The organism is Paractinoplanes rhizophilus (assembly GCF_042664765.1).
In the GTDB taxonomy this organism is placed as follows: Bacteria; Actinomycetota; Actinomycetes; order Mycobacteriales; family Micromonosporaceae; genus Actinoplanes; species Actinoplanes rhizophilus.
Map to the genome: position 1 here is coordinate 1 of NZ_JBHTBJ010000005.1, position 57,671 is coordinate 57,671.

The 57,671-nt window shown below is 70.4% G+C and carries 50 protein-coding genes, 1 pseudogene and 1 riboswitch (1 of these 52 running past the window's edge); of the genes and pseudogenes, 24 read left to right on the top strand and 27 right to left on the bottom strand.

Annotated features, from left to right (window positions below):
* Positions 1-126: 126 nt before the first annotated feature.
* Both ACFQS1_RS09110 and ACFQS1_RS09115 read right to left on the bottom strand, forming a co-directional pair.
* A pseudogene (locus tag ACFQS1_RS09110) lies at positions 127-438 on the bottom strand (nucleotidyl transferase AbiEii/AbiGii toxin family protein); the annotation flags it as partial.
* 3 nt (positions 439-441) lie between these two features.
* Positions 442-831, bottom strand: a complete 390-nt coding sequence (locus tag ACFQS1_RS09115; RefSeq protein WP_378965785.1) for a hypothetical protein — start codon at positions 829-831, stop codon at positions 442-444.
* Positions 832-1,288: 457 nt separating this feature from the next.
* Here ACFQS1_RS09115 and ACFQS1_RS09120 point away from each other — a divergent pair, with 457 nt between their 5' ends.
* From ACFQS1_RS09120 to ACFQS1_RS09140, 5 genes are all read left to right on the top strand, one after another.
* Positions 1,289-1,777 (top strand): DUF6933 domain-containing protein, encoded by a 489-nt coding sequence (locus ACFQS1_RS09120; protein ID WP_378965786.1) that lies wholly within the window; start codon positions 1,289-1,291, stop codon positions 1,775-1,777.
* A 682-nt stretch (positions 1,778-2,459) separates the two neighbouring features.
* Positions 2,460-2,936 carry a Panacea domain-containing protein gene (locus ACFQS1_RS09125; protein WP_378965787.1) on the top strand — a complete coding sequence of 159 codons (477 nt, stop codon included), beginning with the start codon at positions 2,460-2,462 and terminating at the stop codon, positions 2,934-2,936.
* 16 nt (positions 2,937-2,952) lie between these two features.
* A complete protein-coding gene (locus ACFQS1_RS09130) occupies positions 2,953-3,276 on the top strand; it encodes a hypothetical protein (RefSeq protein WP_378965789.1) in 324 nt (107 codons plus the stop codon).
* A complete protein-coding gene (locus ACFQS1_RS09135; protein ID WP_378966393.1) occupies positions 3,273-3,623 on the top strand; it encodes a hypothetical protein in 351 nt (116 codons plus the stop codon). Before ACFQS1_RS09130 ends, ACFQS1_RS09135 begins: the two co-directional genes overlap by 4 nt.
* Before the next feature lie 341 nt (positions 3,624-3,964).
* On the top strand, positions 3,965-5,626 hold the full coding sequence (locus ACFQS1_RS09140; RefSeq protein ID WP_378965790.1) for an SWIM zinc finger family protein: 1,662 nt from the start codon (positions 3,965-3,967) through the stop codon (positions 5,624-5,626).
* 168 nt (positions 5,627-5,794) lie between these two features.
* Here the strand turns inward: ACFQS1_RS09140 and ACFQS1_RS09145 are convergent, their stop codons facing one another.
* Complete coding sequence (locus ACFQS1_RS09145; protein ID WP_378965791.1) at positions 5,795-6,025, bottom strand: DUF7711 family protein; 231 nt, start codon at positions 6,023-6,025, stop codon at positions 5,795-5,797.
* A 95-nt stretch (positions 6,026-6,120) separates the two neighbouring features.
* On the opposite strand from ACFQS1_RS09145, the gene ACFQS1_RS09150 reads away from it, so the two are divergent.
* From ACFQS1_RS09150 to ACFQS1_RS09160, 3 genes are all read left to right on the top strand, one after another.
* A complete protein-coding gene (locus ACFQS1_RS09150; protein ID WP_378965792.1) occupies positions 6,121-6,654 on the top strand; it encodes a DUF6398 domain-containing protein in 534 nt (177 codons plus the stop codon).
* A 498-nt stretch (positions 6,655-7,152) separates the two neighbouring features.
* Complete coding sequence (locus tag ACFQS1_RS09155; protein WP_378965794.1) at positions 7,153-10,410, top strand: DEAD/DEAH box helicase; 3,258 nt, start codon at positions 7,153-7,155, stop codon at positions 10,408-10,410.
* A 109-nt stretch (positions 10,411-10,519) separates the two neighbouring features.
* Positions 10,520-10,852, top strand: coding sequence for a hypothetical protein (locus tag ACFQS1_RS09160; protein ID WP_378965795.1), 333 nt, complete (start codon positions 10,520-10,522; stop codon positions 10,850-10,852).
* Between the two features lie 112 nt (positions 10,853-10,964).
* Here the strand turns inward: ACFQS1_RS09160 and ACFQS1_RS09165 are convergent, their stop codons facing one another.
* Both ACFQS1_RS09165 and ACFQS1_RS09170 read right to left on the bottom strand, forming a co-directional pair.
* A complete protein-coding gene (locus ACFQS1_RS09165; protein ID WP_378965796.1) occupies positions 10,965-12,191 on the bottom strand; it encodes a HAMP domain-containing protein in 1,227 nt (408 codons plus the stop codon).
* Positions 12,188-12,868, bottom strand: a complete 681-nt coding sequence (locus ACFQS1_RS09170) for a response regulator transcription factor (protein WP_378965797.1) — start codon at positions 12,866-12,868, stop codon at positions 12,188-12,190. The genes ACFQS1_RS09165 and ACFQS1_RS09170 overlap by 4 nt, the downstream gene beginning before the upstream one ends.
* 102 nt (positions 12,869-12,970) lie before the next feature.
* Here ACFQS1_RS09170 and ACFQS1_RS09175 point away from each other — a divergent pair, with 102 nt between their 5' ends.
* Positions 12,971-13,408, top strand: a complete 438-nt coding sequence (locus ACFQS1_RS09175; protein ID WP_378965799.1) for a hypothetical protein — start codon at positions 12,971-12,973, stop codon at positions 13,406-13,408.
* Here the strand turns inward: ACFQS1_RS09175 and ACFQS1_RS09180 are convergent.
* The 5 genes from ACFQS1_RS09180 to ACFQS1_RS09200 form a co-directional block, all read right to left on the bottom strand.
* Positions 13,405-13,716, bottom strand: coding sequence for an alpha/beta fold hydrolase (locus ACFQS1_RS09180; RefSeq protein WP_378965800.1), 312 nt, complete (start codon positions 13,714-13,716; stop codon positions 13,405-13,407). The genes ACFQS1_RS09175 and ACFQS1_RS09180 overlap by 4 nt on opposite strands.
* 17 nt (positions 13,717-13,733) lie before the next feature.
* Positions 13,734-14,876 (bottom strand): Gfo/Idh/MocA family protein, encoded by a 1,143-nt coding sequence (locus ACFQS1_RS09185; protein WP_378965801.1) that lies wholly within the window; start codon positions 14,874-14,876, stop codon positions 13,734-13,736.
* A 16-nt stretch (positions 14,877-14,892) separates the two neighbouring features.
* Positions 14,893-16,866: an ABC1 kinase family protein gene (locus ACFQS1_RS09190; RefSeq protein ID WP_378965802.1), complete on the bottom strand. Its 1,974-nt coding sequence runs from the start codon at positions 16,864-16,866 to the stop codon at positions 14,893-14,895.
* A gap of 49 nt (positions 16,867-16,915) precedes the next feature.
* Entirely contained in the window at positions 16,916-17,818 is a 903-nt protein-coding gene (locus ACFQS1_RS09195) for an NAD-dependent epimerase/dehydratase family protein (RefSeq protein WP_378965803.1), read from the bottom strand.
* A gap of 94 nt (positions 17,819-17,912) precedes the next feature.
* The gene (locus ACFQS1_RS09200) at positions 17,913-19,883 is read right to left on the bottom strand and encodes a glycosyl hydrolase family 28-related protein (protein ID WP_378965805.1); all 1,971 of its coding nucleotides are present in this window, start codon (positions 19,881-19,883) and stop codon (positions 17,913-17,915) included.
* A gap of 173 nt (positions 19,884-20,056) precedes the next feature.
* On the opposite strand from ACFQS1_RS09200, the gene ACFQS1_RS09205 reads away from it, so the two are divergent.
* The 3 genes from ACFQS1_RS09205 to ACFQS1_RS09215 all read left to right on the top strand — a co-directional run bounded on the left by ACFQS1_RS09205 (position 20,057) and on the right by ACFQS1_RS09215 (position 24,338).
* Positions 20,057-21,022, top strand: a complete 966-nt coding sequence (locus ACFQS1_RS09205) for a hypothetical protein (protein WP_378965806.1) — start codon at positions 20,057-20,059, stop codon at positions 21,020-21,022.
* Positions 21,023-21,071: 49 nt separating this feature from the next.
* Positions 21,072-22,295, top strand: coding sequence for an EAL and HDOD domain-containing protein (locus ACFQS1_RS09210; RefSeq protein ID WP_378965808.1), 1,224 nt, complete (start codon positions 21,072-21,074; stop codon positions 22,293-22,295).
* A 123-nt stretch (positions 22,296-22,418) separates the two neighbouring features.
* The gene (locus ACFQS1_RS09215; RefSeq protein ID WP_378965809.1) at positions 22,419-24,338 is read left to right on the top strand and encodes a LamG-like jellyroll fold domain-containing protein; all 1,920 of its coding nucleotides are present in this window, start codon (positions 22,419-22,421) and stop codon (positions 24,336-24,338) included.
* 42 nt (positions 24,339-24,380) lie between these two features.
* On the opposite strand, the gene ACFQS1_RS09220 is transcribed toward ACFQS1_RS09215, so the two are convergent.
* Together ACFQS1_RS09220 and ahcY are read right to left on the bottom strand one after the other, a co-directional pair.
* Entirely contained in the window at positions 24,381-26,009 is a 1,629-nt protein-coding gene (locus ACFQS1_RS09220) for a Na+/H+ antiporter (RefSeq protein ID WP_378965810.1), read from the bottom strand.
* 51 nt (positions 26,010-26,060) lie between these two features.
* Entirely contained in the window at positions 26,061-27,563 is a 1,503-nt protein-coding gene (ahcY, locus tag ACFQS1_RS09225; RefSeq protein ID WP_465263203.1) for an adenosylhomocysteinase, read from the bottom strand.
* 191 nt (positions 27,564-27,754) lie between these two features.
* Here ahcY and ACFQS1_RS09230 point away from each other — a divergent pair, with 191 nt between their 5' ends.
* The 5 genes from ACFQS1_RS09230 (at position 27,755) to ACFQS1_RS09250 (ending at position 32,645) form a co-directional block, all read left to right on the top strand.
* Positions 27,755-28,672 (top strand): HAMP domain-containing protein, encoded by a 918-nt coding sequence (locus ACFQS1_RS09230; RefSeq protein ID WP_378965814.1) that lies wholly within the window; start codon positions 27,755-27,757, stop codon positions 28,670-28,672.
* A 59-nt stretch (positions 28,673-28,731) separates the two neighbouring features.
* Positions 28,732-29,664, top strand: coding sequence for a LacI family DNA-binding transcriptional regulator (locus ACFQS1_RS09235; protein ID WP_378965815.1), 933 nt, complete (start codon positions 28,732-28,734; stop codon positions 29,662-29,664).
* A gap of 66 nt (positions 29,665-29,730) precedes the next feature.
* Positions 29,731-30,060 (top strand): YciI family protein, encoded by a 330-nt coding sequence (locus ACFQS1_RS09240; protein ID WP_378965816.1) that lies wholly within the window; start codon positions 29,731-29,733, stop codon positions 30,058-30,060.
* Entirely contained in the window at positions 30,061-31,254 is a 1,194-nt protein-coding gene (locus ACFQS1_RS09245) for an RNA polymerase sigma factor (protein WP_378965817.1), read from the top strand.
* Between the two features lie 128 nt (positions 31,255-31,382).
* Complete coding sequence (locus tag ACFQS1_RS09250) at positions 31,383-32,645, top strand: ATP-binding protein (RefSeq protein WP_378965818.1); 1,263 nt, start codon at positions 31,383-31,385, stop codon at positions 32,643-32,645.
* 215 nt (positions 32,646-32,860) lie between these two features.
* Here ACFQS1_RS09250 and ACFQS1_RS09255 read toward each other — a convergent pair whose 3' ends face one another.
* The 5 genes from ACFQS1_RS09255 to ACFQS1_RS09275 are packed head-to-tail and all read right to left on the bottom strand — an operon-like array spanning position 32,861 to position 38,714.
* A complete protein-coding gene (locus ACFQS1_RS09255; protein ID WP_378965819.1) occupies positions 32,861-34,438 on the bottom strand; it encodes an ABC transporter permease in 1,578 nt (525 codons plus the stop codon).
* Positions 34,435-35,328, bottom strand: coding sequence for an ABC transporter ATP-binding protein (locus ACFQS1_RS09260; RefSeq protein ID WP_378965820.1), 894 nt, complete (start codon positions 35,326-35,328; stop codon positions 34,435-34,437). Before ACFQS1_RS09260 ends, ACFQS1_RS09255 begins: the two co-directional genes overlap by 4 nt.
* A gap of 2 nt (positions 35,329-35,330) precedes the next feature.
* Positions 35,331-35,936: a TetR/AcrR family transcriptional regulator gene (locus ACFQS1_RS09265; protein ID WP_378965822.1), complete on the bottom strand. Its 606-nt coding sequence runs from the start codon at positions 35,934-35,936 to the stop codon at positions 35,331-35,333.
* 28 nt (positions 35,937-35,964) lie between these two features.
* A complete protein-coding gene (locus tag ACFQS1_RS09270; RefSeq protein ID WP_378965823.1) occupies positions 35,965-36,843 on the bottom strand; it encodes an ABC transporter substrate-binding protein in 879 nt (292 codons plus the stop codon).
* The gene (locus tag ACFQS1_RS09275) at positions 36,840-38,714 is read right to left on the bottom strand and encodes a putative bifunctional diguanylate cyclase/phosphodiesterase (RefSeq protein WP_378965825.1); all 1,875 of its coding nucleotides are present in this window, start codon (positions 38,712-38,714) and stop codon (positions 36,840-36,842) included. The genes ACFQS1_RS09270 and ACFQS1_RS09275 overlap by 4 nt, the downstream gene beginning before the upstream one ends.
* Positions 38,715-38,935: 221 nt before the next feature.
* Between ACFQS1_RS09275 and ACFQS1_RS09280 the strand changes: the two genes are divergently transcribed.
* Positions 38,936-39,646, top strand: coding sequence for a LamG-like jellyroll fold domain-containing protein (locus tag ACFQS1_RS09280; RefSeq protein ID WP_378965826.1), 711 nt, complete (start codon positions 38,936-38,938; stop codon positions 39,644-39,646).
* Here ACFQS1_RS09280 and ACFQS1_RS09285 read toward each other — a convergent pair.
* The 7 genes from ACFQS1_RS09285 to ACFQS1_RS09315 form a co-directional block, all read right to left on the bottom strand.
* Entirely contained in the window at positions 39,632-40,192 is a 561-nt protein-coding gene (locus tag ACFQS1_RS09285; RefSeq protein WP_378965828.1) for a DUF1707 SHOCT-like domain-containing protein, read from the bottom strand. The two genes, ACFQS1_RS09280 and ACFQS1_RS09285, sit on opposite strands and share 15 nt — an antisense overlap.
* The gene (locus ACFQS1_RS09290) at positions 40,189-40,821 is read right to left on the bottom strand and encodes a LutC/YkgG family protein (RefSeq protein ID WP_378965829.1); all 633 of its coding nucleotides are present in this window, start codon (positions 40,819-40,821) and stop codon (positions 40,189-40,191) included. The genes ACFQS1_RS09285 and ACFQS1_RS09290 overlap by 4 nt, the downstream gene beginning before the upstream one ends.
* Positions 40,818-42,242, bottom strand: coding sequence for a lactate utilization protein B (locus ACFQS1_RS09295; RefSeq protein ID WP_378965831.1), 1,425 nt, complete (start codon positions 42,240-42,242; stop codon positions 40,818-40,820). The genes ACFQS1_RS09290 and ACFQS1_RS09295 overlap by 4 nt, the downstream gene beginning before the upstream one ends.
* Positions 42,239-42,970, bottom strand: coding sequence for a (Fe-S)-binding protein (locus ACFQS1_RS09300; RefSeq protein WP_378965833.1), 732 nt, complete (start codon positions 42,968-42,970; stop codon positions 42,239-42,241). The genes ACFQS1_RS09295 and ACFQS1_RS09300 overlap by 4 nt, the downstream gene beginning before the upstream one ends.
* Positions 42,971-43,008: 38 nt before the next feature.
* A complete protein-coding gene (locus ACFQS1_RS09305) occupies positions 43,009-44,415 on the bottom strand; it encodes a rhamnulokinase (RefSeq protein ID WP_378965834.1) in 1,407 nt (468 codons plus the stop codon).
* Positions 44,412-46,442 carry a bifunctional aldolase/short-chain dehydrogenase gene (locus ACFQS1_RS09310; RefSeq protein ID WP_378965835.1) on the bottom strand — a complete coding sequence of 677 codons (2,031 nt, stop codon included), beginning with the start codon at positions 46,440-46,442 and terminating at the stop codon, positions 44,412-44,414. Before ACFQS1_RS09310 ends, ACFQS1_RS09305 begins: the two co-directional genes overlap by 4 nt.
* 68 nt (positions 46,443-46,510) lie before the next feature.
* Complete coding sequence (locus ACFQS1_RS09315; protein WP_378965836.1) at positions 46,511-47,533, bottom strand: LacI family DNA-binding transcriptional regulator; 1,023 nt, start codon at positions 47,531-47,533, stop codon at positions 46,511-46,513.
* A 197-nt stretch (positions 47,534-47,730) separates the two neighbouring features.
* Between ACFQS1_RS09315 and rhaI the strand changes: the two genes are divergently transcribed.
* On the top strand, positions 47,731-48,897 hold the full coding sequence (gene rhaI, locus ACFQS1_RS09320; RefSeq protein WP_378966333.1) for an L-rhamnose isomerase: 1,167 nt from the start codon (positions 47,731-47,733) through the stop codon (positions 48,895-48,897).
* Between the two features lie 65 nt (positions 48,898-48,962).
* On the opposite strand, the gene ACFQS1_RS09325 is transcribed toward rhaI, so the two are convergent.
* Positions 48,963-49,463, bottom strand: coding sequence for a metallophosphoesterase family protein (locus ACFQS1_RS09325; RefSeq protein WP_378965838.1), 501 nt, complete (start codon positions 49,461-49,463; stop codon positions 48,963-48,965).
* Between the two features lie 395 nt (positions 49,464-49,858).
* On the opposite strand from ACFQS1_RS09325, the gene ACFQS1_RS09330 reads away from it, so the two are divergent.
* The 4 genes from ACFQS1_RS09330 to ACFQS1_RS09345 all read left to right on the top strand — a co-directional run bounded on the left by ACFQS1_RS09330 (position 49,859) and on the right by ACFQS1_RS09345 (position 55,073).
* Positions 49,859-52,075, top strand: a complete 2,217-nt coding sequence (locus ACFQS1_RS09330) for a galactose-binding domain-containing protein (RefSeq protein WP_378965840.1) — start codon at positions 49,859-49,861, stop codon at positions 52,073-52,075.
* A gap of 161 nt (positions 52,076-52,236) precedes the next feature.
* Positions 52,237-53,286 carry a sugar ABC transporter substrate-binding protein gene (locus ACFQS1_RS09335; protein ID WP_378965842.1) on the top strand — a complete coding sequence of 350 codons (1,050 nt, stop codon included), beginning with the start codon at positions 52,237-52,239 and terminating at the stop codon, positions 53,284-53,286.
* 3 nt (positions 53,287-53,289) lie between these two features.
* Positions 53,290-54,306 carry an ABC transporter permease gene (locus tag ACFQS1_RS09340; RefSeq protein ID WP_378965843.1) on the top strand — a complete coding sequence of 339 codons (1,017 nt, stop codon included), beginning with the start codon at positions 53,290-53,292 and terminating at the stop codon, positions 54,304-54,306.
* Positions 54,303-55,073, top strand: a complete 771-nt coding sequence (locus tag ACFQS1_RS09345) for an ATP-binding cassette domain-containing protein (RefSeq protein WP_378965844.1) — start codon at positions 54,303-54,305, stop codon at positions 55,071-55,073. The genes ACFQS1_RS09340 and ACFQS1_RS09345 overlap by 4 nt, the downstream gene beginning before the upstream one ends.
* Positions 55,074-55,109: 36 nt before the next feature.
* Here the strand turns inward: ACFQS1_RS09345 and ACFQS1_RS09350 are convergent, their stop codons facing one another.
* The gene (locus ACFQS1_RS09350; protein WP_378965846.1) at positions 55,110-55,349 is read right to left on the bottom strand and encodes a hypothetical protein; all 240 of its coding nucleotides are present in this window, start codon (positions 55,347-55,349) and stop codon (positions 55,110-55,112) included.
* Between the two features lie 79 nt (positions 55,350-55,428).
* Complete coding sequence (locus ACFQS1_RS09355; protein WP_378965847.1) at positions 55,429-56,853, bottom strand: glycine hydroxymethyltransferase; 1,425 nt, start codon at positions 56,851-56,853, stop codon at positions 55,429-55,431.
* Between the two features lie 19 nt (positions 56,854-56,872).
* Positions 56,873-56,964: riboswitch (ZMP/ZTP riboswitch) on the bottom strand.
* A gap of 53 nt (positions 56,965-57,017) precedes the next feature.
* Between ACFQS1_RS09355 and ACFQS1_RS09360 the strand changes: the two genes are divergently transcribed.
* Positions 57,018-57,671, top strand: the 5' portion of a protein-coding gene (locus ACFQS1_RS09360; RefSeq protein WP_378965849.1) for a cation:proton antiporter. It continues 927 nt past the right edge of the window; only the first 654 of its 1,581 coding nucleotides appear in the window; its start codon is at positions 57,018-57,020; its stop codon lies off the right edge, out of view.

Below are 57,671 nucleotides of genomic sequence, written 5' to 3' on the forward strand. Positions count from 1 at the left end.
CCCAACCCCCGGCCCGGAGAGCCGGCGCGTCCGCAGCGACACGCGGCACACCGACACCCAACCCGAGCGGACAAAACGGTCAGCCGAAACGGACTACGAGGGAGCGAAACCCTCTGATGGATCGAGGTTGGCGCGCCAGTCCACGCCGAGTTCGACCTTTGAGGTGTGGCCGTCGCCGGCAACGGTCAGTCGGGCGAATGTGTCGTAGCGCCGTTCGATCTCAACGGCGAGTCCGTCGTCCTCGTACGCCTGGATCACGGCGGTAACCGCGTCGGCGAACTCATCGCGACGGTCCCAGGCGGTGAAAAGATCGACGTCCTCGCTGGGCCGTTCCAGAAGGCCCGCCGCCTGAACCGCGTAGCCGCCCGCGAGCGCGAAGCCGTACTGCTTGGCGGCTGCGAGCCCGGTCTGGGCGAGCCGTTCGTGAAAGGGGTCCACGGGCTATGCGGCGTCCGCTCGGGTGGCGGCGAGGTCGGGGAAGCGTTCTTCCCAGCGCCGCCGGAGCGGCGGCGGCAGCCAGAGGGTGGGCCAGAGCCGAAGGAGTACGTCCCCGGAGAGCCAGGCGCGCAGATCATCGGCGGTCGCTGCTTCGGTCAGCACCACCTTGTACATGCTGGCCAAACGTGCGGGCCGGGACAGGTCATACTCAGGATGGCCGGACCAGTCGAGGCGGTGGGGCAACGTGACCACTCCACGCGTGGGCCCGCTCAGCTCGTCGAGCGAGTCGGCGACGACATACGGTTTCCGCTCACCGTACGAGACGTAGCCCCGCGGCGGCCGGGTTACCGGCTCGTGCTGCCGGGCGTCAATGCCGCCAGGGAACTCACCCATGCCTCCTAGCGTACCGGATTCCGGTAACGCTCCGTGCGCATGATCTGAGCGTGAGGTGCCAGGCTGCTCGGCGCGTGGCTCTCGCCCCTACGGCGAGCGGACCTCGGCGAAGACTGAAGCGTTCGTCGCAGTACTGGTACGAGTGCTCCCTGTCGAGATCTACCGCGCCGCTGACTGCAGCGGGCGAGTGGATAGATACCTTGTCGTTCCGTATGGGTAAGTCTCGGATTCTATCCATGGGAGGGCTGTCAGGGCTCCCGTCAACCTTCACAACGGGACAGACGCTGGCCACGGGTGTGCACCCACGCGATCTGTACGCGGCTCGCGACGGTGGCGAACTCGTCGAGTTGTCGCCGGGGGGTCGTCGCGCGGATGCGCCAGCGGCGGCGTGCCCGGATCTGCTGGCAATCTCGCTGCGGGCTCCGTGGGCGGTGTGTGTCTGCTGTCTGCGGCAGCGGTGCACGACCTGTCCGACGAGATCCCGGTGGCGGTGCATATCGCCGTACCGCGCCGGACGTGGCCGCCGAAGCTCGATCACCCGCCGGTTGAAGCGACCATGCTGCCCTGGCGGCCGCGCCAGCTGATTCTGCTGGTCAATGAGCAGATGCTGCTGCCAGTGCTGATGCCGCTGGCGCCGGCCGCCAGCGCGTCATCCCGAATCGGCCCAGAAATCGCCGCAGCCTTGGCTGCTCATCAAACCCCTGTCTCCCTCGTCGACGGTGAATTGAGCCAGATGCGTGACTGCCGGTTTGCTCCGACCGCCAATCGCAGCGTTGTCGGCATCATGACGGATTTCTCCCTCCTTGCAGACGTCTACCGGCAAACCGATCGTGACCTCAACCTGCTGGAGCTGGCCAAGAAACTGGCCACGACGCCATGCGGTCCGCTCTATCGTCGCCACACCAGCCCGGACAGAGAGCTTCAGGCGTTCCTGCGGGCGGTATGACCAAGCTGGTTGGTGTCGAGCCGGCGGACCGTTGGGAGTGGCGGAGTCGCGCCTGTATTGAGGCGTGGCAAATGTGTGAACGGTAGCCTTCAAGGTGCTTCTGCGGTAGCCGTGGGCGGAGGCACTGCGTTGAGCCTGGTCGACCAGACTGAGGGATCGTGCGCTCCGGATTCTCCGCCATCCGTCTACTGCCCGCCGCGCGCTCGCAGAGCACAGTTCGACGGCTACCTTAACCGCACCGTCGAACGAGACTTCCCCGAGCAAGGACACCTGGTACGCCGCCCCGACGCCCTGCGCGGATGGCTGGCCGTGTACACCGCCGCGACGGCAACCTCCAGTTCCTACGACGCCATCCTGGACACAGCCACCCCGGCGAGACCAACAAGCCCGCCAAGAGGCCCACGACCGTGTACCGCGACGTGCTGTCGCAACCGTGGCTGCTCGATCCGTGCCCGGCTGGCTGCCCAGCCGCAGCGCCTTCACCCGGACGGCGGATGGATTGAATCGATGGACATCAACGGCCAGTCGGATCGAGGACAGAGTCGGACGGACGACACTATTACCGTGAGTACGCATTGCATTGACGGAGCGAGAGGGAGGCGGTGTGCCAATCGCGGCGAGTCTCCAGGTTCCGTCCGTCCAAAGGAATGCGATCAAGGACGGTGCGAAATACGGTGCGCCGATGACTACGAGCGCCAACTCCGTCATCGCTGCCATCGATGCCCGTCGTCCGGGCCTGAAACTCGCCAAAAAGTACTCGCTGCTGTTCTTCGTCCAGGGCCACCACATCGCCCACTTCGGCAGTCCGCTGTTCGACGAACCCATCACCGCCACCGACCGCGGTGTCTCGGTTCCTGACGCCGACGGCAGCCCGGCCGAGCAGCCGGACAGCGAGGGCCCGCTCAACACCATCGGCTACGTCATTGAGCGCTACGGTGCCCTGTCGCCGGCCGACCTTCGCACCCTCATTCAGTCATCGCAGCCGTGGCAGGCCGCGACCAAGCCGGGAGGCGGCGGGCGCATCGACCCGGACATCCTGCGTGACTGGTTCCGCCGCGACGACGAAACCAACGACCCCGACGACGAACGGCCCAACCAGGCCGAACGCGCCCAGGCCGAAGGACTTTGGAAGGCCCACAAGGCGCAGCAAGCCTCCTGACCTGCGAGGGAGCGGTATGGCCGAACCATATGGCCCGTGGCGGCTCGACGACTTCGAATCGAAGCTTCACGAGTGGGGTCCGACCGTTCCGCTTCCCGGCGAGGTTTACGCCGAGGTCGAAAGGTGGATCACCACCCGCGCTGACCGTCCACGGGGCGGCGCCGTCTTGGTCGACGGTGAGGAAAACGTATGGCAGGCTCCGGTGACCTACCTGCCCGATCTGGATAGCGCTCTGCAGCGGGTGGTGTGCGCCTACCGCATCATCGAGGCCGAGCACCGGATCGTGTGTGAGCTGTTCTCGATCCTGCCGACCTCGATCGACCCGGAGGCGGACACGTGAGCAGCCACTGGGAGTTGAAGGAGTTCAGGGTGCTGTTTCCTCGCTGGCGCGACCTCAGCGAGCCGAAACCTCCCCCCGACGTGGCGAAACGCATCGACATCTGGTGGCGCGGCCTCGAGTTCTCCCCGGATCGCCCGCGCGCTGACCGGGTCAGCCCGGACAGGGACCCCGTCGGCAACCTGTGGTGGACATGGGTTCCGAACGGCGACTGGACAGACGAGCAGAAACGCCGCTTCCGGGTCGTCTGCTACATGCGGGTCTTCGAGCACGATGATCCGCGGCGGATTGTCTGCGAGAAGTTCGAGACGTGCGAAGCCATACCGCCGGCCGCCGGAACCGTCGCCTGAACTTCGGCACACTGCGGCTGATCACCTACGGGGCAGCTGCCAACCTCGGTCAGTACTGCCTTGTACATGCTGGCCAGGCGCGCGGGCCGGCTCAAGTCATACTCGGGGTGGCCGGACCAGTCGAGGTGGCGCGGCAACGTGATCACGCCGGTCAAGCCCCGCCGGAGTCCGGCTCCCGGTCGAGCGGCACCGCGCCTGGCCTTTCCCGCCGCAGACCGAACACGCAGGTGCCGCATATCGAAAGCCCGCGGCGCCACGAATCGAGCCCGGTGTCCGAAGCGTCTCGCCGGCCCGACGGCCCGATCGGGGTCTGATGTCCGACCCGGGTAGGTTGGGCGACTGTGGCGTGGTTCACCGAGGTTGATCTCGAAGAGTTGGCCGGCAGCCGGTCGTTCAGTCGAGGGCTGGGGTATGTCGAGGCCGTCGTCAATGTCCGCGATCTACCCAACGGCGTTGTCGCGACGGTGCACGGATCCGACGCGTACCAGGTGCGGCTGTACGACACGGACGGTGAGTTCGACGGTGAGTGTGACTGCCCGTATGGCGAGGAGGGCAACTTCTGCAAGCACTGCGTCGCCGTCGGACTGCGGCTGTTGCGCCGCTCCAGCGTCACCGGCGCGGCCGTCACCGGAGGAACATCCTCCGATGCGGGAGCTGTAGATGTTCGCGCGTTTCTGGGCACCCTCGACCACAGCGAGCTGGTGGAGTTGGTGTGGTCGCAGGTCAGCGAGGATCCAGCGCTCTACCAGCGGATGCTGCTGCGTGCTATCGCCGGGGCGCAGACGGTTGATCTGCCGCTGCTGGCTCGCCAGGTGGAGAACCTGGCGGTGGACTGGCTGCAGTACGGCGAGGAGGAGGCTTACGCCGCGGGGGCGGACGCTGTCGTCGCGGCCCTGGCCGAGTTGCTGCCCGAGCACGCGGAGCAGGTCCGACCGCTGCTCCAGCGGACGCTGGAACTGCTGGGCCAGGCGGCCGGGCGCAGCGAGGACCACTGTGGCGCAGCCCTGGCCTCGGCCGCCGAGGCCTGGGACGTGTTCCTGGCCGCCTGTGACGACGCCCCACCGGATCCGGTGGAGCTAGGAAGCTGGTTCGCCCAGTTCCGGCTGACCGGGGTGGACATCCTGGACATGAGTATCACCGACGTGGCCGACCTGCTGGGGACGGACGGCCTGGACGCTTACTGGAACGCCCTGGATACCGCACGCGACACGGACCCGAGCGGCTGGACCGTGCGTTCGCTACGCGAGGAGATGATCAGGGCGGCCGGGGACGTCGACCTGCTGGTGGCCTGCTATGCCGAGGACCTGTCCACCCCGGACCGGTACGTGCTCATCGCCCGGCTGCTGCGCGAGAACGAGCGTACGGCGGAGGCCGTCGGGTGGCTGGAGCGCGGCCGTGCCGCGTCCGGGCGTTCCGATCACCGGATCGGGCGGCTCGTCGATCTCCTGATCGAGCTGTACACCGAGGCCGGGCGTACCGCGGACGTGATGGACCTGCATTGGGAGCGGTTCCACGTGGAGGGCACCGTCGGCTCCTACCAGCGGCTGCGAGAGTTCGTCCTGGCCACCGATCCGCAGCGGTGGCCGCAGCGGCGCGAGGAGGCCCTGGGTCTGCTGCGTACCCGGGCAACCGGCGGCGATGCCGGGAACGCATGGAATGCCGGTGAGGTCTACCTGCGGGTGCTGCTGTCCGAGGACCGGGACGAGGCAGCCTGGGAGATGCTGGGCCAGGTTCGCTGCGAGGAGTCGACCAGGCTGGCGGTCGCCGGCCGCCGGGCGGTCACCCACCCGGCCGAAGCACTGAAGATCTACCTTCCGGCGGTCGAGACGGCCGTCGCCAGGGCCAACACCGCAGACTACGAGCAGGCCGCCGACCTGCTGGTCACCCTGAGGGACATCTGCCAGCGAGCCGGTACGGACCACGCTGCTGAGGTCACCCGCCTGAAAGCGGCTCACTCCCGCAAACGCAACTTCATGGCTGCCCTGCGCCAGCGGGGCCTCTGACCGGCGGGACATCGATGCGTGACGACGACCCGGTATTGCTGGACTGGCTGGAAAACCTCCCGGAGGAAGCGCTCGCCTGGCTGCTGTCCCTCCGCCCGGAATCGCTGGAACCACCCTGGCCCCGGCACCTACGGGCACTGGCGGAGCGGATCGGCGAGTCGACGGCCGTCACCACGGCCAGCCGACCAGGGACTGCGGCTCCGCGAACCAGGTCAGCTCCTCGGCGGGCAGGTTGAGCACGAACGCCAGATCGACCACGTCCACGTCGGCGACGGATTCCAACACCGAGCCGAACGCGTACGCGGCGAGCAGGAACGGCTCGTCGTCCCGCAGGCCGCTGGCCCACTGACAGCGTTCGGCGACCGTTCGAAGGCGGCGAACCGCAGTCTGGCGACGCACCAGCCGATTTTGCCCTATCTGGGCGAGACCCGGCCAGGGGATGAGGACTGTAGGCTCTCCCGCCAGCGCGTTGCGACGATGAAAGGAACACCATCATGTCGGCACCAGCGCCGCCGAAAGTACCGGCCGCGGTGAAGCCGGTCTTCGACGACATCGTCTCGATCACCGACCTGTTCTGCCAGCAGCATCTGGACGAGGAATACGCCGGACTCTGCGTCAAGCTGGCCGCCAAGCTCGCCCGCAAGCGACCCTCGCCCTTGCTCCGCGGTGATCGCCGGATCTGGGCCGCCGGCATCGTGTACGCGATCGGCCGGGTCAACTTCCTCGCCGACCCGAGCCAGAAGCCGCATCTACGCACCGATGAACTGGCGGACCTGCTCGGCGTCAAGCAGACCACGATGGCCAGCAAGGGCCGGCTCATCATGGACACCTTGCGGATCGGCTTGATGGATCCCGAGTTCAGCCGGCGCGACATGCTGGACAAGAACCCGATGACCTGGCTGCTGGAGGTCAACGGGTTCCTCGTCGACGCGCGCCAGCTACTGCCGGAATTACAGGTGCAGGCATGGCGGCAAGGCCTGATCCCGTACGTACCAGCCCACGCTCAGACGGACCCCCCAACCGGGTGAACACTCACCGTGCTTGCGTAATCGTCACGCCGAGGTGAGGGCCTTGCTTGCGGAAGGCTGCCGGCGCCGACACCAACGCCTCCATCCGCTTAGACCCGTAGCGACGACGGAAACCATGGAGTCGCGAGCACGCGGGCACGCGACCACTCCGGCGGGGCGAGATCCAGCTGAGCGGCGAGATGCTCTGCCATGGCAGCCAGCAACACGTCCCACTGTTCATCGCCAGTAGACGAGGGTTCCTCGCACAGCAGCTCGAGTCGCTTCGGGATCGGTCAATGTGTCGCGGACGCCCTCAGCGGCACGCTCGAACGCGCCGAGATCAACACGGAAACCGTCGGACATCACTCACCTCTCGGTCACGGCACGACCACTCACCGTTGCACCATCGGTCAAGCCGGCACCCGCGGCGGGCGAGCCGTACCTCTTCCTGAGTACGTGATGTGCAGCTCATCTCTCCGCACGTCTAGAGTGGGCGCCCGGTTCCGGCGAGAGGCGACGATGGCGAAGCTGCTCCTTTCCCAGGAAGAGGCGTTCCTCTGTGAATTGGTCGGCGTGCGCGCTTTCACGCGGGCCCGGACGGCGCTGGCCGCCGGGGAGATCGTTGACCTGAGCGTCGAACCGTCGGGGCGGGCAGCCGGCAAGGTGCGGCACGGCGGGGAGGTGACCGGCGAGGTCGTCCGGGGCGCGGCGCCCACTGTGACCGGCGTCTGCACCTGCTCCGACGCGGACTGCGTCCACATCGCGGCGCTGCTGATCGCAGCGCAACAGGAGGACGAACCGAGGCGGCAGCGCGGGCCGAGGCGGCAGGGCGAAGCGAAGCAGCCGGGCGGAACGAGAAAGCCGTCCGCGCCGGTCCAGCGACGAGCCAAGGCCGGCGCGTGGGAGTCCAAGCTGTCCGCCTGGGTGCGTGACGTGGCCGCCCCGCCGTCGGCGCCACAGACCGCGGAGCCCGGTATGGGTCTGCAGTTCGAGCTGGTGAACGCGACTCTTCCCCGCAGCCGCAAGGCCCGGCAACGGATCTCGATGCGCCCGGTGCTGCCGGGCCGCCGGGGGTGGGTGCGCACGGGGATCGGCTGGCATTCGCTCGGCTACGTCGGCGGCCGCTCGGTTGCGCATCACCGCCGACTGCTGACCGAGATCGTCAGGCTGTCCGACGCGCATTCTCCGTTCTACTACGGCAACAGCCGTACGACGTTGTATCTCGACGAATTCGACAGCCGGCGAATCTGGGATCTGCTGGCGGAGGCGCAGGAGTCCGGCCTGCCGCTGGTGCAATATGGCAAGGATTTCCGGCCGGTGGTGGTGGCACGCCGGCCGGCACGGGTGTCGATGCGGGTGGACCGGGTCGACGGCGACCTGCGGCTGGAAGCGGCCGTCCAGGACGAGGGGCTGCCGGTCGATCTGGAGGGCGCCCATTTCGTCGGCGATCCGGCGCACGGCATCGCCTGGGCGGACGGGCAGGTCCTGCGGCTCGCTCCGCTGGCCCAGCCACTGCCGAGCGCGGCTCGCAAGGCGCTGACCGCGCCGAGCATCGTGATCCCGGGCGAACAGGAGGACCGGTTCTTCGCCGAGTTCTATCCCAGCCTGGTCCGGCAGGTGGCCGTGGTGCCGGCCGGCCCGGCCGTCAGCCTCCCGGAGGTGGGCGCTCCGGCTCTGACCGTGACGTTGACCGCCGAGCGCCACCAACGGCTGGGCGTGCGCTGGGAGTGGGTGACCGAGGCGGGCGGCGGGCGGCATGCCGAACCGCTCTGGTCGCCGGCGCTGAGCGACGAGCGCGCCGATCTCGTACGGCGGGTGGCCGCTCTCGTCGGGCCCGGCCTGCTGGAACCCGGTCCGTTCGGTCCCCGGCTCGCCGCCGAGGCGATGCTCGACGGCGACGCGATGATCCATTTCTTGAGTACGGTGATGCCCGAACTGGCCGCGTGCGGCGTCGCCGTCGTCGAGCCGGACGGCGGCTGGGATCTGCAGGAAGCCGCCGCCGCGCCGACCATCACGTTCACCGGCGCGACCGACCCCGCCGAGCAGGACTGGTTCGACCTGTCCGTTCGCGTCGAGGTGGGCGGCGAGCAGGTCGATTTCGAGGCGCTCTTCGTCGCGCTGGCCCGGGACCAGCGGTTCCTGATTCTGCCGAGCGGCGTCTACTTCGGCCTGGACCGGCCGGAGTTCCAGCAGCTGCGCGACCTGATCGCCGAGTCCCGCGCGCTCACCGACAGCCCGCCCGGCGTGTTGCGGGTCGGCCGGTTCCAGGCGGGCGTCTGGGACGAGCTCGGCGAATTGGGCGAGTTGACCGGTCAGGCGGCGGATTGGCAGCGCACCGTGGCGGCGCTGAGCGAGACGGGCGCGCTGCTCGACCAGCCGGTGCCCACCGAGGTGGACGCCGAGCTGCGCCCCTACCAGCAGGAGGGCTTCCGCTGGCTGGCCGCTTTGCACGACTACGGACTCGGCGGCATCCTCGCCGACGACATGGGGCTCGGCAAGACGCTGCAGATGCTCGCGCTGCTCTGCCATGCCCGCAAGCACGGCCGCTTCCTGGTCGTGGCGCCGGCCAGCGTCGTACACGGCTGGGAGGCCGAGGCCGCCCGCTTCACGCCCGATCTCGAAGTTCGGGCGATCACCCAGACCGCGTCCCGCCGCGGCGCCGGCCTGGCCGACGCGATCGGACAGGCCGATGTCGTGGTCACGTCCTACACCCTATTCCGCCTGGAGTACGACGATTATGCGGCGTTGGACTGGGCCGGCCTGGTGCTCGACGAAGCGCAGTTCGTCAAGAATCCGCAGTCGCTGGCGTACCGCTGTGCGCGCCGCCTGCCGGCGCCCTTCAAGATCGCAATTACCGGTACGCCGATGGAGAACCACCTCGGCGAGCTGTGGGCGCTCTGCTCGATCACGGCACCCGGCCTGTTCCCCCGGCTCGATCGGTTCACCGAGTACTACCGCAAGCCGATCGAGCGCGAGCGGGACCAGGACCGGCTGGCCCAGTTGCGCCGCCGGATCCGCCCGCTGGTGCTGCGCCGCCGTAAGGACGAAGTCGCCGCCGAGCTCCCGGCCAAGCAGGAGCAGGTGGTCCAGGTCGACCTGTCGGCCGGGCATCGCAAGGTCTACCAGCGGTACCTGCAGCGGGAGCGGCAGAAGGTGCTGGGCCTGCTGGGCGAGCTGGAGAAGAACCGCTTCGAGATCTTCCGTTCGCTGACGCTGTTGCGTCAGGCCAGTCTGGACGTGGCACTGATCGACGAAGAGCACCGCGCGGTTCCCTCGACCAAGCTGGATCTGCTGGTGGAACAGCTCACCGCCATCGCCGCGGAAGGGCACCGCACCCTTGTGTTCAGCCAGTTCACCCGCTTTCTCGGCAGCGCTCGCGAGCGGCTGGAACAAGCGGGCATCGCCTGCGCGTACCTGGACGGCGCCACCCGCGACCGCAAGCGCGTGGTCGCGGAGTTCAAGGCCGGCACCGCGCCGGTCTTCCTGATCAGCCTGAAGGCCGGCGGGTTCGGCCTCAACCTGACCGAGGCCGACTACTGCGTCCTGCTCGACCCGTGGTGGAACCCGGCGACGGAGGCGCAGGCCGTGGACCGCGCCCACCGCCTCGGGCAGACCCGCAACGTGATGGTGTATCGCCTGGTGGCACGGGACACGATCGAAGAGAAGGTGATGGCTCTGCAAGCTCGCAAGGCGGAGTTGTTCGCGGGGGTGATGGACGGCGGCGAATTCGCATCGGCGGCACTTACCGCCGCCGACATCCGCGAACTGCTCGATTAGGCGCTCAGTCGCCGCTGCGTCTTAGCCGCGTCTTAACGCTGGGACAGCGTGCGTATAGCCGGCCTTCAGCGACCGTTCTGGCAACGGATTCGACTGGGAGGTCAATCGCATGAACAGGAAGCGTCTGGTTGCCGTGGCGGTCGCGGGGAGTCTGGCGGCGCTGGGGCTGGCGGGAACTGCCATCGCCGCCGGGCAGGACGACCCGGGCAGGGCGCCGGCGGCAACGGTGACCGCGGAGGCCGGGCCGGCGCCGAGCCCCAGCGCCACCACGCACGCCGCCCGCCACGGCGGCGACCACCACGGCCGCCACACCGAGCCCGGCGACGACCACGGCCGCCACGCGGAACCGGGTGACGATCACGGCGGCGACCGGAAGGACCACAGCAACCGGGGCCGGGAATCCGGCGACCACCGCGGCCGTGGTCACGGCAGCGACGACTGAAAGAGCAACAACGACCGAAAGAGCAACAACGACCGAAAGAGCAACAAGGACTGAAAGAAGGGCGCGCCCAACGCGAAACGGCGATGGGCGCGCTCCGGCCCGTACGCGAAAATCAGGGAATCTCGAGCCGGACCAACGCCCCGCCGGAGGCGGAGGTCTTGACCTCGAAAACGGCGGCGACCTGCCGCGCGATGTCGAGCCCGAGCCCGGTCGACCCGCCGGCGGAAGCACCGCGGGAGGCCGACGACGCCGCGAATCCCGGCCCGTCGTCGGCGACCTCGAGAACCGCGCCGCCGCCCGCGACCGCGGTCAGCGACACCGCGAAAGCGGTCCCGTCCTGCGTATGCGCGAAAACGTTCTCGAGAAGCGCATCGAGCGCGGCCGCCAATTCGTCCGCGCCGACGGCGACCGGCAGCGGGCCCGGCGGCAGCGACTGCGTCATCGAGCGCCCGGTGTCCTCGGCCAGCACCGCCCAGAACGCGGCGCGATCGGCGACCACCGCGACCGCGTCACAGGAGGCCGGCTCGGACGAGCGTCGCGCCTGCTGGATCACCGCCGTCACCGCCCGCGCCACTCCGTCGGCCGCCGCCGACACCCGGGCCGACTCCGATGGATCCCGCAACGATTCCGCCTCCAAGCGCAGCGCCGTCAGCGGCGTTCGCAACCGGTGCGACAGGTCCGCGACCCGCTCGCGCTCCGCCGCCAGCAGATCCTGGATCCGCCCGGCCAACTGGTTGAGCGCGCCGGCCACCTCCCGCAGCTCGCCCGGTCCGGAGACGCCGGCCCGCGCGGTCAGGTCGCCGGACGCGAGCCGGTGCGAGACGATCGAGAGCTCGGAGATCGGCGCGATCAGGGCCCGGGCGAGCCGATCCGCCACGAACAGGCCGAGCAGCACCAGCGCGACCCCCAGCGCGAAGAGCACCAGCCAGGCCCGTCGCACGCCGCGGGTGAGCTCCTCGTCCGACACCACCGTGCGCACGACCGCGGTCCCGGCCGCGCTGACGACCGGGACCACCAGCTCCTGCCCGGCCGAGGTGTCGACGGTCAGCGCCTGGCCGCGCCGGACGGCCAGGCGAACCGCGGGGGTGGTTGCGGACGGCGCGCCGAGCACGCTTCCGTCGGGGAGAAAAACCGTGACGGGTACGGGTTGAACAGTGACCGCCAGCCGGAGCGCTTCCTGGTCGCCGACCAGCGGCACGATGGTCTGCACCACGTCGTCGGCGCGGCTCAGCGCCCGGTCGGCGGCGACCTGCCGGACGAGCAGCGCCACCGGCACCAGGAACGCCAGCAGCACCAGCACGGTGGTGGCCGCGACCAGCAGGGTCAGTCGCGCCCTCACGACGACGGCTCGCTCAGCCGGACGCCGACGCCGCGGACGGTGTGCAGATAGCGGGGCTCCTGGGCGGTCTCCCCGAGCTTGCGGCGCAGCCACGACAGGTGCACGTCGACCGTCTTGTCCGTGCTGCCGTACGGCACCTGCCACACCTCGGTGAGCAACTCCCGCTTGGTCACCACCTGCCCGGCCTTCGCCGCCAGGTGGTGCAGCAGGTCGAACTCGCGCGGCGTCAGCTCCACCCGCACGCCGTCCAGGGTCACGGTGCGGGCGAGCGGGTCGATGCGCAGCGCGCCGATGACCAGCTCGGGCTCGGCGGGAAGGGACACTCGCCGCAGCACCGCCCGGATCCGGGCGTCGAGCTGCGCGGCCGTGTACGGCTTGACCACGTAGTCGTCGGCGCCGGCGTCGAGCAGCTGGACCATCGACGTTTCCTCGTCCCGGGCGGTCGCGACGATCACCGGCACGGCGCTGACCGCGCGTAGCATCCGCAGCAGCTCGCGGCCGTCGAGGTCGGGCAGGCCCAGGTCGAGGACGATCAGGTCGGGCCGGTCGGCCAGGGCGGTCTGCAGGCCGTCCATCGCCGCGGGCGCCGCCGCCACGGCATGGCCGCGTTCGCGCAGGGCGCGCAGCAACGTCTGCCGGATCGCCGGGTCGTCCTCGATGAGCAACAGTCTCGCCACGGCTGCACGCTAGCCGCTGCGGGCGCCCGCACGCCGGGTCCTTAACCTTCCTTTATCCCCACCGGGTGCCCGTCTTAGCGAGCCGGGGCGCATAGTCGCGGCATGGACTTCTTGGATCGGCTGGGGCGCAAGCCCATGGTGATCGTCGCGGGCTGGGTCCTGGCGGCGGTGCTCGCCATCCTCGTGGGCGTCGTCGGCATCGGGGTGGTGGGCGCCGGGCTGACGTCGCGGCCGGGCGCGCCGATCAGCCAGGAGGAGGTGCTGCGCGCGCTGGGCGAGTCGTCGTCGCCGGCACCCGGCGCTTCGCCCACGTCACCCGAGCCCACCACCGCGAAGCGGTCCTTTCCCACCCGCGGCGGCACGGTCGTCGCCACCTGCGAACGCATCCTGACGATGGCGCCCGCGCAGGGCTTCGCGATCCACGAGCAGGACGACCGCGAGGGAGAGTTCCGGGGCGTCAGCGACAACCACGACCGCGTGAAGGTCGAGCTTTCCTGCGCCGCCGGCACCCCCCAGCTGCGGATCCGCCCGGAGGGCTAAAGCGCCTTCCAGAAGCGCAGCAGCGGCTCGGCGAGATCGGCCGGCCTTTCGGCCGGGAAGAACAGCTTGGCGTGCGGCACCTCGATCACCTCACGCACGCCGGGGATCAAATCCGTCAATCCGTACGCCCACGCGGGCGCGAAAAACGCATCAGCGGTGCCCCAGACGATCTGGGTGGGGACGTCGAACCGGGCCAGCGCCGGCTTGACCGCCAGCAGGTCCCGTTCGCGAATCGCGGCCAGCCAGCGCTGCATCTCGCGTGCGCCCTTGCCGGACAGCGGCGCCAGCCATTGCTGGACGGTCGCCATCGGGTTGAGGGCCCGGCCTATCGGAGGTGGACCCAGCCGCCGGACGCGACCGACCGCTCCATCGCATCAAGCGCCTCGGCGCTGCGGATCGCGTCGTCGAGCGTCGCGCCGTGCGGGCGGCCGTCGGCGATCGAGCGCAGGAACCGGTACGCCTCGATGACCTTGAGATCGTCGTAGCTCATCGGGATGCCGGCGCCCGGCTGGAACGAGCCGAACTCGCCGTCGCGGGGGCCGGCGAAGACCGTGCGCACGGATTCGTCCTGATAGGACGGACCGATGCTCACGCCCAGCTCGCCCATCCGCCGGAAGTCCCAGAAGAGCGCGCCGGTCGTGCCGTGGATCTCGAAGCCGTAGTTGTTCTGCTCGGCCACCGCGACCCGGCTCGCCTCGAGCGTGACCCGGGCGCCGCTCGTCAAGCGCAGGAGCGCGCCGAGCCAGTCGTCGTTCTCCACCGGGCCGGGCTCGCCGCTGCCCCGCTCGTGCCCGGCGGTGGCGGCCGCCGGGCGGGGCCGGGTGGGCAGGAAGATCGCGGTGTCCGCGACGACGGCGTCGATCTCGCCGAGCAGGTAACGGATCAGGTCGACGCCGTGCGAGCCGAGGTCGCCCAGGACCCCGTTGCCGCCGCGCTCCCGCTCGAAGCGCCAGCTCAGCGCCGCCTCGGGGTGGGCGGCGTAGTCGCTGAGCAGCCGGAACCGGGCATGGGTGACGTTGCCGATCCGGTGCCGCGCGAGCAGCTCGCGCGCCTTCTCCACGGCCGGCGCGTTGCGATAGTTGAAGCCGACCGCGACCTGCCCGACCGCGACCTGCCCGGCCCCGGCGATGGCGCCGGCGTCGTCGGCGCGGAGGCCGACCGGCTTCTCGATCCAGATGTGCTTGCCGGCGGCGGCGAAGGCCGAGCCCACCTCGCGATGCAGGAAGTTCGGCAGGGTGATGCTGACCGCGTGGATGCGGGAATCGTCGAGCAGGTCGCGCCAGTCGAGCCTGGCCGCGCCGAAGCCGTAGCGCGCGGCGGCGGCCGAGGCCCGGCCGGGAACGTCGTCGGCGACGGCCACCAGCTCGACCGGCGGGGCATCCGAGTAGTGCTGAGGCACTCGGAGGTAGGACCGCGTGTGCACCTGGCCCATCCAGCCGAACCCGATCACGCCGACCCCGATCGTCATCGATCGAGGGTAGCGCTCAATCGCGCCGGAAGATCACGACGAGGACGCGCAGCACGAGCACGACGGCGACGATCAGCAGCCCGTACCCGAGCAGCGGGAAGAGCGCCACGCCGGTGCTGATCCGCGGGCCGTTGCCCGAGCCGAGCAGCAGCACGGCCATCACGCCGCAGGTCGCCCCGATGATCGTCAGCAGCGCCCGGTGGAGCAGTCCGGTCACCAGCAGCCGATCTTGCTCGTCGGCGAACAGGCGCACGTTCAGGCGCAGCCGGCCGTGCTCCACCGCCTCGCCGATCCGGTCGATCCGCCGCGGCAGGCCGCGCAGCATCGGCAGCAGCGCGGCGAGCTCGTCCTCGACGGTGCCGCGCAGCCGCTCCGGCGCCAGGGCCTCGGCGATCCGCCGGGCGCCGGCCACCCGGGCCCGCTCGACCAGGTCGAAGCCGGGTCGCAAGAGTCCCAGCGTGCCCTCGAGTGTCGCGAAGGCCCGGAACACCGCGGCGACCGGCGCCGGCACGCCCAGCCCGTGCGAGGTGAAGGTGCGCAGCATCGCTCCCACGGCGGCCACGCCGGCCGTGCTTCCCGGTGTGGCGTACCGGACGATGAGGAGGCCGACCGCGCGCTGCAATTCCCGCTCGTCGACCGCTTCCGGGTGGTCCACCAGGCTCAGCAGCGCGTCGCTGGCCGCCACCGAGTCGCCCCGGCCCACGGCCGCCAGGAGCTGCCCGATCGCGCTCCTGGTCACGGCGTCGAGCCGGCCGACCGAGCCGAGATCGAGCATCCCCAGGGCGCCGTCGTCGGCCACGAGCAGGTTGCCGGGGTGCAGGTCGACGTGGAACGTCCCGTGCACCAGGATCTGGTCGAGCATGCTGTCGAGCAGGTTGGCCGCGATCGCGTCGCGCCGCTCGTCGCCGAGCCGCGCGAGCTTCGGCTCGGCGGCGCCCAGCGGGGTGCCGGGCAGGCGGTCCATCACGAGCACGCGTTCGGAGCTGAGCGAGACGTACGGCGCCGGGACCCGGACACCGCGGTCCGGGGTGGCGTCCATCGCCGCGGCCATGGTCTGCAGATTGTCCCGCTCGATCGTGAAGTCGAGCTCCTCCCGCAGCGCCTCGGCGAAGCCGAGCGCGAGCCGCCGCGCGCCGAACGAGCGGCCCCAGGAGGTGCGGTCCTCGAGCGTGCCCGCGAGCCGCAGCAGGATGTCCAGGTCGCGCTCGACGATCACGGCGATGCCCGGCCGCTGCACCTTGACCACCACCGGGGTGCCGTCCGGCAGCCGGGCCGCGTGCACCTGCGCGACCGAGGCCGCGGCCATCGGCTCGCGGTCGATCTCGGCGAACGCCTCCTCGACCGGCCGGCCGAGCTCGGCGGCGAGCACGCCGGCCACGTCGTCCCACGGCACCGGCGCCGCCTGGTCCTGCAGCGCCGTCAGCTCCTCGACGAACTCGGCCGGCAGCAACTCGCCCCGCGTGGAAAGCAGCTGCCCGAGCTTCACGAACGTCACCCCGGCCTCGTCCAGCGCCGCCCGCAGCGACCGGGCCAGCCGGCGCCGGGCCGCTGCCGAGCTCGGCCCGGAACCCGGCCGGCCGCGCAAGAAGCGGCCGAGGCCGTGCCGCAGCACGATGCGCACGATCGTGGAGTACCGGCAGGCCCGCGCCACCCGGCGGCGGGTACCTCGCCACATCTCCACCGGCCCCGGCAGCGACCCGGTCGGCAGCAGCACCTCGAGGATCACGAGGGCGGCCATGGCCAGCAGCGCCGCCACCACCACCGACGTCGCGGCCAGCAGGAACGCCTCGCCCCCGCTCATCGTCGCCGGATCGTCGGGCGCGAGGCCGGCCAGGATCGGCGCGGTCGTCAGCAGCGCGAGCACGGCGGCCAGCAGGGTACGCATCCAGCCGACGCGCACGCCGAGCAGGCGCCGGATCACCACGGCGAAGACCAGCACCGTCCCGACGATGAAGGGCACGAACAGCAGAACCGCGGCAGCCTGATCCACAACGACCGACGATATCGGCGCCCGCCACCCTTGTGGGGCGGCGCGGCGCTCAGCCCTTCAGCTCTCCGAAGCGGTGCGTGGCGATGAACGAGCCGATGTACTCGTCGAGCCGATGGTTCGGGCGCCAGCCCAGCTCGCCGGCCTTGGTGGTGTCGGCCTGGCCGCGCACCCGCTCGCCGCGCAGGGCCGGCATCAGCTTGTATTCGGCGCGGAAGAGCTTGGCCACCTCGAGCACCGGCCACTCCTGGCCGGTGCCGAGCAGGTAACCGTCGCCGGTGCCCTTCGCCGCGACCAGCACGATGCCGCGGACGATGTCGTCGATGTGGGTGAAGTCGCGGGTCTGGGTGCCGGGCGAGACCACCGGCAGCGGCTCGCCGCGCAGGTAGTGGTCTTCGAAGATGCCGATCACGGTGGCGTAGCGGCCGCGCGAGATCTGGCCGGGGCCGTACACGTTGTAGAAGTACGTGATCGCGTAGTCCAGGCCGTACCACGTCGAGTAGTTCTTGATGTACTCGATGTTCTTGGCCTTGGTCCAGGCGTACGGATTGAGGTTTTCGTCCTGGCCGTCGTTGCCGAACTTCGAGCTCGAGCCCGCGTAGATCAGCTTTGACCCGTTGGCGGACGCGAACTTGACCACCTCCATCGTGCCGAGGAGGTTGAACTCCCAGGTCAGGTCGTGGTCGTCGAAGGACTGCACGATCCGCGAGTATTCGCCGAGGTGGAAGACGATCTCGGGGCTCGGGAGGCCGCGCTCGGCCCAGATCTTCGCGATGTCGACGGTCGACCCGTCCACGTACGTCACCCGGGGGTCGTTGACGTGGTTTTCCGGCACCCCGGTGAAGTAGTTGTCGATCGACACGATCGCCGCGGCGGGAAAGTCCATGAGCAGGGCCTTGATGAGGTTGGTGCCGACAAAACCGGCGCCCCCGGTCACCAGCAGGGTTTGGCTCACGAAAAATCCTCCGACTCGTCTTCGGCCGCAAGGCTACAACAGCCCGCACCCCCACTCGAATCAACGAATGGGGGCGCGAGTGGGTGGGGGTTGTCTACCAGGTGGCGGGGGCGGGCGGCGCGACGACCGGTGGCCGGTCGTCGCAGGTGATGGTGTTGGGCAGCATCCACGGCTGCAGCCAGCCGCCGTCGTTGCCGCCCAGGTCGGTCACCGTGAACTCGGAGCCGGTGGCCGGGAAGTTGAACCGGCCGCAGTTGTTGACGCCGACCGCGCCGACGTTGCGAGCGTCGACGTTCTCGAAACTCGCGGACCCGCCGACGCGGGCGCTCAGCACACTCGTACCCGTGCCATCGATCTTGATGTTCTTGAAGTGCACGTTCGTGATCGAGTACAGGTCCTTCACCGGCCAGTCCGCGACCTCCATGATCGCGTTGTAGGTGCTGTCCAGGAAGTTGTCGCCGACGACCTGGATGTCGGCGGCCATGTCCTTCTCGAGCGCGTAGAACCAGATCGCGCCGAGCCCGATGTTCCAGTTCAGCTCGTAGGTGCCGGCGCGGACCGTGGTGTTGCCGGTGAACCGGAGGTGCCCGGCGAACGGCTCGGCGCCGAAGCGGGAGCCGGCGTGCAGCGCGCTGCCCTCGCGGATCGGGTCGGCGATCAGGTTGTTGCTCACCGTGTTGTCGGTGCCGCCGTAGATCGCGATGCCGTTGGCCAGCACCGGCGTCTGGATCGTGTTGTGGTCGAACGCGTTCCGCGCGTTCGCCGTCTTCTCCGACCACATGGCGAGCGCGTCGTCGCCGGTGTTGCGGAGGAAGTTGTTCTGCACCAGCGAGTCGGTGACCCCGACGTGGAAGTTGAGGCCGTCGGCGATCTGGTCGACGATCACGTTGCCGGTGACCTTGATGTTGCGCATCGGGCCGTCGAACCAGAGGCCCACCTTGGTGTGGTGGATGTAGAGCCCGTCGATCGTCGAGTCGCTCATCGCGCCGCCGACGCCGTTGACCTGGTCGGTGTCGATGCGCTCGCGGACGTCGCCCTCGATGGCGAAGCCGGCCAGGTGGACATTCCGCGAGTTTTCCCCGTAGAACCCGACACCCGTGTGCACGGAACCGTCGGGCGCGGGCGCCGGCAGGGCGACCTGAGACCCCTTGATGATCGTGTACCAGCTGCCGGCTCCCTCGATCGTCACGTTGTCGACGATGATGTGCCGGTTGACCTGGTAGGTGCCCGGTGGCACGTACACCTTGAGCCGGGTCTTGCGGGCGAACGCGATGGCCTTGTCGAACGCGCCGGCCGAGTCGCGGCGGCCGGTCGGGTCGGCGCCGAACAGCAGCACGTTGGCGGCGATCAGGTCGATCTTCGGCGGGCCGACCAGCTCGGTGTCGAGCAGGTCGATCACCGTCCAGGCCGCTGCCGAGGACGCGGTCAGCCGGATCTTCTCCCCGGCCGCGAAGGTCTTGCCCAGCAGCAGCCGCTGCTCGTCGTAGAAGTGGCTGGGCCGGAACGGCGTGGTGATCACCGGCGCCGGGGTGGTGGCGGCCGGCACGCAGGCGCACTCGGTGATCCACCAGTCCGGATGCAGCAGGCCCGCGTTCGGGTCGTTGCTGAACGGATACTGGTTGTAGAGCCAGGAATAATGCGAGGTCAGCGTCATGGTCCGGGTGGTCTTGCCGACCTTGACGGCGAGCGGCGCGGTGATCCCCCCGCCGGTCGGCGCGTCCGGGATGCTGTACCGCACGGTGATCGCGTTGGTGGCCTTGGGCAGCGTGAACTCGACCCACTGGCCGGGGGCGAGCCGGACCGCGGAGCGGCCGGAAGCCTCGGCGGGCAGGGTGTAGGCGGTGCGGTCGGGGCCGATCACGGTGCCGTTGGTGGCGGCGGTCTCGGCCTCCTGCTCGGTGAAGGCGACGCTCGCGCCGCGGCCGGCGACGAGCGACGGGTCGAGCGCGGCACGGGTGCCGAGGGGCGGCTTCGGCGTCGGTGTTTTCGCGTACGCGGTGCCGGCCGCGCCGACCGCAAGGACGACACCGGCGGCTATGGCGGCGGTAAGGGCGGCTTTCGACATCGAGGAGTCTTTCTTTCGGGGAGCGATGCTCCAAGCGGGACGGACGCCCGGAGGTGCAGTGACCATAAGATTGCTGTGACGTAGTCCACAAGGTCTCGTCTCGAATTTTCGTCATATTGCTCGGTGGTTGCGTGAAGGCATTGTTTTCTTGCGGCGCGGTTGCCCTGCTGGCGGTGCTATCGGTCAGCGCTTGCAGCAAGCCCGCGCCCTCCTGGCGCGAGATCGCCCTGCCGGGTCCGGCGGTGTTGCGGGACGTGGCCGACTGCGGCGACCGGTGGTGGGCCGTGGGCGGAGCCGGCGCCGGGCCGGGCGCCTGGACCAGCACCGACGGCGTCTCCTGGGCGTCGGTGCCGTTCGCGCCGCTGCCGGCCGGCTACTACGGGCCGCACCAGGTGATCGGCTCGGTGGCCTGCGCCGGTGACCGGGTCGCGATGATCGGGGCGGTGCCCGGCGGCGCCCACGGGAATCCCCGGGTGAGCACGTGGCATCTCGCCGGCGGCCGGCTGGTGGAAAATCCGGCGCCGTTCGAGACGTACGGCGGGGACCAGGCCGTCGACGTGGGTCCGATGACCGCCGGGCCGTCCGGTTTCGCCATCGCCGGCAACCGGTCGTCCGGGGCCGCGGCGTGGATCTCTCCGGACGGCCGCACGTTCACGCTGCTCGAGCAGGCTCCGGGATTGGCCGGCGAGACGGTGGCGCGTGACGTGGCCGCCCTGCCGGACGGTCGCTGGGCGGTGGTCGGCGGCGCCGGCGGCGTTCTCGATCAGCGGGCGGCGGCCTGGATCTCCGCCGACGGCAAGGCCTGGACCAGGGCCGATCCGCCGGTCTCGGACGGTTTCACCGAGATCCAGCGGGTGGTCCGGGACGGGGACGATCTGCTGGCGGCCGGGGTGCGCGGGACTCACCTCGGGCTCTGGCGGTGGCACGACGGTGCCTGGACGGTGGGCGACGCGTTCGGGGACGGCGCGGCGGGCGTACGATCTCTGGCTCTTGCCGGCGGCAAGCCGGTGGTCGTCGGCGGTGGCCTGTACATCGACGGTGTCTCGACCGAGACGCCCGCGCCGCCGACCGCGGTGGCCGGGCGCGGACGCTCGCTGCTGCTGGCGGCCGGCGACCGGCTGTGGACGGCACGTCTGTAGCTCACCGGATTTCGTCAGATCCCGGGCACCGCGGCCGATAGCTAGCGGTGTGAAACCAACGGCGGCTGCTGCGGACGGCACCCAGCTCGTTCACGTCGGGCGGCAGCCCATCTTCGACGTGCGGGGCGGCGTGGTCGCCTACGAACTGCTGTTCCGCGGGAGCGTGGACGCCGTCGCGGCGGGACGCCAGGACACGTACGCGACCAGCACCGTGATGGTCAACGCGTTCACCGAGTTCGGCATCCGCGAGGTCGCCGGCGACCGGCTGTGCTTCATCAACCTCACCCGGGAGTTCCTGGTCGGCGACATCGCCCTGCCGTTCGGCCCGGAGCAGGTGGTGCTCGAGGTCCTCGAGACCGTGCGGATGGACGACCAGGTCGTCGCCGGGATCACCGCGCTCAGCGAGGCCGGGTACCGGTTCGCGCTCGACGACTTCGTCTGGGGTTCCGGGCACGAGGTGCTGTTCGGGCTCGCCTCGTACGTCAAGCTCGATCTCCTCGACGGTGACCTGTCCCGCCTCGACGAGATCGTCGCCGCCTGCCGCCAGCACCCCAACATCCAGATCGTCGCCGAGCGCCTGGAGACCGCCGAACAGCTCGCCATCGCCGACCGGTACGGCATGGAGCTGCGGCAGGGATACGCGCTCAGCCACCCCCAGGTGCTGACCGTGGCCAGCCTCTCACCGTCCCGGCTGCGCCGGCTCGAACTGGTCGGTGCGCTCACCGCCGCCGACCCCGACCTGCAGAAGATCGTCGGCATCATCGCCAGCGACCCGCCGCTGTCGCTGCGCGTCCTGCGGGCCAGCAACTCGGTCGCGGCCGGCCACGCCAACCGGGTCTCCTCGGTGCGGCAGGCCGTCGTCATGGTCGGCCTGCCGCACATCCGGCAGTGGGCGCTGCTGATGATGCTGGACGAGATGGGCGACGGCACCGAGGAGCAGATGCTCGGCGTGCTCACCCGGGCCCGGCTCTGCGAGAACATCGCCGACGAGTTCGGCGCGTCGCCGGACGCCGCCTTCATGGCCGGCGTGATCAGCGGCGTCGGCCACCTGCTCGGCGTCCCGCCGGAGGGCATGGCCGAGCAGTTCCCGCTGGCTCCGGCGGTGGTCGCGGCGCTGACCCAGGGCGCCGGCCGGCTGGGCCAGGTGCTGCGCGCGGTCGACGCGTACGAGAACGGCGAGTTCGGCACCTTCGACCTGGCGGGTCAGTACATGGACGCGGTGCGGTGGTCGACCCGGGCGCTGGACGCCTCGAACCGGCTCGCGGCGGCGTAGGCTCGGCCGATCGCACCCCGGCGATACGCTGTCGGCCGATCTCCCCCATCATGCTTTCCGCCCCCGGCACGAGATGCGTTCGAAGCGTCCCGCTCGCGGGATTCCGCATCTCGGAGGGAAGCAATGCTCGAGGACGAGCACGGTCACCGGCCGACCGGACCCAATCGGCGGGAGGTCCTGCGGTCGGCCGCGGTGGCCGGCGCCGGCGTGGCCGTCGGAGCGTTGAGCGTGACTCCCGTGTTCGGCGGCGGAAGCGGGCTGGCCGGGAGCAACGGCCGGCCCGAGCCCGACGCGGCGAGCCCGCAGTTCACGCTGGCGATCATGCCGGACACCCAGTTCTTGTACTGGGGCAGCCAGAACAGCATCAACCCGGCGCCGCTGGAAGAGTCGTTCCGGTACGTCATCGGCAGCGACGACAACATCGTCTTCCTGGCGCACCTGGGCGATCTGACCCAGGACGGCGGCGCCACCTCGTTCGAGGCGGTCGGCCGGACGTTCGATCTGCTCGACGCGCACGGCGTCGGATACAGCGTGCTGGCCGGCAACCACGACGTGACCGGCGACGACACCCGAGGCTCGACGCCATACCTGCGAGTCATGGGCCCGCGGCGGTTCCGTCGCTCGAAGACGTTCGCAGGCGCCGACGCCGGCGGCTACAACACCGCGCACATCTTCCGCGCCGGCGGCCGGGAGTGGCTGCTGCTCGCGCTGGACTGGCGGATGTCCGACCAGGGCGTCGCCTGGGCCGACCGGTTCCTGACGGACCATCCGAGGCTGCCGGCCATCCTGACGACGCACGACCTGGTCGATTCGCCGTACGACGACAACGTCTACCCGTACGAGTCGGGCGACCCGGAGAACAACGCGGTCCTCTCCCGATACGGCCGGCAGGTCTGGGACCAGCTGATCGCCGGCCACGACCAGATCTTCCTGACCATCAACGGCCACCACTGGCCGCCCGCCCGCACGCGCCGCCGGAACGCCGCGGGCAACGACGTGCACCTGCACCTCACGAACTACCAGAACCGCTACTTCGGCGGCGCCGCGATGCTCCGGCTCTACCACTTCGACCTGGCCCGCGACGTCATCGACGTGGAGACGCTCGCGCCGTACTTCCTGGCCCAGGAGCCCGCGCGCCGGAGTCCGCTGGCCGCCCAGCATCTGCGGCTCACCACGCCGGTCGACCGGTTCTCCGTGCCGATCGACTTCGCGCGGCGTTTCCACGGCTTCGATCCCGTTCCGGTACGCCCGGCGCGGCCGGCCGACCAGCTGGTGGTGCCCGGCACGCTGGCGTACTGGCGGTTCGACAACGGCGGCGTCACCGGCGGTCCGGTCCAGCTCGGGCAGACCGTCCGGGACCTGTCCGGCCGCGGCAACGACCTGACCGTCGTGGCCGTCGCCGGCGCCGCGGCCGACGCCCTGACCTGGTCGAGCGACCACCACCCCGACCAGCCGGCGCACGCCTGCCTGCGCTTCGCCGGCGGCCGCGACCCGCTGCGCGGCGCGTACCTGACGACCGGCGACGAGGCGCCGCTCAACGCCGAGACGTTCGACCGGGGCTACACGATCGAGGCGTTCCTGAAGATCCCGCTGGACTGGGACGAGGACGACAACGCCTGGATGCCCCTGCTCACCCGGCGCGGCCGATCCGGCGACGCCGGCAAGAGCGGCCCGAACGCCGACCCGCGCGACCCGCTGGCCGGCCTCAACATCTCCAGCAACGGCCGCGAGCCACAGTTCAACTTCTACCCGCGGAACCAGTCCGGTCCGACCACCAACTGGGGGCACGGCCTCGTCGAGGACACCTGGTGGCACGTCGCCGTCGTCAACGACGGCCGGCGGACCGTCATGTACGTCGAGGGCAGCCCCGTGCTCGACAACCCGTCGACGCGGTCCGTCGGCATCGCGTCGCTGGGGCTGCCGTGGCTGTTCGGCGGCCACGAGTACGCCGGCGTCGTCGACAACGTCTTCCACGGCTGGATCGGCGATGTGCGCATCGTGAACCGGGCGCTGCCGCCCGACCAGTTCATGCCCGCGAAGTAGGCGACGAGAATACCCCTAAAATCAGGCAATAGGTAAGCCCGGTCAGGAGCGTTCCGCCAACCGCTCCTCGTGGTCGAGCTCCCGCTCCAGCACCCGCAGCCCCTCGTCCGTCAGCATGCCGCTGTCCCGCCAGCGCAGCAGTTCCTCGCGCTGCGCCTCGATCACCTCACGCCGCACCGCCAGCGCCGCCTCGTACTGCGGTGACACCGGTACCTCGTCCGACTCGGCCTTCTCGATCAGGTCGAGCCGTCTGCGGTAGCGCTCCAGCCGCACGGTCAACTGCTTGCGCACGGTCTCGATGGCGCGCTCCTCGACGTGGTCGTGCTTCTGCTGCAGGATCTCGTCGAGCCGGTCCAGCGCGGCCTGCACCGCCGCGGAGCGGGCCTCGTTGCGCTCGCGGGCCAGGTCGGCGCGGTTGGCCCGCAGGCCCAGCCGGCGCACGAGCGGCCCGAACGTCAGGCCCTGCCCGATCAGCGTGACGATGACGACCACGAAGGCGCAGAACTGGAGCAGGTTCTTGTCGGGCACGTTGTCCCGCAGGGTGAAGACCGCGGCCAGGGTGATGACCCCCCTGGTGCCGGCCCAGCTGAGCGCCGTGACCTCCGTGCCGGTGAGCGCCTTCTCCTCGCGCCGATCGGAGGTCGAATCACCGCCGAGGCGCGAGTGCATGCGCCGCGGCAGGAGCTGGGTCAGCAGCAGCCAGAGTGGCCGCAGCAGCAGCACGACGCCGACCGACACGGCCACCGCGGTCACGATCGTGGCGGTCGAATACTCGTGCAACCGGCTCACCACGGTCGGCAACTGCTGGCCGATCAGCAAGAACACAAAGCCTTCGAGTACGAAGTCGATCAGGCGCCACACCGCGCTGGTCTGCAGCCGGCTCGCGCCGGACGAGTAGCGCGGCGCGTCGTGCCCGATGATCAGGCCGGCCACCACCACGGCGAGCACGCCCGAGACGTGCACCCGCTCCCCCAGCAGGTACGCCGCGAACGGCGTGACCAGCGAGATGGTGTTCGCGCTGATCGGGTCGTCGCGCAGGTGCTTGAGGAGCCGTACGGCATAGGCCACCACGACGCCGGCGATCACGCCGCCGGCCGCGGCCAGCACGAATTGGCCCACCGCGGTGGGGAAGGAGAAGCCCTCGCCGTCGACCGACGCGACCGCGACGCTGAGGATGGTCAGCGCGGTCGCGTCGTTGAGCAGCCCCTCGCCCTGGATCAGGGTGATCATGTTGCCGGGCAGGCCGGCCCGGCGGCCCACGGCGAGCGCGGCCACCGGGTCGGGCGGCGCGATCGCCGCGCCCAGGGCCACGCCGGCGGCCAGCGTCGCGCCCGTGACCCACAGCTCGAAACCGACGCCGACCAGCATCGCGGTGGCCAGCACCAGCAGCACCGAGAGGCTGATGACGGTGCGCATGTTGTGCCGGATGTCGAGCAGTGAGGAGTCCAGCGCCGCGTTGTACAGCAGCGGCGGGATCACGAAGGTGAGGATGATCTCCGGATCGAGCTCGACGTTCGGCCCGGGGAGCAGGGCGTAGACGATGCCGATGATGGTCAGCAGCGCCGCGGCCGGAAGTCCGGCGCGCCGGGACACCCACCGGGTCGCCACGATGACCGCGGTCGCGGCCAGGATAAAGATCAGGATCTCCTCGGTGTGATGCACGAGATCCATTCTCACGGAAACGGGCCGCGCCGGAAGGCGCGGCCCGTTTAGACAAACATCTCAGTAGCGGTAGTGCTCGGGCTTGTACGGCCCGTTCACGTCCACGCCGAGGTACTCGGCCTGCTTCTTGGTGAGCGACGTGAGGCGCACGCCGAGGGCGTCGAGGTGCAGCCGGGCGACCTTCTCGTCGAGGTGCTTGGGCAGCACGTAGACCTGCAGCTCGTACTCACCGGGCTTGGTCCAGAGCTCGATCTGGGCCATGACCTGGTTGGTGAAGGAGTTGGACATGACGAAGCTGGGGTGCCCGGTGGCGTTGCCCAGGTTCATCAGCCGGCCCTCGGAGAGCACGATCACGGAGTGGCCGTCCGGGAAGCGCCACTCGTGCACCTGCGGCTTGATCTCGACCTTCTCGATGCCCGGGACGCGGGCCAGGCCGGCCATGTCGATCTCGTCGTCGAAGTGCCCGACGTTGCCGACGATCGCGTTGTGCTTCATCGCCCGCAGGTGCTCGACCCGGATGATGTCGGTGCCGCCGGTGGTGGTGATGAAGATGTCGGCCTCGCCGACGACGTCCTCGAGCTGGGCCACCTGCATGCCGTCCATGGCGGCCTGCAGCGCGCAGATCGGGTCGATCTCGGTGACGATCACCCGGGCGCCCTGGCCCCGCAGCGTCTCGGCCGCGCCCTTGCCGACGTCGCCGTAGCCGCAGACGACCGCGAGCTTGCCGCCGAGCATGACGTCGGTGGCCCGGTTGAGGCCGTCGACGAGCGAGTGCCGGATGCCGTACTTGTTGTCGAACTTGCTCTTGGTGACCGAGTCGTTGACGTTGATCGCCGGGAAGAGCAGCGTGCCCTCCTTGGCCAGCTTGTACAGCCGGGCCACGCCGGTGGTGGTCTCCTCGGTGACGCCGCGGATGTCGGCCGCGATCCGGGTGAACCGCTGCTTGTCGCCGGCCAGCGACTCGCGGAGGGTGTCCAGGATGATCGAGTACTCGTGGCTGTCGTCCTCGGTCGCCTGCGGGACCGCGCCGGCCGCCTCGAACTCGACGCCCTTGTGCACCAGCAGGGTGGCGTCACCGCCGTCGTCGAGGATCATGTTCGGACCCAGGCCGTTGCCGAAGTCGAACAGGTTCATCGTCGCCCACCAGTATTCCTCCAGCGTCTCGCCCTTCCAGGCGAAGACCGGGACGCCGGCCGGGGCGTCGACGGTGCCGGTGGGGCCGACGACGACCGAGGCGGCCGCCTCGTCCTGGGTCGAGAAGATGTTGCAGGAGACCCAGCGGACCTGCGCGCCCAGCGCGATCAGCGTCTCGATCAGCACGGCGGTCTGCACCGTCATGTGCAGCGAGCCGGCGATGCGGGCGCCCTTGAGCGGCTGCGAATCGGCGTACTCCTTGCGGAGGGACATCAGGCCGGGCATCTCGTGCTCGGCCAGACGCAGCTGATGGCGGCCGGCCTCGGCCAGCGAGAGATCGGCGACGGCGAACTGCAGGCCGTTCACGACCTGGTACTTTTCTGACATGAAGAGGGCTCCTCCCTCATCAGGAGGCGCCCTTGCAGTCAGCAAGCCTCGCAGTCGAGCGTGGCGGGTTTCCCAGATTTGATCAAATGGGGCAACCCGTTGCAGCGCCTCTCGACCGGGCCTTTACAGGTTACCAAGAGACTGGGATTCTTAGCCGCCCCATGTGATTCGACTGGCAGGGTAGGGACGTGCCAGAGGCGCTACCTCGGGTTTTTCGGCCCAGAACCATCCGCGTGCAGCTCACGCTCGCCATCACCGCCGTTGTCGCTCTCGTGGTGGCGCTCGCCGGGCTGGCCGTTGTGCTGTACGCCGACCGCCACGACCTCAAGGACGTGGACAACGCGCTCGCCGCGCGAGCGGCGGTGGTGCGCGCGGCCGCGGTGAAATCCGGCTCGCTGCCGACCGACGGGACCTATGCCGTACGCCTCGTGCGCGGCGCCGAGGTGCGCGCCGAGGCCGGTTCCTCGATCAAATTCTCGGTCCCGGTAAAAGACGGCTATTCCACCGTGACCGCCGAGGACGGGTCACACTGGCGTTCGTGGGCCGAGACGCTCAAGACCGGGGTCCAGCTCCAGATCTTGATCGACCTGCGCGACGTCGAGAAGCGCCATTCCGGAAATGTCAGGATGATTGACCTCATTGTGCTGCTTGCCGCCGTGGTCGCCGCGGCCGGGACCTGGGTGGTCGGCGGCCTCGTGCTGCGGCCGCTGCTCAAGCTGGCCGAGGGCGCCAAGGCGGTGACCCCCGACGACCCGGCCGCGCGGCTGCCCGTCGTGACCAGCCCGCCCGAGGTCGCCGAGCTCGGCAACGCCATCAACACCGCGATCGATCGCTACGCGTCCTCGGCGCCGGCCGCCGACCACGTCGCCGCTCCCCACCCCGAGACCGTCCAGCCCGAGACCGTCCAATCCGAGACCGTGCTCGTCAAGCAGGCCGAGGAGCTGGCACAGCAGATCGCCGCCGAGATCACCAAGGTCACCGCGGACCTGCGGGCGCCGCTCGCGGAGCTCGGCGAGGGCCTCGACCAGCTTCTCGACAACCCCGACATGCCGGCCACCCAGCGCCACCTCTACCTCGCGTCGATCCAGACCGAATACCGGCGCATCGTCACCCTGGTGGACGATCTCGAGACCCGCGCGACGTCACGCTAAGGGCTTGACAAATATCAAGGTCCTTCCATAAACCGTCAAAAACCCCTCATCCTGTACGCGTGCCGCACCCCTACCGGATCCGCGAGATCGCCCGTCAGGCCGGCCTCAGCGAGGCCACCGTCGACCGGGTGCTGCACGCCCGCGGCGGGGTTCGGGAGAGCACCGCCCGCGAGGTGCACCAGGCCATCGCGGCCCTCGACCGGCAGCAGGCCCAGGCGAGGTCGGCCGGCCCCGCCGTACGCGTCGATGTCGTGGTTTCGGGTTCCGCCCGCTTCGGCGTGGCGCTGCGGCAGGCCTTCGCGGCCGAACTGCCGGATCTGCTCCCGGCCCTGATCAAGCCACGGTTCCACCTCGACGAACCGGAGATCGTGCCCGCGCTCGAGCGCATCGCCCGCTCCCGGTCGCAGGGCGTGATCCTCACCGCGCCGGACACCCCCGAGATCACCGAGGCGGTGGGGCGGATCGGCCTGCCGGTGGTCACCCTGGGCGTGGATCTTCCGGAGAGCAAGCGCATCGCGTACGCCGGAATCTCGCACCCCGACGCCGGCGCGACCGCGGCCTATCTGGTCGAGCAATGGCTCGCCGACCGCGCCGGCGACGTCCTGCTCGTCCCCGGGGATCACGACCTCGGCGCCGCCGATCGGGCCGCCGGCTTCCGCGCCGAGATGGCGGCCCGCGCACCCCACCGACGCCTGGTCGACAGCCCCGCCTCCACGGTGCGGGCGATCTACGCTCCCGCCGGCGGCGCCACCGCGGTGATCGGGGAGTTCGCTCATGAGGGCCGCAACTATGACGTGTTCGTGGCGCACGGCTTCGACGCCGCCAACGCCGAGTTGCTGCGCGCCCGCCGGCTCTCCGCGGTGCTGCATCCGGATCTGCGAGCCGATGTGCGGCACGCCTGCCTTACGATCCTGCGGGCGCAGGGCCTGCTCAGCGGGCCGATCCGGGCGATCCCCGCGGCGATCCGGGTGATCACGCCGGTTAATTTCTGAGCCGGGTGTCCGGATCCGGTCCGGCCGTTCGTCACCCTGGTGAAGGACCGACCAGAGGAGATCGAAATGAAGTACATGATGTTCGTCTGCAGCGACACCGAGCCGGAGACCGACGAGTCCCGCGTGCCCGACATCGACGTCTGGGTGGCCGAGAACGACGCGAACGGCCGCCGGGTGACCGGCAACGTGCTGGCCCCGCCGTCCGCGGCCACGACCGTCCGGGTACGCGGTGGCGAGGTGCTGCTCAGCGACGGCCCGTTCGCCGAGACCAAGGAGGTCATCGTGGGCTTCGACATCCTCGAGTGCGCCGACCTCGACGAGGCGATCGCGGTGGCCCGGGCGCACCCGATGGCGTACACCGGCCGCCTCGAGATCCGGCCCTACGCGGACCGCTGAATGAGTGTCGAAGCGGCCGTCAACGCCGGCTGGGACTCCTACGCGCGGATCGTCGCCTCGCTGATCAGGGTGACCGGCGACTGGACCCTCGCCGAGGACTGCGCCCAGGAGGCGATGGCGGCCGCCCTCGAACGCTGGCCGCGCGACGGGGTGCCCGCGAACCCGGGCGGCTGGTTGCTGACCACCGCCCGCAACCGCGCGATCGACGTGCTCCGCCGCGCCACCGTGGAGAAGCGGAAACTCCAGGAGGTCGCCATGCTCTGGGACCCGGCATCGCCGTCGTTCGAGATCGAGGACGACCGCCTTCGGCTGATCTTCACGTGCTGCCATCCCGCGCTGTCGCTGGAGGCCCGCGTGGCCCTGACCCTGCGCACCATCGCCGGCGTGCCGACCACCGACATCGCCCGCGCCTTCATGGTCACCGAGTCGACCATGACGAGGCGCATCACCAGGGCCAAGTCGAAGATCGCGGACGCCCGCATCCCGTACCGCGTGCCGACCGGCCCGGCGCTCGCCGAGCGCCTGCCGGGGGTCCTGGCCGTCCTCTACCTGCTCTTCACCCGGGGGTACGACGCCGACGGCGAGCCCGCGTTCGCGTCCGAGGCGATCCGCCTGGCTCGCTTGCTGGCCCGATTGATGCCGTCGTCGCCCGAGGTCGCGTCGCTGCTGGCGCTGTTGATCCTGCAGCACTCGAGGCGCGACGCCCGCCGCGACGCCGCCGGCGACCTGGTGACCCTGGAGAAGCAGGACCGGTCCCGCTGGGACAGCCCGGCGATAGCCGAGGGCGTGGCGATCCTGATGCGCACGCCGGTCGAGGGCCCCTACGGAGTACAGGCCCGGATAGCCGCCTGCCACGCCACCGCCCACGATTTCGCCGACACCGACTGGGGTGCGATCGCCGGTTGGTACGACGAGCTGGCCCGCATCCAGCCGACGCCGGTGGTGGCCCTGAACCGCGCGGTGGCGCACGGCTACGCCTTCGGCCCGCGGACGGGTCTGGCGCTGCTGGCGGAGGCCCGCTCCGGCGGCGTCCTGGACGACTACGCCGCGGCGATCGCGGTCGAGGCGGATCTGGTCGCCCGCGCCGGCGACCCGGCCCGGGCGGCCGAGCTGTTCCGCACGGCCGCTGAAGCGGCGCCGTCCGAGATCGAGCGCCGAGCCCTCCGGTCCCGCGCCGCCGAGCTCGACGCCTAGAACGCGTCGGCGCTGCGTCGCCTGGATCGCCGCAAACCGAAAGCCGCGGTGCCGCATATCGAAAGTCCAAGCGTCGCAAATCGAAAGCCAAGCCGTCGCAAATCGAACACCGATGGTTATCATGACGTGTGTCCACGTCGCCACTGATCCCTCGCCGTGCCGCTGCTCAGCTTGACGCCGCACTGGCGGACACCCGTGTCGTACTGGTAACCGGGGCTCGCCAATGCGGCAAGAGCACCCTCGTCCGCGTCGTTGCCGGCGACCGTCTCGCCGAACGCCGCGATCTGGATCGAGCACAGGACCGGGCTGCCGCCCTCGCCGACCCGGTCGGCTTCGTCGACTCGACCGGCTTGCTGGCCATCGACGAGATCCAGCGAGTGCCCGGACTGCTGCTCGCCATCAAGGCCGCCGTCGACGAGGATCCCCGTCCCGGCCGGTATCTGCTCACCGGATCCTCGCGGCTGTTCGGCTTGGTTGCCGCTCCCGACGCGCTGCCGGGCCGGATGGAAACGGTCGAGCTCTGGCCATTCTCCCAGGGCGAGCTCGACGGCCAACCGGATGGCTTCATCGACGCCGTTTTCACCCTCGGTCCCGACCTGCGCCATGAGTCAACCGTCACTCGCGCCGACTACGCCAGCCGGATCGTCCGCGGTGGCCTTCCCGAAGCCGCCGCGCGTGCGGACCCTCGCCGTCGTGAGCGCTTCCTCGACGCGTACGTCCAGGCGCTCATCGATCGCGACGTCCAGCAGGTGGCCGACATCCAGCGTAAGGGCCAGCTACGCACCCTGGTCCGCCTGCTCGCGGCACGGTCGGCGACCATCATCGCGGCCAACTCGCTGGAGTCCGCGCTCGGCCTGAGTCGTCCCACGGTCACTCGCTATCTGCAGGCCCTGGAAGAAATCTTCCTGGTCAAACGCATACCCGGTTGGTCCCGCAATCTCGGCACGCGCGCCACCGCCACACCCAAGCTCATTTTCGTCGACTCCGGTATCGCCGCGAACGAGACCGCCACCAACGCCCGGGCCCTGATCCGGCCCGGCGCGCCGTTCGGTCCGCTGCTCGAGTCGTTCGTGCTGTCCGAACTGTGCCGCCAGCTCACCTGGTCACAGCAGCAAGCCGACCTATCCCACTATCGCGATCACAGCAAGTTCGAGGTCGACGCCGTCCTCGAGAACCGGGCCGGCCAGGTGGTCGGCATCGAAGTCAAAGCCGCCTCGGCCGTCGGACCGGCCGACTTCCGTGGCCTACGCCGCCTGGCTGATCGCCTCGGCGACGACTTCATCGCCGGCATCGTCCTGTACACGGGAACGTCCACCCTGCCGTTCGGAGACAGACTCCGGGCCATCCCGGTGAGCGCCCTTTGGCAGACCCCCGCGCCCGCACTCTCCTGAGTGGGCTTCCCGGCGTCACGCTGCGCTACCTCACCGGCCGCGGCGGCACGGATTACGCCGAGGACGGGCCGAGCAAGCTGACCTGTCCGGCCCCCTGTCGCCGCACGCCGGGCCGGATGGCTCGTCCACTCACTTCCGGGTCGAGTTCGACGCGACCGGAGCGCGAGCACTTATCGCCTGGTCGGCCGGGCCGCGCGAGCCCGGCCGACGGCGACTCAGTCGGGGATGTTGCGGCGGCGCAGGCCCGCGATCCCCAGCGCGCCGAACACCACCGCGACCGCGAGCAGCGTGACCATCGGTGTCGCCGAGATGGTGCCGCCCGGCAGGCGCGGCGTGTGCGTGAACGGGGAGATGTCCAGCAACCACTGGTTGAGCTGCAACGTCTCCCCCACCAACAGGATCAGCAGGCAAGCCGCGGGCGCCGCCCACGCCACCAGCGACCAGCGCGGCAGCAGGCCGAAGACCAGCACCGTCAGGCCGGCCAGCACCCAGACCGCGGGCAGCTGCAGCATCGTGCCGGCCAGGATGCCGCCGAAGTCGCCGGGGCTGTAGGTCAGGCCGGCCACCAAGCCCTCGGCGAACAGGGCCAGCGCGGGGCCCAGCAGGGAGAACAGCAGGTGGCTGCCCGCCCACGCGTAGCGCGACACCGACGTGGCCAGCACGGCCTCGGCGTGGCCGGTCGCCTCCTCGTCGCGCAACCGCAGGGTGGCCTGCACGCCGTAGCAGGCGGCGATCAGCCCGACGATCCCGGCGGTGCCGGCGAAGTAGCTGTCGACCAGCTGCGACGAGCCGCCGAGGCGGGTGAAGATCTCGGACAGGCCCTTGTTGTCCTGGGCGATGTCGAGGACGCTGCCGCCCACCCCGCCGAAGATCAGGCCGAGCAGGGCCAGTCCGAGCGTCCAGCCGATCAGGAGTCCGCGGTGCAGGCGCCAGGCCAGCGCCAGCGGGGTGCGCAGCGAGGCGGCCGCCGTGGCCCGGCCCAGGCGCGCCGGGAAGAGGCCGTCGCCGAGGTCGCGCCGGCCGCGCAGGACGACCGCGACCGCCACGGCGACCGCGCTGAGCAGCACCGACAACAGGACCGGCCACCAATTCAGCGGGCCGTACGGGAAGATCCGGGTCACCCAGCCGAGCGGCGAGATCCAGGAAAGCCACGACAGGCTGCCGTCGCCCAGCGACGAGGTGTCGCCGCCGACCCGCAGCGCGTAGGAGGCGCCCAGCGCCACGATCGCGATGGACCGGGCCGCCCGGGCGCCGCTGGTGAGCTGGGCGGTGATGGCCGCGATGGTGGCGAAGAGAATGCCGCTGAGCGCGAACTCGGCCCCGAACGCCAGCGAGCCGGCCACATCGGAGGTCCGCCCGGCCATCGAGGCAAACGTGATCAGGCCGAGAAGAGCCGAGGCCCCGCAGGTCACCAGCAGCGCGGCGGCCAGCACGGCATGGCGTCCGACGACGGTGGAGCCGACCAGCTCGGCGCGGCCGGCCTCCTCATCCGTACGCGTATGGCGGATCACCGTGAGCAAGGCGACCAGCCCGATCATCACGGGCACGAAGCCCGCCCGCCAGTTGGCCAGCGCGGCGAACGAGTCGCCGTGCAGGAGCCCGTAAAGAGCGACGAACCCGGCGTTGTCGGCGCTCACCGTCGCGTACTGGATCCGCTCGGCATCGGTCGGGAACAGGCCCTCGAACGATGCGTAATAGCCGGCCGGCAGCACCCCGAAGATGAGCACCCAGATCGGCAGCAGGAAGCGGTCACGCCGCAGCACGAGCCGGATCAGCCGGCCGACCCCGGTCATCGCGAACCCCGCTGGTACTGCCGGAGGAACAGCTCCTCGAGGGACGGCGGCTGGCTGACCAGGCTGCGCACCCCGACCTTGACCAGCGACTGCAGCGCCGGCTCCAGGGCGTCGGTGTCCACGTCGAAGCGGATCTTGCCGTTGTCGGTGCGGAAGTCGTGCACGCCGGGCAGGGTGGCGAGGCCGTCCGGCGCCCCGACCAGCTCGGCCTGGATCGACGTACGCGTGAGGTGCCGCAACTCCGCGAGGGTGCCGGTCTCGACCGCCCGGCCGTCGCGAATGATCGTGAGGCGGTCGCAGAGCGCCTCGACCTCGGCCAGGATGTGGCTGGACAGCAGCACGGTGCGGTCGCCCCGCGCCTTCTCCTGGAGGATCACCTGGCGGAAGACCTCCTCCATCAGCGGGTCGAGGCCGCTGGTCGGTTCGTCGAGGATCAACAGCTCCACGTCGGACGCGAGCGCCGCGACCAGCGCCACCTTCTGCCGGTTGCCCTTGGAGTAGGTGCGGCCCTTCTTGCGCGGGTCGAGCTCGAACCGCTCCAGCAGCTCGGCCCGGCGGGACGGGTCGAGCCCGCCGCGCAGCCGGCCGAGCAGGTCGATCACCTCGCCGCCGGTCAGGTTGGGCCACAGCGTGACGTCGCCCGGCACGTACGCCAGGCGGCGGTGCAGCTCGGTGGCCGACGCCCACGGGTCGCCGCCGAGCAGGCTGACCTTGCCGCCGTCGTGGCGCATCAGACCCAGCAGGATGCGGATGGTCGTGGTCTTGCCGGCCCCGTTGGGCCCCAGGAAGCCGTGCACCTCGCCGGTCCGGACGCGCAGGTCGAGCCCGTCCAGGGCGGTGACCTTGCCGAACCGCTTGATCAGTCCCTCGGCATCGATTGCCTCGGCCATGACTACTCCTCGGAGGGGAAAAGGCCGTCCAGCGCGGTCCGCGCGAGATCGGCCTGCTCGTGGGTGACCAGCGGAGTGGAGAAGATCTCGAGGGAGGCGCGCAGCACCCGCGCCCAGCCCTCCGGCTCGCCGGTGTCGACGCCGAGCACGCGCGACAGCTGGTCACGGGATGTGAGCATGGACATCTTCATCACCGCGAGGACCGCGACGAACGCCCTCGGGTCCGCCACCTTGAAGTCGGTGGTGACGAACCAGCGCTCGCCGTACTCGATCAGCCGGTCGAACAGGGCCTGCCCGGCGGGTGACCCGTCCAGCACCGAGCGCGTCATGTAGCGCTGCATGCGCAGCGTGTCGGGCGTGATGCGGTCGACGACCTGGAACTCGATGAAGCGGTTGCCCAGCGCGGTGAGCTCGTGCAGCACGTGCTCGTCGCAGGCGTCGCGGAGGCCCTCCTTGGAGCCGAAATGGTGCCGCAACAGCCCGGACGAGACGCCCGCCTTCTGCGCGATGTCGCGGATCGTGGCGCCGTCGACGCCGCGGTCGGCGAACAGCTCGATCGCCGCGTCGCGGATGCGCGCTCGTGCCGTCAGATCCTCGGGGCTACTCACATGTGTAGCCTACTACACAAGCGTGTAGTCAGACAGCGCCATTCACCACGGCCGACTTGACCGCGCCGTTCGTCAGGCCCCACCGGGTCAGCAGGTCGGCGTAGACGCCCGACGAGATCACCTGGTCGAGCGCGGCCTTGACCGCGTCCCGGAGCTCGGTGTTTCCCTTCGCGATCGGGATGCCGATCAGCCCGGGCTCGTACTGCGCGGCCGACGCGAGCTCGTAGTAGTTGCTGGTGCGGCTGTCGGATGCCAGATAGGCCGCCGCCGGGTAGTCGTTGAGCACCGCCACCGCTCGCCCGGTGCGCAGCTGGAGCAGCGCGTCGGCGTTGGTCTTGTATTCGTTGATCTTCATCGGCCGGTCGCCGCAGCCGCTCTGCGACCGGTGCAGCAGGTCGGCCTGCACGGTGCCCTGCTCGGTCGCGATGACCTGACCGCACAGGTTGGTGAGCTCGGCGATCGCGGCCGGGTTGCCGCGCTGCACGATGATCGAGGTGCCGGCCGAGAAGTAGTTGACGAAGTCGGCCTTCTTCTCGCGGTCCGCGGTGTCGGTCATGGCCGACATCACACCGTCGTAGGTGCCGTCGGCGACCCTGTCCAGCGCCGTCTGGAAGGCTCCGGTGACCATCTGGATCTTCACGCCGAGCACCCGGCCGAGGGCGTCGGCAAGATCAGGTTCAAAGCCCACGATCGTACGGCCGTCCGGCGCGAACTGTTCCATCGGCGGGTAGCTCGCGTCGGTGACGAAGCGGATGGTCCCGGTGTTCCGCACCGCCGCCGGGAGCTTGTCGTGCAGCGTCTGGTCGAACCGCAGGCTGTCGTCGACCGCGGCGGCCTCGGCTTCGGGAGTCGACGCGCAGCCGGCCAGGAGGGCAACCGTAGCGAGAGCGGAGAGAACCTTCTTCACCGAATTGCCTCCATCATCGGCACCTGAGTCCAGGGCACTGGTTTCGAGTAGAGATATCCCTGCGCCTCGTCGCATCCGGCCGCCATGACCCACGCGGCCACGTCGCCCGTCTCCACGCCCTCGGCGGTGACCCGGCAGCCCAGGCCGTGCGCGAGCGCGATCACCGCGCGCACGATCGCCTGGTTCTGCGGCTGCGACAGCACCGGGTCCACGAAGCTCCGATCGATCTTGATCTCGGTCAGCGGCACCCCGCGCAGCCGGCCCAGGCTGGTGTAACCGGTGCCGAAGTCGTCCACCGAGATGCCGACCCCGATCTCGGCCAGCGCCCGCAACGCCTGCAGGGCGGAGGCCATGTCGTCGACCACGGCGGTCTCGGTGATCTCCAAAGTGAGCCGGGACGGCGCCACCGCGGTCTCCGCCAGCAGCGCCGCGACCCCAGCCGCGAACCCCGGCGACTCCAGGTTGCGGACCGACACGTTCACCGACACCGTCCAGTCGCGGCCGGCCTCGGTCCACGCCACCTGATCGGCGAGCGCGCGGCGCAGCACCCAGGCGGTGAGCGGCTCGATCAGTCCCGACTGCTCGGCGGCCGGCAGGAAATCCGACGGCGGCACCAGGCCGCGCGTCGGGTGCTGCCAGCGCACGAGCGCCTCCACCCCGCACACCACGCCGTCGGCCAGCCGCACCTTGGGCTGGTAGTACAGCACCAGCTCGTCGCGTTCCAGCGCGTGCCGCAGCTCGGCCTGCACGACCAGCCACTGGGTCGGGTGGGCGGCCCGCTCGCCGGCGTACACGACGATGTCGGCCGTGCCGCGCTTGCCCTGGTACATGGCCGCGTCCGCGTGCCGCAGCAGCTTCTCGACGTCCTCGCCGTGGTCGGGGTAGAGCGCCACGCCGAAGCTCGCCTCGATGGTCAGCGGCACGCCGTCGAGCACCACCTCGCGGGTCAGCGACGCCCGCACCCGCTCCAGCAACCCCAGCACCGCGGGCCCGTCCAGCCCCGGCAGGATCAGCGCGAACTCGTCGCCACCCAGCCGTGCCGCGGTGTCCTCGGCGCGCATCGAGGCCCGCAGCCGGTCGGAGATCACCCGCAGCAGGTCGTCGCCGGCGTGGTGCCCGAGCGTGTCGTTGACCTCCTTGAACCGGTTGAGGTCGACGACCACCACGGCCCCGCCGAGGCGGGCGGTCAGCGCCGAGTTCGCCCGCTGCCGGAACGCCTCGCGGTTGGGCAGGCCGGTGAGCCCGTCGTGCAGCGCCTCGTGCTCCTGCCGCGCGGCGTACCGGCGCAGCGAGCGGGTGGTCGACCAGGAGATCAGGGCGGTGGCCAGGTAGAGCAGGCCCAGGCCGATGCCGAGCCGCCGATAGGTGACGACCATCTGCCCGTGCAGGCGTGCGGCGATCTTGTCGTACGGAAGATAGAGCTCCAGCACCCCGATGGCCTCGCCGGACGCCCGCGCGAAGATGGGCTGCAGCACCCGGATGGTCTGCCCGCCGGGCGCGGCCTCGTCCCCGACCAGGGTGGCCGCGGCCTGCCCGAGCGAGGCCGACCGGAAGGCCGCGTCGCCGACCGGCACCCCACCGGAGGTGGAGCCGTCGTCCGAGAAGATCACCTGACCGTTGAAGTTGCGCAACCGCATCCGCAGCACCGAGCCGTGGTACAGCGCGAGGTCGGTGGCCTTGGCCAGGCTGTCCCGCTGGCCGGCGGTGATGCCCCGGCTCAGGTCGGCGTCGTCGAGGGCCGGCGCGATCGCCATCTCGGCGATGACCGCGGCCTGCGCCTTGCCCTGGGCCTGGCCCTGCTTGGTGGCGTCGTCGTGCGCGCTGCGGAGCAGCAGCACGCCGAGCGCGCCCACCGGCAGGAGGCTGGCCACGGCGTAGGTGGCGAAGAGGCGCGATCCCGACCGCGCCCCTCGCCCTGAACCCCTACGCCGCCACACGAAACCGTCTATCGGTCCGATTGCCGTCCGGTTGAGGAAACTGCGAGCCCGGCGTCGAACTCGCATCCTTCCGCGGGGAACGAGCGTTAGCCGGGCGTGCGTACCTTCACCACGATCGGCGGGCGGTCCCAGAGGCGCTTCGCGTCCTTCGGCTGATGCGGCGCGCGATCCTCTTCGCGGTGGCGCTGGCGTTCGCCGGCGTCATCGGGCCGTCCGCGCGGGCGTCGACGCGCCCGGACTACGTGGTCTTCTACAACTTCGACGGCCAGGCGCCGCTCGCCGACGCCACCGGGCACGGGCACGACCTGACCCCGGTGAGCCGGCACGGCGGCTCGTACGCCACGGTCGCCCGCGGCGACGGCCGGGCCCTGCTGTTCCCGGAGCCCTGCCACGACGAGCCGTGCCCGCGGATCGCACTACGTGCCGTGCCGGCCGACGATCTCAACCCCGGACGGCGGCCGATCCGGTGGGGCGCCTCGGTGCGGCTGGCCGCCGACGAGACCACCAAGGGCGAGAACGTCGTGCAGAAGGGCTACTCGGCGGCCAACAGCCAGTACAAGCTGCAGATCGACGGCGCCGAGGGCCGCCCCAGCTGCGTGCTGGTCGACGACGATGAGCCCACGATCCACCTGGCGCTCAGCTCGGTGAGCGTGGCCGACGGCCGCTGGCACCAGCTCGAATGCCGGCGGTCGGGCACCGATCTGGCGATCCTGGTGGACGGCGCCCGCCGCGGCGGCGTCACCGTCCCGGCCGGGCTGTCGGTGCGCAACCGCATCCCGCTCAGCGTCGGCGGCAAGGGGTCGTTCCACAACAACGACCAGTTCCAGGGCGCGCTCGACGAGGTCTGGGTCTCAATCGGTCAATGAGTACGGCTTGCTGACCACCTGCACCTGACCGAACCAGGTGGCGATGTCGACGCGTACCTCCGGCGTGCCCGGCACCCGCGGCACCGGCGCCAGGTGCAGGCTGTGGTTGCTGAACACCACCGCACCGGTCAGGTCGACCTCGACCCCCTCGGGCACGATCACCGTGACCTGCCCGAACAGGCACAGCCCGGCGATCTCGATGGTGCTCTGACTGGTGATCACCTCGCGCAGGTCGAGCTCGGTCGACCCGAAGAACGTGCGCAGCCACACCCGCGGCGACTTGAGACGCCACCGCCCGCGCCGCTTGGTCTCGCTGAAGATGGTCAGCACGCTGTCGACCGTCTGCGCCGACCCGACGACCGGCGTCGGCGCCAGCCCGGCGGTGGCCCGCTCGATCTCCTGCGTGCTCCCGGCCGCCCACACCGCGCCGACGCGCGCGCTGAACTCCTCGAGCGTCAGCCGGCCGTCGCCGCAGGCGCGCTGAAGGAGCTCGGCGGCCCGCTCACGCTCGTGATCGGACGGTGGCATCGGCACTGGAGAGGTCACCGCAGCACTGTATCGCCGCCGGCCGGCGCGGATCCCGGGGACTCCAGGAGGACGACGTGCAGATTGCGTGGCCCGTGCACCCCCTCGACCCGGCTGAGCTCGATGTCGCTGGTCGCCGACGGCCCGCTGATCCAGGTGAGCGGGCGCGTGGGGTCGAGCCGGGCCACCGCCTCGGGCACCGACGCGACGACCTGCGCCGGCCGCAGCACGCAGATGTGCAGGTCGGGCAGGAGCGAGATGATCCGCCGCCCCTGGTCGGCCGAGCCGTCCAGCACGATCGTCCCGGTCTCCACGATCGCCACCGCCGCCGCGGTCACCACGCCGTCGGCCGCCGCGATCCGGGAGGCGGCCAGCCCGTCGTCGACGACGACCTCGAGACCCTCGGGCAGCCAGTCCGGGGAAAGCCCCGGAGGCACCACCACGGTCCCGGAAGGCAAAATGTCCGCGATGGTCGATCTGATGGAAGACGACCGATGCACCACCGCCTTGTAGTCGACGAGGCGCTCGACCAGCAGGTCGAGGTCGACCTTGGCCTCGCCCCGGCGGTAGTCGCGCGGAACCGGCGCGGCCTCGACGCCCGAGCCGAGCGCCGATCGGATCCGGCCGAGAATCACGTCTTTCGAGCTCACCGCGACCGCCACCAATCCCGGAACGTATGCTCGGGCGGGTCCGGCAGATCCCGGCTGGCCGACCAGCCGTTCAGCGGCGGCGGCAGCCCGCGCCCCTTGCGCCCCGCGATCCGGGCGAACTTGGCCGCGCGCTGCGCGCGGGCGTACAGCTTGGGACGGTCCATCATGTACGCCGCGGCCGCCATCGCCGCCGCCTCCGAGCGTGGATGCGGCGCCTGGTTCCGCAGGTGCACCAGGATCGACGGAATGTCGATCTTGACCGGGCAGGCGTCGAAACAGGCCCCGCACAGCGACGACGCGTACGGCAGGGTCGGATTGTCGGCCACCCCGGTGAGCTGCGGCGACAGCACCGCGCCGATCGGGCCCGGATACACCGATCCGTACGCGTGGCCGCCGGTCCGCTCGTAGACCGGGCAGACGTTGAGGCAGGCCGAGCACCGGATGCAATGCAGCGCCTGCCGCCCCACCTCGTCGGCCAGCACCGCGCTGCGGCCGTTGTCGAGCAGCACCAGGTGGAAGCTCTGCGGCCCGTCGCCGGGAGTCACCCCGCGCCACATCGACGTGTACGGGTTCATCCGCTCGCCGGTCGACGCCCGCGGCAGCAACTGCAGGAACACCTCGAGGTCCGGCCACGTCGGCACCAGCTTCTCGATGCCCATCACGGTGATCAGCGTGTCGGGCAGGGTGAGGCACATCCGGCCGTTCCCCTCCGACTCGACGACGGCCAGCGTCCCGGTGTCGGCGATCGCGAAGTTCGCCCCCGAGATCGCCACCCGGGTGTGCAGAAAGGTCTCGCGCAGATATTTCCGGGCGGCGCCGGCCAGCTCCGGCGGCTCGTCGGTCAGCCCGGGGTCGACGCCCGGCATCGCGTTCAGGAAGATCTCGCGGATCTCCGAGCGGTTGCGGTGGATGGCCGGCACCAGGATGTGGCTGGGCTTGTCGTCGCCGAGCTGCACGATCAGCTCGGCCAGGTCGGTCTCGACCGGGGTGATCCCGGCGGCCTCGAGCGCCTCGTTGAGCCCGATCTCCTGGGTGGCCATCGACTTGACCTTGATGACCCGCCGCTCGCCGGTCTGCCGGACCAGGTCGGTGACGATCCGGTTGGCCTCGTTGGCGTCGGCCGCCCAATGCACGACCCCGCCGGCGGCGGTCACGTTCTCTTCGAGCTGCTCCAGCAGCTCGGGGAGGTGCGCCATCGTGTAGGCCTTGAGCGCCGACCCGGCCGCCCGCAGCTCCTGCCAATCCGGCAGCTCCGCGATCACCCGGCCGGATTTGCCGCGGATGGTCGTGGTCGCGTGCTGAAGGTTGCGCCGCAGCTGCGAATTCGCCAGCGCCTCCCGCGCGGCCACCGGGAACGGCTGGTCCCCGCGCAGATGTCCGACGCCGCGCGGGGCGCGGGCCGGCATGCCGAGAAAGGTCATGACGACGCCTCCGTGGATGCGAGGATCTCGGCCAGGTGCACTGTGCGCACCCCGGTGCGCAGCCGGGACAGGCCGCCCCCGATGTGCATGAGGCAGGACGCGTCCCCGGCCGTACAGACGTCGGCGCCCGTGTCGAGCACGTGCCGCATCTTGTCGGCCAGCATCGCGGTCGACGTGTCCGCGTTCTTCACGCTGAACGTGCCCCCGAAGCCGCAGCACTGCTCGGCGGCCGGCAGCTCCACCAGGTCGAGCCCGCGCACGTGGCGCAGCAACCGCAGCGGCTTGTCGCCCACGCGCAGCACGCGCAGCGAGTGGCACGTCGGGTGATAGGTCACCCGATGCGGGAAGTACGCGCCCACGTCCTCGACGCCCAGCACGTCGATCAGCAGTTCGGACAGCTCGTACGTCCGTGATGCGACCGAGGTGGCGCGCGCCGCCAGGCCGCGGTCGCCGGCCGCGACCATGGCGTGCTGGTGTCGCACCGACCCCACGCAGCTGCCGGAGGGAGCGACCACGACGTCGTACGGCTCGAAGGTCCGCACATGCCGCCGGACCAGCGCCAAGGCGTCCTTCTGATAGCCCGTGTTGATGTGCATCTGACCGCAGCACGTCTGCTCCGGCGGGAACACGACCTCGTGGCCGAGCCGCTCCAGGAGCAGCACGGTCGCCTTGGCCGCGGCCGGGAACATGGTGTCGGCCAGGCACGTGGCGAACAGCGCTATCCGCATCGTCCAGCGCCTCCCTTCCGCCTTCCCCGCGGGGAGAGTCAAGCGATCCGCTCGGCCGCCGCCCGCCAGGTCGCGCGATCCCCGCCGGGCGAATACCGAACGATCTGCTGAGTCTCCCGCAAAACTCGCCGCAGCGCCGCCAGGTCTCCCTCGATCGCTCCCGCCGCGCGCGCCTGCACCAGCACGTTGCCGAGCGCTGTCGCCTCGACCGGCCCGGCCAGCACCGGCAGCCCGCACGCATCCGCGGTCAGCTGGCAGAGCAGGGAGTTCCGGGCTCCCCCGCCCACGATGTGCACCGCGTCGACGGCCCGTCCGGCCAGGGCCTGCGCCTGCTCGACCGCCCGCCGGTGCGCCAGCGCCAGACTGTCCACAATGCACCGCGCCATCACCGCCGGCGACGCATCCCGGGGCAGCCCCGCGGCCGACGCGACCCGCCCGACCATGTCTCCCGGCGGCAGAAACACCGGCAGATCGAGATCGACGACGTGCCGCAACGCGGGCTCACGTCCCGCCGAAGCCAGCAAACCCGAAATATCCGATAGCGACCATTCGCGCATGCACTCCTGCAGCGGCCACAGTCCCATCACATTCCGCAGATACCGGATCGTCCCGTCGACCCCACCCTCATTGCTGAAGTTCGCCAGCCGGGACTCCTCGCTCAGCACCGGCGCGGACAGCTCCAGCCCCACCAACGACCAGGTCCCGCACGAGATGTAGGTGAAGCCCGGCCCGGTCGCGGGCACCCCCACCACCGCGGAGGCGGTGTCATGAGACCCGACCGCCACCACCGGAGTCTCGCCGAAGAGGCCGATCCGGCTCCCCGGCTGCCGCAACGGCGGGAACAGCGACGGGCGCAACCCCAGATCCGAGATCAACGGCAACGACCAAGCACGCGTACGGACATCGAGCAGCTCGGTCGTCGACGCGTTCGTGTACTCCGCGCCCAACTCCCCGGTCAGCCAGTACGCCAGCAGGTCGGGGATCAGCAACATCTGCTGAGCCACCTCGAACTGCGGCGTCCCGAGCGCCGACACCAGCTGATAGGCCGTGTTGAACGGCTGCTTCTGCAACCCGGTGATCGCGTAGAGCCGCTCGTCCGGGACGACTTCCGCCACCCGCGCGGGCACCCCGTCGGTCCGCCCGTCCCGGTAGTGCACCGGGTTGCCGAGCAGCGCCCCCGACGCGTCGAGCAGTCCATAGTCGACCGCCCACGAGTCGATCCCGATGCCGTCGACCGGCCCCGCCGCCCGCAGTCCGTCGAGCACCCCGCGATACAGCGCCAGGATGTCCCAGTGCAGCGTCCCGCCCACCCGGACCGGGTCGTTGGCGAAGCGGTGCACCTCGGTGAGCGACACGTCGCCGCCGCCGGCCCGGCCGACCATCACCCGCCCGCTGGACGCGCCGAGATCGACCGCGGCGAACGCCTTCCTCGCCGGCCGAGTCATCTGAGGAAGGCCGCCGGGACACCCGCGTCGACCGGGATGTGCAGGCCGGTCGTGTGGGTGAGGTCGCCGCCGGTCAGCGCGAAGACCGCGTTCGCCACGTGCTCGGGCAGCACCTCACGTTTCAGCAGCGTGCGCTGCGCGTAGTACGCGCCCAGCTTCTCCTCCGGCACGCCATACACGGCGGCGCGCTGCGCGCCCCAGCCGCCGGCGAAGATCCCCGAGCCACGCACGACGCCGTCGGGGTTGATGCCATTGACGCGTACGCCGTGGGCGCCGAGCTCCGCCGCCAGCAACCGCACCTGGTGCGCCTGGTCGGCCTTGGTCGCGCCGTACGCTACGTTGTCCGGCCCGGCGACGATCGAGTTCTTGCTGCTGATGTAGACGATGTCGCCGCCCATGCCCTGCCGGATCATGACCCGGGCCGCCTCGCGGGACACCAGGAACGAGCCCTTGGCCATCACGTCGTGCTGCAGGTCCCAGTCGGCCTCGGTGGTGTCGAGCAGCGGCTTCGAGATGGACAGCCCGGCGTTGTTGACCACCAGGTCGACCCCGCCGAACGCGAGCACCGCGTCCCGCAGCGACGCGACGACCGCCGCCGCGCTGGTCACGTCGGCCCGCACGGCGATCGCCACGTCGGCGCCGCCGATCTCGCCGGCGACGCCCCGCGCCGCCTCGAAGTCGCGGTCGGCCACGATCACGCAGGCGCCCTCGGCGGCGAGCCGCCGCGCGATCGCCCGCCCGATGCCCGACCCGGCGCCGGTCACGTACGCGACCCGGGTGGCGAGCGGCTTCGGCTTCGGCATCCGCCGGAGCTTCGCCTCCTCCAGCGCCCAATACTCGATGCGGAACTTCTCGCTCTCGCCGATCGGCGCGTACGCCGACACCGCCTCGGCCCCGCGCATCACGTTGATGGCGTTGACGTAGAACTCGCCGGCCACCCGCGCGGTCTGCTTGGTGGCGCCGAACGAGAACATGCCGACCCCGGGCACCAGCACAATCGCCGGGTCGGCGCCGCGCATCGCCGGGGAGTCGGCGGTCGCGTGCCGCTCGTAGTAGCCGCGGTAGTCCGCGCGGTACGCCTCGTGCAGCTCCTTGACCCGGGCCACCACCTCGTCGAGCGGCGCGCCCGGCGCGGTGTCGACGACCAGCGGCTTCACCTTGGTGCGCAGGAAGTGGTCGGGGCAGGAGGTGCCTCTCTCCGCCAGCTCGGGCAGCCGCTCACTGCTGACGAAGTCGAGCACGACGCCGGAATCCGTGTAGTGCCCCACCACTGGCCGGTCGGTCGACGCCAGCCCGCGCAGGACCGGGAACAGCGCGGCCGCCCGGACCCGCCGCTCCGCCACCGGCAAGGAGGTGTGCACGGCCGCCCCGAACGGAGCCGGCCGGCCGTGCGCGGCCAGATACTCCCTGGCACGGCGGATGATCTCGAGCGAGTTCGCCTCGCACTCCGCGCTGGTCGCGCCCCACGCGGTGATCCCGTGCCCGCCGAGGATCACGCCGATCGCCTGGGGGTTGGCCCGCTGGACGGCGGCGATGTCGAGGCCGAGCTGGAAGCCGGGCCGGCGCCACGGCACCCAGAGCACCCGGTCGCCGAAGATCTCCTTGGTGAGCGCGGGGCCGTCGGCGGCGGTGGCGATCGCGATGCCGGAGTCGGGGTGCAGGTGGTCGACGTGCGCGACGTCGACCAGCCCGTGCATGGCGGTGTCGATGCTCGGCGCCGCGCCACCCCGGCCGTGCAGGCAGTAGTCGAAGGCCGCGACCATCTCGTCCTCGCGCTCGACGCCGGGATAGACGCCGGCGAGCGCCCGCAGCCGGTCGAGCCGCAGGATGGCCAGGCCCTGCTCGGTGAGCGTGCCGAGGTCGCCGCCCGAGCCCTTGACCCAGACCAGCTCGGCCGGCTCGCCGGTGACCGGGTCGGTCTCGCTGCCCTTGGCCGAGGTGTTGCCCCCGGCGTAGTTGGTGTTGCGCGGATCGGCGCCGAGCCGGTTGCTGCGCTCCAGAAGCTCACGCACTGCGGGGTTGGTCATCGTGGGCCCATCACTCCATGAAACGTTTCAGACGCTTCCAGGCAGATTACGGGCCGCTCCCGCCCAGGTCAAGAGCGCCGGGTCGAGGCCCGGGCCACCAGCTCGGGCGTGAAGAACAGCTGCTGGTGCTCGTGCAACGGGTTGGTCGCCTCGTCCAGCACCAGCTGCGCGGCCGCGCGACCAAGCTCCTGCCGTGGCTGGCGCACCGACGTCAGCGGCACGGCCGCGGCCGCGGCGAACTCGATGTCGTCGAAGCCCACGATCGCCAGGTCGTCGGGAACCCGCAGCCCGGCGCCGGTGCCCTGCTGGAGCAGGCCGAGGGCGAGCAGGTCGTTGGCACAGAACGCCGCGGTCGGCCGCCGCCGGGCCGGCAGCCCGGCCAGCCGCTCGCCCGCCGACCGTCCTTCCGCGACGGTCATCGCCTCGGTCGGCAGGTGGACCAGGTCGTCGGCGGGCAGGCCGAGTTCCTCCCACACCTCGCGGGCGCCCTGCCGGCGCTCGCGCACCTGGCCGAGCGATTCCGGCCCGCCGATCACCGCCACCCGGGTGTGCCCCTGCTCGACCAGATGCTCGATGGCGATCCGGCCGCCGTGCACGTCGTCGACGGCGACGGAGCAGCAACTCTCGTCGACGCGCCGGCGGTCGACGATCACCAGCGGCACGCCCCGCCGGGCCAGGTCGTCGAGGTGCGGCGCGTCCGGGTTGACCGGGGTGATCAGGATGCCCTGGACCCGCTGCTGGAGGAGCCGGTCGAGGTGCGCCTCCTCGCGCTCGCGGCGGCTGTTGCTGTTGCAGATGAACAGCGACAGGTCGGCGTCCTCGGCGGCGAGCTCGATGCCCTGGGCGACGTCGTGGAAGAACGGGTTGGTGCCGTCGAGCATCACGTACGCCAGGGTGCGGCTCGTACCGGCGCGCAGCTGCCGGGCCGACTCGTTGCGCACGAAGCCGAGGTCGGCCATGGCCCGCTCGACCCGCTCGCGGGTGCGGGCGCTGACCACCTCGGGCCGATTCATCACATTGGAGACGGTGCCGAGCGAGACGCCGGCGGCCGCGGCCACGTCCTTCACGGACGGCGTCCTGCCGTTCAGCACGAAAATCCTCCCTTGAAACGTTGAAGCAGCATCTTACGGTACCGCCGACCAGCGCAACGCCGGTGTTTAGCGAACGTTGCCGTCCCGTGCTTGACAGGTGTGATCGGCGCCACCTACCGTTGTGAAACATTTCAAGTGCGGCCGACGACCTGGCGGCGTCCCAGGCGGGCGAAGAACCAGAAGAGGCGTGATCCGTGATGGCTGACCTGGCCGCAGTCAAGCGCGCGCTCACCGCGCAGCGCATCGAGACCCCGTCCTGGGCGTACGCGAACTCCGGCACCCGGTTCAAGGTGTTCGCCCAGCCGGGGGTGCCGCGGAACCCCGAGGAGAAGATCGCCGACGCCGCGGCCGTGCACCGTTTCACCGGCGTCGCCCCCACGGTCGCGCTGCACATCCCGTGGGACAAGGTGGCCGATTACGCCGCCCTCGCCCGCTACGCCGCCGACCAGGGCGTCGCCATCGGCGCGATCAACACCAACGTCTTCCAGGACGACGACTACAAGCTCGGCTCGGTCACCAACCCGGATCCCGGCATCCGCCGCAAGGCCACCGATCACCTGCTCGAGGCGATCGACATCATGGACCGGACCGGTTCGCGGGACCTCAAGCTCTGGTTCTCCGACGGCATCAACTACCCCGGCCAGGACGACCTGCGGACCCGCCAGGACCGCCTGGCCGCCGCCCTGCGCGAGACCTACGACCGGCTCGGCGAGGATCAGCGCATGCTGCTCGAATACAAGCTCTTCGAGCCGGCCTTCTACGCTACCGACGTGCCCGACTGGGGCACGTCGTACGCGCACTGCGTCGAGCTCGGCGAGCGCGCCACGGTCTGCATCGACACCGGCCACCACGCCCCCGGCACCAACATCGAGTTCATCGTCGCGTTCCTGCTGCGCGCCGGAAAGCTCGGCGCCTTCGACTTCAACAGCCGCTTCTACGCCGACGACGACCTCATGGTCGGTGCCGCCGACCCGTTCCAGCTGTTCCGCATCATGTACGAGATCGTCCGCGCCGACGCCCTGGACCCGGCCTGCGGCATCGCGTTCATGCTCGACCAGTGCCACAACATCGAGCGCAAGATTCCGGCCATCATCCGCTCGGTGCTGAACGTCCAGGAGGCGACCGCCAAGGCCCTGCTGGTCGACCGCGACGCGCTGACCGCCGCCCAGAACGCCGGCGACGTCCTGGAGGCCAACGCCGTCCTCATGGACGCCTACAACACCGACGTTCGCCCACTGCTGGCCGAGGTCCGGGCCGACGCCGGCCTCGATCCCGACCCCGTCGCCGCCTACAAGCGAAGCGGCTACGACGAGAAGATCATCGCCGAGCGGGCGGGCGGCACGCAGGCCGGCTGGGGCGCCTGAGGGATCATCGGCGCCGGGGAGCATCAGCGCGGGACCATCAGCGCCGGACCATCAGCGCCGGACCATCAGCGCGGGGGCAGCTGGTGCAGGCGCACCCCGGTCAGCTCGCCGGCGGCGACGGTCGCGGTCATGAAGGTCGCGAAGGGCTGTCGCCGCCGGTCGGTGGGCGAACCCGGGTTGAGCAGCCGCAGACCGCCGGCCGCGGTGGTGTCCCACGGGATGTGCGAGTGGCCGAAGACCAGCAGGTCCACGCCGGGGAAGCGGGCCGCGCAGCGTTCCTCGCGACGCTGGGCCGGGCCGGTCTCGTGCACGACCGCCATCCGCAGCCCGGCCACGTCGGCGTACGCGATCTCGGGCAGCCGGGCCCGCAGCGCGGGTCCGTCGTTGTTGCCGTAGCAGGCGATCAGCCGGGCGGCCCGGGCCAGCAGCGCGTCCAGCGCGGCCACATCCACCCAGTCGCCGGCGTGCACCACGACGTCGGCCTCGCCGATCGCCGCCCAGAGTGCCGCCGGCAGGTCCTTCGCCCGCTTGGGCAGATGGGTGTCGCTGGTCAGGACGAGCCGCATAGCCGACACCCTAGCGAAATCCGGGAAGCGCTCTCTTGCCCATCCGAGGGCAAATGTCCGCGATGGAGCTTTTTCCGATCAGCGCCGGAACCGGTTCCGGGATCTTCGTTATCGGTGTCGGCCGGTGGCCTCGCCGCGTATGAACGGGAAGTTACGGCGATCCATTGAGCTGCGCTGATGCCCGAACGGGCAAACCGCCATGGCGACCGCTTGTGACATCCGCAAGACCACGGCTGTTATCGATCGGTTCCGGAACCTCGGCCACCTCTGGACACGATTGCGCGCCCCTCCTTAGCGTCGACGGCGGGGGAGCGCTCTCCCCGTACATGTGGAGAGATCGGCCTCCCCGAGGGTGCAAGCAGTCCCCCTTGCAGTTCCCCGCCCAAGGAGAAGCAATGACCATCCCCGTCAGCTCCGCACCTCCGCGGAGACGCTCCCCCTGGCGTCTCGGCGCGATCGGCGGCCTCGTGGCCGCCGTCGTCGCCGGGTACGCCGCCTTCACCACCGCCGGCGCCAGCGCCGCGGAAACCCTGCTCTCGCAGGGCAAACCGGCCACCGCGTCGTCGACCGAGGTGGCCGGCGCGTACCTCGCCTCCGAGGCGGTCGACGGCAACCTCGGCACCCGCTGGTCGTCCACGTTCTCCGACCCGCAGTGGCTGCAGGTCGACCTCGGCAGCTCGCAGACGATCACCCGGGTCGAGCTGAACTGGGAGACCGCCGCGGCCAAGGCGTTCCAGATCCAGGTCTCGGACAACGCCAGCACCTGGACCTCGATCTATTCGACGACGACGAGCACCGGCGGCAACCAGTCGCTGACGGTCAACGGCACCGGCCGGTACGTGCGGATGTACGGCACCCAGCGCACCACCGGCTACGGCTACTCGCTCTGGGAGTTCAAGGTTTACGGCGGCGGCACGACGACACCTCCGACCACCACGCCGCCCACGACCGGGCCGACCGTACCGCCGGGCGGCTCGCTGGGCGCCAACGTGATCGTCTTCGACCCGGGCATGTCGAGCGCGTCGATCCAGAGCCAGGCCGACACGATCTTCCGGCAGCAGGAGTCCAATCAGTTCGGCAACCAGCGGTACGTGCTGGCGTTCAAGCCGGGCACCTACAACGGGCTGAACATCCAGGTCGGCTTCTACACCTCGGTGATCGGTCTCGGCCAGAACCCGCAGGACGTCCGGATCAACGGCGACGTCACCGTCGACGCGGGCTGGTTCCAGGGCAACGCCACGCAGAACTTCTGGCGCTCGATCGAGAACCTGTCGCTCTACCCGGTCTCCGGGGACGATCGCTGGGCCGTCTCGCAGGCCGCGCCGTTCCGCCGGATCGACGTCCACGGCGGCGTCAACCTCGCGCCGAACGGCTACGGCTGGGCCTCGGGCGGGTACATCGCCGACTCGCGGATCAGCGGCACCGAGGGTCAGTACTCGCAGCAGCAGTGGTTCACCCGGAACAGCCAGATCGGCTCGAACTCCAACGCGGTCTGGAACCAGATGTTCGTGGGCGTGCAGGGCGCGCCGCCGGCCAGCTACCCGACCCCGCCGTACACGGTGATCGGCAGCGCGCCGGTGATCCGGGAGAAGCCCTACCTGTACCAGACCGGCGGCCAGTACGCGGTGTTCGTCCCGAGCCTGCGGACGAACGCGAGCGGCCCGACGTGGACCAATGGCAACACGGCCGGGTCCAGCCTGCCGCTGTCGCAGTTCTATGTGGCCAAACCGGGTGACTCGGCCGCGACGATCAACCAGGCGCTGGCCCAGGGGCTCAACCTGATCTTCCAGCCGGGCATCTACCACGTAAACCAGACGATCAACGTGACCCGGGCGAACACCGTCGTCCTGGGGCTCGGCTACGCGACCATCATCCCGGACAACGGCGTCACCCCGATGCAGGTGGCCGACGTGGACGGCGTCAAGATCGCCGGCCTGCTCTTCGACGCGGGCACCACCAACTCGGCGAACCTGCTGGTCATCGGGCCGAACGGCAGCAACGCCGGCCACTCCGGCAACCCGACGACCGTGCAGGACGTCTTCTTCCGGATCGGCGGCTCGATCGCCGGCAAGGCCACCAACAGCCTGCTGGTCAACAGCAACAACACGATCATCGACCACATCTGGGCGTGGCGGGCCGACCACGGCAACGGCGGCACGTACGGCTGGACCGTCAACACCGCGGACAGCGGCCTGATCGTGAACGGGCAGAACGTCACCGCGTACGGCCTGTTCGTCGAGCACTACCAGAAGACCGAGGTGCTCTGGAACGGCAACGGCGGGCGGACCTACTTCCTGCAGAACGAGCAGCCGTACGACCCGCCGTCCAACGCCGCCTGGCGCAGTGACGGCACCGGGTACCCGGCGTACAAGGTGGCCGACAGCGTGACCAGCCACGAGGCGTGGGGCATGGGCAGCTACGCCTACTTCAGCGCGAACCCGGCGGTGCATTCGGCCAACGGGTTCCAGGCGCCGGCCAACGGCGGGGTGAGGCTGCACAACATCTTCACCATCTCGCTCGCCTCCGGCACGATCGACCACGTCGTCAACAACATCGGCGCCGCCGCCACGGCCGACCAGGTCGTGCCGCGTACGGTGACGAACTTCCCGTAAATCGCCGACGCACCGCCGCCGCGCGGGATCGGGGTCTCCGGATCCGGATCTCGCGCGGCGTGCTTTTGCCCGGCACCCATCGTTGACAGGGGAATCTCCGCGGGCGTGTACTGCCTGAGATCGGTGTCTCTCTATTCGACCTGAATCGGTTTGGAGGAGACATGCGGGATCCCACCACGTCCAGAGCCGGAAAGCTGGTGGCCGCCGGCTCCGTGCTGGCACTGGCCCTGACGACGGCCGCCGCGTGCAACCGAGGATCCGGCGAGGATGTCGTCGGGCTGATCACCAAGACCGACACCAACCCGTTCTTCGTGCAGATGAAGAAGGGCGCCCAGGACGAGGCCGAGGCCGAGGGCGTCGAGCTGCAGACCTTCGCCGGCAAGCAGGACGGCGACAACGAAGCCCAGGTGCAGGCGATCGAGAACCTGATGTCGTACGGCGCCAAGGGCTTCCTGATCACCCCGAACGACTCGAAGGCGATCGTGCCCTCCATCGACAAGGCGCACGAGCAGGACATGCTGGTGATCGCCCTGGACACGCCGGTCGACCCGCCGGACGCCGCGGACGCCACCTTCGCCACCGACAACTACCAGGCCGGCAAGCTGATCGGGCAATGGGCGAAGGCCAAGTTCGCCACGGACGGCAAGCAAGCCAAGATCGCCATGCTCGACCTCAACGCCAACGGGGTCTCCGTCGACGTCAAGCGCGACCAGGGCTTCCTCGACGGGTTCGGCATCCCGGTCGGCGACCCCAACCGGATAGGTGACGAGAACGACCCGAGGATCGCCGGGCACGACGTCACCGACGGCGCCGAGGACGGCGGGCGGACGGCGATGGAGAACCTGCTCCAGAAGGACCCGTCGATCAACCTGGTCTACACGATCAACGAGCCCGCCGCGGCCGGCGCGTACCAGGCGCTGAAGAACGCCGGTAGGGACCGGGACGTCGTGATCGTCTCGATCGACGGCGGCTGCCCGGGCGTGGACAACGTGTCCGAGGGCGTCATCGGGGCCACCTCGATGCAGTTCCCGCTCAAGATGGCGCAGCTGGGCGTCGACGCCATCGCCGCGTACGCCAAGAACGGCACCAAACCGCAGGCGACGCCCGGCAAGGACTTCTACGACACCGGCGTCCAACTGATCACCGACGACCCGCAGGCCGGCGTGGCGGCGAAGGACTCCACGTGGGGCAAGCAGAACTGCTGGGGGTGAGGCATGGCAACCGCTACCGCTTCCGACTTCGAGGTGCGCCGGCACGACTCGTTCGGCCTGCGCGTCCAGCATCTCCTGCACGGCAACCCGGTCCTCGGGCCGCTGGCCGTGCTGATCGTCGCCATCATCGCGTTCTCGATCGTCAACGGCCGCTTCCTGACCGCGACCAACCTGTCCCTGGTCCTGCAGCAGGTCACCGTCATCGCCACGCTCGCCCTCGGGCAGACGCTGATCATCCTGACCGCCGGCATCGACCTATCGGCCGGCGCCATCGCGGTCTTCTCCTCGGTCCTGATGGCGCAGTTCTGCACCAGGGCCGGCCTGCCCGGGATCATCGCGCTGATCCTCGGCCTGGCCTGCGGGACCGCGATGGGCGCGATCAACGGCGCGCTGGTCACCCGGATCAAGCTGCCGCCGTTCATCGTCACGCTCGGCACGCTGACCATCTTCTTCTCGCTGAACTCGGTGGTCAGCAACAGCGAAACCGTCCGCGGCTCGGACATGCCCGGCCTGATGACCTGGACCGGCAACTCGATCCCGATCGGGAACTTCCGGCTCACGTACGGGTCGATCATCATGTTGCTGCTGTTCGCGTACTTCTTCTATGTGCTCTCCCGCACGGCCTGGGGCAAGCACGTGTACGCGACGGGCGACGACGTCGAGGCCGCGCGGCTGGCCGGCATCCAGACCGGGCGGGTGCTGTTCTCGGTCTACACCGTCGCCGGCCTGCTCTACGCGGTCGGCGGCTGGATCCTCATCGGACGGCTCGCCTCGGCCAGTCCCAACGTCGGCGTCGAGTACAACCTCGACTCGATCACCGCGGTCGTGCTCGGCGGCACCAGCCTCTTCGGCGGCCGGGGCAGCGTGATCGGCACCCTGATCGGCGCGCTCATCGTCGGCGTCTTCCGCAACGGCCTGCAGCTGGCCGGCGTCGAGGTCGTCTGGCAGGGCTTCGCCATCGGCCTGCTGGTGCTCATCGCCGTCTCGCTCGACCAGTGGATCAGGAAGGTGAAGACGTGACCTCTCCAGTCCTCGAAGCCCGCGGCTTGGTGAAGCGCTACGGCCGCGTGGTAGCGATCGACGGCAGCGACCTCGAGCTCTACCCCGGCGAGATCCTCGCGGTGATCGGCGACAACGGCGCCGGCAAGTCCAGCCTGATCAAGGCGCTGTCCGGCGCCCTGATCCCGGACCAGGGCTCGATCTTGCTGGACGGGAAGCAGGTCCATTTCCGTACGCCGATGGACGCCCGCGCCGCCGGCATCGAGACCGTCTATCAGACCCTCGCCGTCGCGCCCGGCCTCGACATCGCCGACAACCTCTTCCTCGGCCGCGAGCAGCGCAAGCACGGCGTGCTCGGATCGGTCTTCCGCATGCTCGACCGCAGCCACATGCGCGCGGAGGCGGGCCGGCACATGAGCGAGCTCGGCGTCGCCACCCTGCAGAACATCGGCCAGACCGTCGAGTCGCTCTCCGGCGGCCAGCGGCAGGCGGTCGCGGTGGCCCGCTCGGCCGCGTTCGGCAGCAAGGTGGTGATCCTCGACGAGCCGACCGCGGCGCTCGGCGTCAAGGAGGGCAACCGCGTCCTGCAGCTGATCCGCGACGTCCGCGACCGCGGCCTGCCGGTGATCCTGATCAGCCACAACATGCCGCACGTCTTCGAGGTGGCCGACCGCATCCACATCCAGCGCCTCGGCCGCCGGGTCGCGGTGATCACCCCGAAGTCGCATTCGATGTCGGACGCGGTGGCGATCATGACGGGCGCGGCCCCGCCACCGGAAACAGCGTGAGCGACGGCCGGCCCCGGGCTCGGGGCCGGCCGTACGTCACTTCTTCCGCTTCTTGTCCTTCTTGCCCTTCTTGCCGCCCGGACCGCCGCCGAGCAGCTCGTCGAGCATCATTTGGTCGCGTTCGGCCGCGCGGTCCCGCGCGGTCGTCGGCTCGGGCACCAGCATCTTGAACATGATCGCGGCGACCACGAACAGCCATGCCCACCACGGAATGCCCGACTCCGGACCGAACACATTGCTGGTCACGGCATAGGCGTTGTCCATGATCTGATCCATGACCGCTCCTGTTCGCTACCGGGTCGGCCCCAAGAATCGGATGCCACCCGGCCGCGCCTTAGCGATCCGCGCGGTGAATTCAGCCCAGGTCGACCTCGGGGTAGAGCGGGAACGGCGCCAGCAGCTCGGTCGCCTGCTTGCTCACCCGGTCGGCCAGGGCCGGGTCCAGGACGTACTTGGCCTTGGAGCCCTCGGCGGACGAGGTGTTCGCGAGAACCGTGTGGATCAGCTCGGCGATCTGGTCCATCTCGGCGACGCCCAGGCCCCGGGACGTGAGGGCGGGCGTGCCGATCCGGATGCCGGAGGTGTACCAGGCGCCGTTCGGGTCCTGCGGGATGGCGTTGCGGTTGGTGACCACGCCGCTGGTCAGCAGGGCCTGCTCGGCCTGGCGACCGGTGAGGCCGAACGGATGCACGTCGAGCAGGACCAGGTGGTTGTCGGTGCCGCCGCTGACCAGCCGGACACCGCGCTTCAGCAGGCCCTCGGCCAGCGCCTGGCTGTTGGTGACGATCTGCTGGGCGTAGGTCGCGAACTCGGGGCGGCGGGCCTCGGCGAAGGCGATCGCCTTGGCCGCCATGACGTGGCTGAGCGGGCCGCCGAGGACCATCGGACAGCCCCGGTCGACCTGATCGGCCAGCTCGGGCTGGGCCAGCACGGCGCCGCCGCGCGGGCCGCGCAGGCTCTTGTGGGTGGTGGTGGTGACGATGTGGGCGTGCTCGACCGGGTTGTGATCGCCGGTGAAGACCTTGCCCGCCACCAGGCCGGCGAAGTGCGCCATGTCGACCATGAAGGTGGCGCCGACCTCGTCGGCGATCTCCCGCATGGTCGCGAAGTTCACCTTGCGGGGGTACGCCGAATAGCCACCCACGATGATCAGCGGCTTGAACTCGCGGGCGGTCTCGCGCAGCGCCTGGTAGTCGATCTGTCCGGTGGCCGGGTCGACGCCGTAGCTGCGCTGGTCGAACATCTTGCCGGAGATGTTCGGGCGGAAGCCGTGGGTGAGGTGGCCGCCGGCGTCGAGCGACATGCCCAGCATGCGCTGGTTGCCGAACGCCGCGCGCAGCTCGGCCCACTCGGCGTCGGTGAGCTCGTTGACCTGGCGCTTCTCGAACTTCTTGAGGAACGGAACCTCGACCCGGTCGGCGAGGATCGCCCAGTACGCGACCAGGTTCGCGTCGATGCCCGAGTGCGGCTGCACGTACGCGTACGGCGCGTCGAACAGCGCCTTCGCGTGCTCGACGGCGATCGCCTCGACGGTGTCGACGTTCTGGCAGCCGGCGTAGAAGCGTCGGCCGATCGTGCCCTCCGCGTACTTGTCGGAGAGCCAGTTGCCCATCGCCAGCAGCACCGCCGGGGAGGCGTAATTCTCGCTGGCGATCAGCTTGAGGGACTCGCGCTGGTCGTGCAGCTCCTTGGCGATCGCGTCGGCGATGCGCGGCTCGACGGAGCGGACGACCTCGAGCGCGGCGCGGAAGGCGCTGGATTCGGCGTTCAACTCAGGCATGGGACCTCCCTATCACGGCGGAAGAGGCCCAGGCGCACGGCAAGACGTCGTGACGACGGGGCCGCTCCCCGATGGTTGGCCCATCCGAACGCGCCAGTCACGGCCCGTCGGGAAGCATACCGGGCTTCCACCGTCATGGGGCCGTCCGAACTAGCCTGATCTTCGTGGACGGCGTGCAACTCCTGCTGATCATCGGTGCCGGCATCGCGATCTCGGCGATCGCCCGGAAACGCAACCTGGAACCGGGCCTGATCATCGTGGTGCTGGCGGCGGCCGCCTCGTTCATCCCCGGGGTGCCGCGGCTCGAACTGGAGAGCGAGTTCATCCTCGCGGTGGTGGTGCCGCCGCTGCTCTATTCGGCGACCCGCGGGGCGTCGTTCTCGGCGTTCGGCGCCAACCTGGGCCCGGTCATCACGCTCGGCGTGGTGCTCGTGCTGCTGACCACCGGCCTGCTCGGCACGGTCGCCTCCTGGCTGCTGCCGTCGATGGGCGCCGCCGCGTTCGTGCTCGGCGCCGTGCTCGCGCCGCCCGACACGATCACCACGGTGTCGCACGGCGATGAGATCGGGCTGCCGAAGCGGGTCACCTCGATCCTGACCGGCGAGAGCCTGGTCAACGACGCGACCGCGCTGACCCTGTTCGCCATCGCGGTCGGCGCGGTCAACGGCGAGCACGAGACCTGGGGCCACGGCGCGCTGGAGCTGCTGCGCAACGCGTTCGTCGGGATCGGGATCGGCGCCCTGTTCGCGGTGGCGACGCTGTATCTGCGCAAACGGCTCGGCAACGCCACGCTGGAAACCACGCTGGTGCTGTTGCTG

Excerpts from the sequence above, each read along its gene's own strand:
- ACFQS1_RS09150 (WP_378965792.1), top strand. The coding sequence starts at position 6,121 with ATGTCGGCACCAGCGCCGCCGAAAGTACCGGCCGCGGTGAAGCCGGTC.
- ACFQS1_RS09125 (WP_378965787.1), top strand. The coding sequence starts at position 2,460 with ATGACTACGAGCGCCAACTCCGTCATCGCTGCCATCGATGCCCGTCGT.
- ACFQS1_RS09220 (WP_378965810.1), bottom strand. The coding sequence starts at position 26,009 with ATGGATCTCGTGCATCACACCGAGGAGATCCTGATCTTTATCCTGGCC.
- ACFQS1_RS09355 (WP_378965847.1), bottom strand. The coding sequence starts at position 56,853 with ATGCCTGAGTTGAACGCCGAATCCAGCGCCTTCCGCGCCGCGCTCGAG.
- ACFQS1_RS09305 (WP_378965834.1), bottom strand. The coding sequence starts at position 44,415 with ATGACTCGGCCGGCGAGGAAGGCGTTCGCCGCGGTCGATCTCGGCGCG.
- ACFQS1_RS09300 (WP_378965833.1), bottom strand. The coding sequence starts at position 42,970 with ATGCGGATAGCGCTGTTCGCCACGTGCCTGGCCGACACCATGTTCCCG.
- ACFQS1_RS09215 (WP_378965809.1), top strand. The coding sequence starts at position 22,419 with ATGCTCGAGGACGAGCACGGTCACCGGCCGACCGGACCCAATCGGCGG.
- ACFQS1_RS09245 (WP_378965817.1), top strand. The coding sequence starts at position 30,061 with ATGAGTGTCGAAGCGGCCGTCAACGCCGGCTGGGACTCCTACGCGCGG.
- ACFQS1_RS09155 (WP_378965794.1), top strand. The coding sequence starts at position 7,153 with ATGGCGAAGCTGCTCCTTTCCCAGGAAGAGGCGTTCCTCTGTGAATTG.
- ACFQS1_RS09340 (WP_378965843.1), top strand. The coding sequence starts at position 53,290 with ATGGCAACCGCTACCGCTTCCGACTTCGAGGTGCGCCGGCACGACTCG.
- rhaI (WP_378966333.1), top strand. The coding sequence starts at position 47,731 with ATGGCTGACCTGGCCGCAGTCAAGCGCGCGCTCACCGCGCAGCGCATC.
- ACFQS1_RS09330 (WP_378965840.1), top strand. The coding sequence starts at position 49,859 with ATGACCATCCCCGTCAGCTCCGCACCTCCGCGGAGACGCTCCCCCTGG.
- ACFQS1_RS09175 (WP_378965799.1), top strand. The coding sequence starts at position 12,971 with ATGGACTTCTTGGATCGGCTGGGGCGCAAGCCCATGGTGATCGTCGCG.
- ACFQS1_RS09240 (WP_378965816.1), top strand. The coding sequence starts at position 29,731 with ATGAAGTACATGATGTTCGTCTGCAGCGACACCGAGCCGGAGACCGAC.
- ACFQS1_RS09130 (WP_378965789.1), top strand. The coding sequence starts at position 2,953 with ATGGCCGAACCATATGGCCCGTGGCGGCTCGACGACTTCGAATCGAAG.
- ACFQS1_RS09160 (WP_378965795.1), top strand. The coding sequence starts at position 10,520 with ATGAACAGGAAGCGTCTGGTTGCCGTGGCGGTCGCGGGGAGTCTGGCG.
- ACFQS1_RS09200 (WP_378965805.1), bottom strand. The coding sequence starts at position 19,883 with ATGTCGAAAGCCGCCCTTACCGCCGCCATAGCCGCCGGTGTCGTCCTT.
- ACFQS1_RS09280 (WP_378965826.1), top strand. The coding sequence starts at position 38,936 with ATGCGGCGCGCGATCCTCTTCGCGGTGGCGCTGGCGTTCGCCGGCGTC.
- ACFQS1_RS09260 (WP_378965820.1), bottom strand. The coding sequence starts at position 35,328 with ATGGCCGAGGCAATCGATGCCGAGGGACTGATCAAGCGGTTCGGCAAG.
- ACFQS1_RS09295 (WP_378965831.1), bottom strand. The coding sequence starts at position 42,242 with ATGACCTTTCTCGGCATGCCGGCCCGCGCCCCGCGCGGCGTCGGACAT.
- ACFQS1_RS09115 (WP_378965785.1), bottom strand. The coding sequence starts at position 831 with ATGGGTGAGTTCCCTGGCGGCATTGACGCCCGGCAGCACGAGCCGGTA.
- ACFQS1_RS09180 (WP_378965800.1), bottom strand. The coding sequence starts at position 13,716 with ATGGCGACCGTCCAGCAATGGCTGGCGCCGCTGTCCGGCAAGGGCGCA.
- ACFQS1_RS09335 (WP_378965842.1), top strand. The coding sequence starts at position 52,237 with ATGCGGGATCCCACCACGTCCAGAGCCGGAAAGCTGGTGGCCGCCGGC.
- ACFQS1_RS09350 (WP_378965846.1), bottom strand. The coding sequence starts at position 55,349 with ATGGATCAGATCATGGACAACGCCTATGCCGTGACCAGCAATGTGTTC.
- ACFQS1_RS09310 (WP_378965835.1), bottom strand. The coding sequence starts at position 46,442 with ATGACCAACCCCGCAGTGCGTGAGCTTCTGGAGCGCAGCAACCGGCTC.
- ACFQS1_RS09185 (WP_378965801.1), bottom strand. The coding sequence starts at position 14,876 with ATGACGATCGGGGTCGGCGTGATCGGGTTCGGCTGGATGGGCCAGGTG.
- ACFQS1_RS09325 (WP_378965838.1), bottom strand. The coding sequence starts at position 49,463 with ATGCGGCTCGTCCTGACCAGCGACACCCATCTGCCCAAGCGGGCGAAG.
- ACFQS1_RS09255 (WP_378965819.1), bottom strand. The coding sequence starts at position 34,438 with ATGACCGGGGTCGGCCGGCTGATCCGGCTCGTGCTGCGGCGTGACCGC.